General features: G+C 50.7%; 61 protein-coding genes (1 of these 61 only partly in view). 45 read left to right on the top strand and 16 right to left on the bottom strand.

Translation table 11 applies throughout. The annotated features are described in order from the left end of the window. The 18 genes from PGL02S_RS25785 to trxB all read left to right on the top strand — a co-directional run. Nucleotides 1–193 carry the final stretch of an ABC transporter ATP-binding protein gene (locus PGL02S_RS25785; RefSeq protein ID WP_036644181.1) on the top strand. Its footprint begins 932 nt before the window's first position, so 193 of the gene's 1125 nt are visible here — the last part of the coding sequence; the start codon falls outside the window, past its left edge; it ends in the stop codon at nt 191–193. 392 nt (nt 194–585) lie between these two features. Next, on the top strand, nt 586–1524 hold the full coding sequence (gene hprK / locus PGL02S_RS25780; protein WP_006207515.1) for an HPr(Ser) kinase/phosphatase: 939 nt from the start codon (nt 586–588) through the stop codon (nt 1522–1524). A 20-nt stretch (nt 1525–1544) separates the two neighbouring features. Beyond that, nucleotides 1545–2678: a prolipoprotein diacylglyceryl transferase gene (gene lgt, locus PGL02S_RS25775; protein ID WP_036644183.1), complete on the top strand. Its 1134-nt coding sequence runs from the start codon at nt 1545–1547 to the stop codon at nt 2676–2678. Between the two features lie 7 nt (nt 2679–2685). Then, nucleotides 2686–3336 carry a pyrophosphatase PpaX gene (gene ppaX, locus PGL02S_RS25770; RefSeq protein ID WP_036644184.1) on the top strand — a complete coding sequence of 217 codons (651 nt, stop codon included), beginning with the start codon at nt 2686–2688 and terminating at the stop codon, nt 3334–3336. Between the two features lie 13 nt (nt 3337–3349). After that, nucleotides 3350–3856 carry an acyltransferase gene (locus tag PGL02S_RS25765; RefSeq protein ID WP_036644187.1) on the top strand — a complete coding sequence of 169 codons (507 nt, stop codon included), beginning with the start codon at nt 3350–3352 and terminating at the stop codon, nt 3854–3856. A gap of 176 nt (nt 3857–4032) precedes the next feature. Further along, nucleotides 4033–5259: an acyltransferase gene (locus PGL02S_RS25760; RefSeq protein WP_036644189.1), complete on the top strand. Its 1227-nt coding sequence runs from the start codon at nt 4033–4035 to the stop codon at nt 5257–5259. Nucleotides 5260–5614: 355 nt separating this feature from the next. Further along, a complete protein-coding gene (locus PGL02S_RS25755; protein ID WP_036644190.1) occupies nt 5615–6808 on the top strand; it encodes an ATP phosphoribosyltransferase regulatory subunit in 1194 nt (397 codons plus the stop codon). A gap of 52 nt (nt 6809–6860) precedes the next feature. Next, entirely contained in the window at nt 6861–7508 is a 648-nt protein-coding gene (hisG, locus tag PGL02S_RS25750; protein ID WP_006207521.1) for an ATP phosphoribosyltransferase, read from the top strand. 31 nt (nt 7509–7539) lie between these two features. After that, a complete protein-coding gene (gene hisD / locus PGL02S_RS25745) occupies nt 7540–8823 on the top strand; it encodes a histidinol dehydrogenase (protein WP_036644192.1) in 1284 nt (427 codons plus the stop codon). Nucleotides 8824–8887: 64 nt separating this feature from the next. Beyond that, nucleotides 8888–9493, top strand: a complete 606-nt coding sequence (hisB, locus tag PGL02S_RS25740; RefSeq protein ID WP_036644195.1) for an imidazoleglycerol-phosphate dehydratase HisB — start codon at nt 8888–8890, stop codon at nt 9491–9493. Between the two features lie 3 nt (nt 9494–9496). Continuing rightward, nucleotides 9497–10108, top strand: a complete 612-nt coding sequence (gene hisH, locus PGL02S_RS25735) for an imidazole glycerol phosphate synthase subunit HisH (RefSeq protein WP_036644197.1) — start codon at nt 9497–9499, stop codon at nt 10106–10108. Nucleotides 10109–10144: 36 nt separating this feature from the next. Continuing rightward, nucleotides 10145–10876 (top strand): 1-(5-phosphoribosyl)-5-[(5-phosphoribosylamino)methylideneamino]imidazole-4-carboxamide isomerase, encoded by a 732-nt coding sequence (gene hisA / locus PGL02S_RS25730; RefSeq protein WP_006207524.1) that lies wholly within the window; start codon nt 10145–10147, stop codon nt 10874–10876. Nucleotides 10877–10941: 65 nt separating this feature from the next. Further along, entirely contained in the window at nt 10942–11700 is a 759-nt protein-coding gene (gene hisF, locus PGL02S_RS25725; protein WP_036644201.1) for an imidazole glycerol phosphate synthase subunit HisF, read from the top strand. Further along, nucleotides 11697–12401 carry a bifunctional phosphoribosyl-AMP cyclohydrolase/phosphoribosyl-ATP diphosphatase HisIE gene (gene hisIE / locus PGL02S_RS25720; RefSeq protein WP_036644203.1) on the top strand — a complete coding sequence of 235 codons (705 nt, stop codon included), beginning with the start codon at nt 11697–11699 and terminating at the stop codon, nt 12399–12401. The genes hisF and hisIE overlap by 4 nt, the downstream gene beginning before the upstream one ends. 14 nt (nt 12402–12415) lie before the next feature. After that, complete coding sequence (hisJ, locus tag PGL02S_RS25715) at nt 12416–13255, top strand: histidinol-phosphatase HisJ (RefSeq protein ID WP_036644205.1); 840 nt, start codon at nt 12416–12418, stop codon at nt 13253–13255. Between the two features lie 171 nt (nt 13256–13426). Then, nucleotides 13427–14377 carry a ribose-phosphate diphosphokinase gene (locus PGL02S_RS25710; RefSeq protein WP_036644206.1) on the top strand — a complete coding sequence of 317 codons (951 nt, stop codon included), beginning with the start codon at nt 13427–13429 and terminating at the stop codon, nt 14375–14377. An 89-nt stretch (nt 14378–14466) separates the two neighbouring features. Further along, the gene (locus tag PGL02S_RS25705) at nt 14467–16203 is read left to right on the top strand and encodes a tetratricopeptide repeat protein (protein ID WP_006207529.1); all 1737 of its coding nucleotides are present in this window, start codon (nt 14467–14469) and stop codon (nt 16201–16203) included. Nucleotides 16204–16313: 110 nt separating this feature from the next. Further along, nucleotides 16314–17267: a thioredoxin-disulfide reductase gene (gene trxB, locus PGL02S_RS25700; RefSeq protein WP_006207530.1), complete on the top strand. Its 954-nt coding sequence runs from the start codon at nt 16314–16316 to the stop codon at nt 17265–17267. Nucleotides 17268–17402: 135 nt separating this feature from the next. On the opposite strand, the gene PGL02S_RS25695 is transcribed toward trxB, so the two are convergent. Next, entirely contained in the window at nt 17403–17906 is a 504-nt protein-coding gene (locus PGL02S_RS25695) for a spore coat protein (protein ID WP_100086454.1), read from the bottom strand. A gap of 82 nt (nt 17907–17988) precedes the next feature. After that, nucleotides 17989–18441: a GNAT family N-acetyltransferase gene (locus PGL02S_RS25690; protein WP_006207532.1), complete on the bottom strand. Its 453-nt coding sequence runs from the start codon at nt 18439–18441 to the stop codon at nt 17989–17991. A gap of 183 nt (nt 18442–18624) precedes the next feature. Here PGL02S_RS25690 and PGL02S_RS25685 point away from each other — a divergent pair, with 183 nt between their 5' ends. From PGL02S_RS25685 to PGL02S_RS25670, 4 genes are all read left to right on the top strand, one after another. Further along, a complete protein-coding gene (locus tag PGL02S_RS25685; protein WP_036644210.1) occupies nt 18625–19443 on the top strand; it encodes a helix-turn-helix domain-containing protein in 819 nt (272 codons plus the stop codon). Nucleotides 19444–19621: 178 nt separating this feature from the next. Further along, entirely contained in the window at nt 19622–20401 is a 780-nt protein-coding gene (locus PGL02S_RS25680; protein ID WP_036644213.1) for an aminoglycoside 3'-phosphotransferase, read from the top strand. Nucleotides 20402–20428: 27 nt separating this feature from the next. Then, complete coding sequence (locus PGL02S_RS25675; protein WP_036644214.1) at nt 20429–20923, top strand: GNAT family N-acetyltransferase; 495 nt, start codon at nt 20429–20431, stop codon at nt 20921–20923. A gap of 45 nt (nt 20924–20968) precedes the next feature. Further along, complete coding sequence (locus PGL02S_RS25670; protein ID WP_006207536.1) at nt 20969–21547, top strand: GNAT family N-acetyltransferase; 579 nt, start codon at nt 20969–20971, stop codon at nt 21545–21547. A gap of 60 nt (nt 21548–21607) precedes the next feature. Here PGL02S_RS25670 and PGL02S_RS25665 read toward each other — a convergent pair whose 3' ends face one another. The 5 genes from PGL02S_RS25665 to PGL02S_RS25645 all read right to left on the bottom strand — a co-directional run bounded on the left by PGL02S_RS25665 (nt 21608) and on the right by PGL02S_RS25645 (nt 26423). Continuing rightward, on the bottom strand, nt 21608–21856 hold the full coding sequence (locus tag PGL02S_RS25665; protein WP_006207537.1) for a hypothetical protein: 249 nt from the start codon (nt 21854–21856) through the stop codon (nt 21608–21610). Between the two features lie 41 nt (nt 21857–21897). Beyond that, complete coding sequence (locus PGL02S_RS25660) at nt 21898–23319, bottom strand: NAD-dependent malic enzyme (RefSeq protein WP_006207538.1); 1422 nt, start codon at nt 23317–23319, stop codon at nt 21898–21900. A gap of 33 nt (nt 23320–23352) precedes the next feature. Beyond that, the gene (locus PGL02S_RS25655) at nt 23353–24879 is read right to left on the bottom strand and encodes a tripartite tricarboxylate transporter permease (protein ID WP_006207539.1); all 1527 of its coding nucleotides are present in this window, start codon (nt 24877–24879) and stop codon (nt 23353–23355) included. Between the two features lie 18 nt (nt 24880–24897). Then, complete coding sequence (locus PGL02S_RS25650) at nt 24898–25353, bottom strand: tripartite tricarboxylate transporter TctB family protein (RefSeq protein ID WP_006207540.1); 456 nt, start codon at nt 25351–25353, stop codon at nt 24898–24900. A 62-nt stretch (nt 25354–25415) separates the two neighbouring features. Next, nucleotides 25416–26423 (bottom strand): Bug family tripartite tricarboxylate transporter substrate binding protein, encoded by a 1008-nt coding sequence (locus tag PGL02S_RS25645; protein WP_006207541.1) that lies wholly within the window; start codon nt 26421–26423, stop codon nt 25416–25418. Nucleotides 26424–26679: 256 nt separating this feature from the next. On the opposite strand from PGL02S_RS25645, the gene PGL02S_RS25640 reads away from it, so the two are divergent. The 15 genes from PGL02S_RS25640 (at nt 26680) to PGL02S_RS25570 (ending at nt 41549) form a co-directional block, all read left to right on the top strand. Beyond that, nucleotides 26680–28290 (top strand): ATP-binding protein, encoded by a 1611-nt coding sequence (locus PGL02S_RS25640; protein ID WP_036644216.1) that lies wholly within the window; start codon nt 26680–26682, stop codon nt 28288–28290. Next, nucleotides 28268–28963, top strand: coding sequence for a response regulator (locus PGL02S_RS25635; RefSeq protein WP_006207543.1), 696 nt, complete (start codon nt 28268–28270; stop codon nt 28961–28963). The genes PGL02S_RS25640 and PGL02S_RS25635 overlap by 23 nt, the downstream gene beginning before the upstream one ends. Before the next feature lie 273 nt (nt 28964–29236). Continuing rightward, the gene (locus PGL02S_RS25630) at nt 29237–30343 is read left to right on the top strand and encodes a VanZ family protein (protein ID WP_036644218.1); all 1107 of its coding nucleotides are present in this window, start codon (nt 29237–29239) and stop codon (nt 30341–30343) included. Nucleotides 30344–30411: 68 nt separating this feature from the next. Continuing rightward, nucleotides 30412–31065 carry a cytochrome c oxidase subunit 3 family protein gene (locus PGL02S_RS25625; protein ID WP_152825053.1) on the top strand — a complete coding sequence of 218 codons (654 nt, stop codon included), beginning with the start codon at nt 30412–30414 and terminating at the stop codon, nt 31063–31065. Nucleotides 31066–31130: 65 nt separating this feature from the next. After that, nucleotides 31131–31589, top strand: a complete 459-nt coding sequence (locus tag PGL02S_RS25620) for a hypothetical protein (protein WP_036644222.1) — start codon at nt 31131–31133, stop codon at nt 31587–31589. A 220-nt stretch (nt 31590–31809) separates the two neighbouring features. After that, a complete protein-coding gene (locus PGL02S_RS25615; RefSeq protein WP_036644224.1) occupies nt 31810–32271 on the top strand; it encodes an NUDIX domain-containing protein in 462 nt (153 codons plus the stop codon). A gap of 69 nt (nt 32272–32340) precedes the next feature. After that, nucleotides 32341–32544, top strand: a complete 204-nt coding sequence (locus PGL02S_RS25610; protein WP_006207549.1) for a DUF4177 domain-containing protein — start codon at nt 32341–32343, stop codon at nt 32542–32544. 27 nt (nt 32545–32571) lie between these two features. Continuing rightward, nucleotides 32572–33321, top strand: a complete 750-nt coding sequence (locus PGL02S_RS25605; protein WP_036644226.1) for a DUF3891 family protein — start codon at nt 32572–32574, stop codon at nt 33319–33321. 109 nt (nt 33322–33430) lie between these two features. Next, the gene (locus PGL02S_RS25600; protein ID WP_164762893.1) at nt 33431–33607 is read left to right on the top strand and encodes a hypothetical protein; all 177 of its coding nucleotides are present in this window, start codon (nt 33431–33433) and stop codon (nt 33605–33607) included. 63 nt (nt 33608–33670) lie between these two features. Next, complete coding sequence (locus PGL02S_RS25595; protein ID WP_036644229.1) at nt 33671–34480, top strand: DUF368 domain-containing protein; 810 nt, start codon at nt 33671–33673, stop codon at nt 34478–34480. Between the two features lie 134 nt (nt 34481–34614). Continuing rightward, nucleotides 34615–35184, top strand: a complete 570-nt coding sequence (locus PGL02S_RS25590) for a TetR/AcrR family transcriptional regulator (RefSeq protein ID WP_006207553.1) — start codon at nt 34615–34617, stop codon at nt 35182–35184. A 74-nt stretch (nt 35185–35258) separates the two neighbouring features. Beyond that, complete coding sequence (locus PGL02S_RS25585; protein WP_051449355.1) at nt 35259–36701, top strand: DHA2 family efflux MFS transporter permease subunit; 1443 nt, start codon at nt 35259–35261, stop codon at nt 36699–36701. Nucleotides 36702–36913: 212 nt separating this feature from the next. After that, nucleotides 36914–40009 (top strand): hybrid sensor histidine kinase/response regulator, encoded by a 3096-nt coding sequence (locus PGL02S_RS25580; protein ID WP_036644232.1) that lies wholly within the window; start codon nt 36914–36916, stop codon nt 40007–40009. 18 nt (nt 40010–40027) lie between these two features. After that, entirely contained in the window at nt 40028–40393 is a 366-nt protein-coding gene (locus tag PGL02S_RS25575; protein WP_036644235.1) for a LytR/AlgR family response regulator transcription factor, read from the top strand. A gap of 124 nt (nt 40394–40517) precedes the next feature. Then, nucleotides 40518–41549, top strand: coding sequence for a serine hydrolase domain-containing protein (locus PGL02S_RS25570; protein ID WP_036644238.1), 1032 nt, complete (start codon nt 40518–40520; stop codon nt 41547–41549). A 76-nt stretch (nt 41550–41625) separates the two neighbouring features. Here the strand turns inward: PGL02S_RS25570 and PGL02S_RS25565 are convergent, their stop codons facing one another. The 9 genes from PGL02S_RS25565 to PGL02S_RS25530 all read right to left on the bottom strand — a co-directional run bounded on the left by PGL02S_RS25565 (nt 41626) and on the right by PGL02S_RS25530 (nt 47694). Then, the gene (locus PGL02S_RS25565) at nt 41626–42078 is read right to left on the bottom strand and encodes a hypothetical protein (protein ID WP_036644241.1); all 453 of its coding nucleotides are present in this window, start codon (nt 42076–42078) and stop codon (nt 41626–41628) included. A gap of 62 nt (nt 42079–42140) precedes the next feature. Further along, nucleotides 42141–42830, bottom strand: a complete 690-nt coding sequence (locus PGL02S_RS25560) for a hypothetical protein (protein WP_051449356.1) — start codon at nt 42828–42830, stop codon at nt 42141–42143. Next, entirely contained in the window at nt 42823–43215 is a 393-nt protein-coding gene (locus PGL02S_RS28950) for an ATP-binding cassette domain-containing protein (protein ID WP_235187503.1), read from the bottom strand. Before PGL02S_RS28950 ends, PGL02S_RS25560 begins: the two co-directional genes overlap by 8 nt. Before the next feature lie 28 nt (nt 43216–43243). Beyond that, nucleotides 43244–43702: an ATP-binding cassette domain-containing protein gene (locus PGL02S_RS28945; protein ID WP_235187504.1), complete on the bottom strand. Its 459-nt coding sequence runs from the start codon at nt 43700–43702 to the stop codon at nt 43244–43246. 5 nt (nt 43703–43707) lie between these two features. Then, entirely contained in the window at nt 43708–44076 is a 369-nt protein-coding gene (locus PGL02S_RS25550; protein ID WP_006207562.1) for a GntR family transcriptional regulator, read from the bottom strand. 173 nt (nt 44077–44249) lie between these two features. Then, a complete protein-coding gene (locus tag PGL02S_RS25545; RefSeq protein WP_036644244.1) occupies nt 44250–44861 on the bottom strand; it encodes a response regulator transcription factor in 612 nt (203 codons plus the stop codon). Next, on the bottom strand, nt 44794–46005 hold the full coding sequence (locus tag PGL02S_RS25540; RefSeq protein ID WP_006207563.1) for a sensor histidine kinase: 1212 nt from the start codon (nt 46003–46005) through the stop codon (nt 44794–44796). The genes PGL02S_RS25545 and PGL02S_RS25540 overlap by 68 nt, the downstream gene beginning before the upstream one ends. 16 nt (nt 46006–46021) lie before the next feature. Beyond that, a complete protein-coding gene (locus PGL02S_RS25535) occupies nt 46022–46768 on the bottom strand; it encodes an ABC transporter permease (RefSeq protein WP_036644247.1) in 747 nt (248 codons plus the stop codon). 2 nt (nt 46769–46770) lie between these two features. Next, nucleotides 46771–47694, bottom strand: a complete 924-nt coding sequence (locus PGL02S_RS25530; RefSeq protein WP_036644249.1) for an ABC transporter ATP-binding protein — start codon at nt 47692–47694, stop codon at nt 46771–46773. Between the two features lie 312 nt (nt 47695–48006). Here PGL02S_RS25530 and PGL02S_RS25525 point away from each other — a divergent pair, with 312 nt between their 5' ends. The 8 genes from PGL02S_RS25525 (at nt 48007) to PGL02S_RS25490 (ending at nt 56062) form a co-directional block, all read left to right on the top strand. Further along, nucleotides 48007–48957, top strand: a complete 951-nt coding sequence (locus tag PGL02S_RS25525) for an ROK family glucokinase (RefSeq protein ID WP_036644252.1) — start codon at nt 48007–48009, stop codon at nt 48955–48957. Nucleotides 48958–49009: 52 nt separating this feature from the next. Beyond that, the gene (rapZ, locus tag PGL02S_RS25520; protein WP_006207567.1) at nt 49010–49918 is read left to right on the top strand and encodes an RNase adapter RapZ; all 909 of its coding nucleotides are present in this window, start codon (nt 49010–49012) and stop codon (nt 49916–49918) included. A gap of 57 nt (nt 49919–49975) precedes the next feature. Continuing rightward, nucleotides 49976–50917, top strand: coding sequence for a gluconeogenesis factor YvcK family protein (locus PGL02S_RS25515; protein ID WP_152825128.1), 942 nt, complete (start codon nt 49976–49978; stop codon nt 50915–50917). A 5-nt stretch (nt 50918–50922) separates the two neighbouring features. After that, entirely contained in the window at nt 50923–51852 is a 930-nt protein-coding gene (gene whiA, locus PGL02S_RS25510; RefSeq protein WP_036644254.1) for a DNA-binding protein WhiA, read from the top strand. A 102-nt stretch (nt 51853–51954) separates the two neighbouring features. Continuing rightward, nucleotides 51955–52224: an HPr family phosphocarrier protein gene (locus tag PGL02S_RS25505; protein WP_006207570.1), complete on the top strand. Its 270-nt coding sequence runs from the start codon at nt 51955–51957 to the stop codon at nt 52222–52224. Between the two features lie 293 nt (nt 52225–52517). Beyond that, on the top strand, nt 52518–54269 hold the full coding sequence (locus PGL02S_RS25500; RefSeq protein ID WP_051449362.1) for an ABC transporter ATP-binding protein: 1752 nt from the start codon (nt 52518–52520) through the stop codon (nt 54267–54269). 36 nt (nt 54270–54305) lie between these two features. Then, nucleotides 54306–54986: a response regulator transcription factor gene (locus PGL02S_RS25495; protein WP_036644256.1), complete on the top strand. Its 681-nt coding sequence runs from the start codon at nt 54306–54308 to the stop codon at nt 54984–54986. Continuing rightward, on the top strand, nt 54986–56062 hold the full coding sequence (locus PGL02S_RS25490; RefSeq protein WP_036644259.1) for a HAMP domain-containing sensor histidine kinase: 1077 nt from the start codon (nt 54986–54988) through the stop codon (nt 56060–56062). The genes PGL02S_RS25495 and PGL02S_RS25490 overlap by 1 nt, the downstream gene beginning before the upstream one ends. Nucleotides 56063–56724: the final 662 nt, after the last annotated feature.

The raw sequence follows: 56724 nt of genomic DNA, 5'->3' as shown, positions 1-56724 counted from the left end.
AGTTGACGTTACAGAGAACCTCGGTCACGAAATGCTCTTGTATCTGAGTGGATTGGGTACTGATACTGTTATCGGCCGTGTAGACGGACGTTCCACTACACGTGAAAGCGATAATGTTAAATTGGCAATCGACATGAACAAAGTTCATATCTTTGATAAAGAGTCCGAATTGAACGTGTTGCTGGGAGACTAATTCTCCGGTATACGGCATTCTCTTGAAAACCGCCCCTCAAGGGGCGGTTTTTTTAGGAGAAAGAGGCATTTATAGTGGTACTTATTTATTCGTTTCTCAGCAGATATAAGCCTATTGTCCCTATCGGAAGGGCAAAGAGAATTGCATTCAGTAGCTTTTTTCGATAAGATAAGCACAAAGCAGGGCATACATAAGTGTTTCGTGCATGCGGAAAAAGCGGCGTTTAGAACGTGGCGACATATGTTGATGACAGATAAAGACGTGGAATTGGAATATTTTTTTGAATAAACATTTTTTGGAAATAACCAGATTATGAAATATATCATCCAAGATGAGTCGTGTAACGGCTGTGTTGTGATGTCAACATACAACGGAAGAAGAGGGGTAAGACCATGGCCAAGAAAGTGAAGGTATCCGAGCTGGTCCAGCAGTTTCAGCTGGAGGTCATCGCAGGCGAGGAAGGCTTGAAACGTCAGATTACAACGGACGATCTGAATCGTCCAGGATTGGAAATGGCGGGCTATTTTGAGTACCATCCGCGTGAGCGTGTACAGCTTATGGGGCGCACGGAGCTAGCTTTCTTCGGGATGCTGAAACCGGAGGAACGTAAAGAACGGATGCGTAGTCTGTGTACGGAGGAAACACCGTGTATCGTGGTTACGCGTTCGCTGGAAGTGCCGGAGGAATTGGTTGAGCTCGGGAATGAGCGAGGTTTGCCTATTCTGCGCAGCAGTATGGCAACTACCATTCTAACGAGCCGATTCACAAGCTTCCTGGAGCGAAAATTAGCACCGACTACAACCATTCATGGTGTATTGTGTGATGTATACGGCGTGGGTATGCTGATTACCGGTTCAAGCGGTATCGGGAAGAGCGAGACAGCGCTCGAACTTGTAAAACGTGGACACCGGTTAATTGCCGATGATGCGGTTGAGATTCGCCAAACCTCGGATTTTCAGCTTCACGGAACGGCGCCGGAGTTGATTCGTCACCTTTTGGAGATTCGCGGAGTCGGTATTATTAACGTAATGACATTATTCGGAGCCGGGGCTGTTCGGAATAACAAGCGGATCACCCTCGTTGTTCGCTTGGAAGCCTGGCAGCAGGATAAGCAGTATGACCGTCTGGGTTTGGATGAAGAGACCACGCGTATTATAGAGACGGATATCCCTCTGGTGACCATTCCCGTTCGTCCAGGACGTAACCTTGCGGTTATTATTGAAGTAGCAGCCATGAACTACAGATTGAAACAAATGGGACTTAATGCTGCACTGCAGTTTACGAACAAGCTGACGGCAACCATCGCTGAAGATATGGACGATTTGGACTAGGACTAGGGAGGTTATAAGTGATGCAAACATTGCTCATCGATCCGGTGGCGTTCTCCATCGGATCGCTGCGTGTTCATTGGTATGGCTTGATTTTGGGGCTTGGGGCACTGGCGGGTCTGCTGCTGGCCATTCGCGAAGGCAAGCGTTTTGGCATTCCGCAGGAATTCTTTATGGACTTGCTCTTGCTCGGCGTTCCTTCTGCCATCATCGGTGCACGCATTTATTATGTTGCTTTTAAGTGGGAAGACTATAAGGATAACTTCCTCGATGTGTTCAAAATATGGAATGGCGGTATTGCGATATTCGGCGCACTTATCGGTGCGATTATTTGCGCGCTGATCTTTGTTCGCAGAAGGGGCTACTCGTTCTGGCGAATTGCCGATATCTGTGCTCCGTCTCTATTGGCCGGCCAAATTATTGGACGCTGGGGGAATTTCGTCAACCAGGAGGCCTATGGCGGTCCTGTAAGCGAAACATTTTTGCGCGGGGAGCTGCATCTGCCTAATTTCATTGTGAATCAGATGAATGTACAAGGCGTATTCCATCATCCTACCTTCTTATATGAATCATTGTGGAATTTGGTTGGTATTGTTGTACTGCTTATTATCCGGAGACAAAAATTCTTGCGTTCCGGCGAACTTTTCATCGGATATTTCATCTGGTATTCCATTGGCCGTTTCTTCATTGAAGCGGTGCGCACGGACAGCTTGGCATTTCAAGGCTCTACCGGCCTTGCCGACTTCATTAACAATACGCTATGGGCACCGATGACCTGGATGGGCTTTGAACTGGGCCATCTGGATCCGGCCTACGGAAACATCCGTATCTCACAGCTGTTGTCTGTCTTGTTTATTATTGCAGGCATCATACTGATTATTGTACGCCGTGTGACAGGTCGAGCGAATGTGCGTTATCTGGATCCGATCGTGTCCACCAAAGCAGGAGTCAGCCCAACCCCGGAGGCGGAGCTGCAAACGAATAAAACAGTGAAATCCCCGGCGGCAACTTCTTCGAAAAATCATAAAGAGACAGTGGAAACAGCGGAACTTGTTGATAAGAGCCCTCTTACCCAAGCTCAGGAGGCGGAGGCCAAGCAAACGCAGGTGGATGAGACTCCGGTTATAAAACCAGATACGGAGGACAAAAAGGAGTAGTTGCAGCATGATTGAAACCGTACTGTTTGATCTGGACGGCACCATTATTGATACGAATGAATTGATCATTTCATCATTTCTGCATGTATTCGAGTCTCAGGCTCCAGGGCCTTTGACCAGAGAGCAGATCATTCCGCATATGGGGACAACGCTTGAACAGCAGCTGCAGGCTTTCTCAGGGGGCGTCGAAGATGTGAGCCCGTTTGTAACAGCCTACCGCTCGTTCAACACGCTTCATCATGATGAGATGGTCAGACCATTCCCGCATGTGAATGAAGTCGTGGAGCGTCTTCATCGACACGGGTTAGCCCTGGGCATCGTAACGACGAAGATCCGTCCCTCCACGATGATGACTTTGGAGAAGTTCGATCTCGAACGCTTCATGTCTGCGATTGTTACGGTGAATGATGTAGAACACCCCAAACCGCATCCCGAACCCGTTCTGACAGCGATAGAGCGGCTGGGTGCGAACCCGGAGACAACGTTGATGATCGGTGACAGTCCAGTCGATATTCAGTCTGCGAAGGCGGCAGGCGTTAAGGCTGCCGCAGTAGCCTGGTCCCTGAAGGGTGAGCTGAAGCTGAAGGAGTATGGTCCGGATTTTATTTTGAGGGATATGAGAGATCTGTACGATATCGCAGGACTTCCAGAGGAATAGGAGTTTTGGCAGCATGGCCAGAAAGATTACCCGTTATCCTGTAGAAGGGCCGAACGCGCTGTGGCAAATCTACCGTACCGTTAGCCCTTTTAAGGGCGTGAAGAACTTCATCTTTATCCAGCTGGCGCGCTATTGCCCCATCCTGCCCATGAAGAACTGGATATACCGCCATATGCTCGGGATGAAGGTAGGTCCGCATGCTGCGTTTGGACTGATGGTCATGGTGGATGTGTTTTTTCCTGAGAAAATAACCATCGGTGAGAATTCGGTGATCGGCTACAATACAACCATTCTTGCACATGAGTATTTAATCAAGGAATATCGCCTAGGAGAGGTATGGATTGGGGAGAACGTACTGATCGGCGCGAACACAACGATATTGCCTGGTGTAACCATTGGGGATGGAGCGGTTGTTGCTGCAGGATCTGTTGTACATAAGGATGTGGCACCAGGTGTCTTTGTAGGCGGGAATCCATTGCGAGAGCTGAAGAGGACATCGACGGAAAGTGAGTCAATTTGAGGTAATATGACATGTCAGGTTCTCAAGCTGTCGGATTTATTGTAAAATGAGATGAGGATGACATGACAGAAAGCGAACTATAGTCCCCTGGGTAATGGCCTTGAGGGACTTTTTTGCCCGCCGCCTTATACATGGACTCTATGAAAAAGCTGAAATAAAAGGAGGCGACGCCTGACATGAGTGCTACGCTGAACAAAAAGGAAAGGCTGCCGCAACTCGATATCTATCGTGCGATGGCTATTCTGGGCGTGCTTCACGTACATGCGACTTCATTTGCAACGGTGGATGCAATCGATTCGCGGTTCTATTATATTATTAATTTTTTGAATATCTTCTTTAAATACGGCACACCTTCGTTTATATTTCTGAGCAGTTTTGTGTTGTTCTATAACTATGCAGACCGTCCATTGACCAAGGATTTGATCAAGAACTTCTACAAACGGCGGCTTTTGTATATTCTGCTGCCTTATGTGCTGTTCTCTATCCTCTACTTCTTTGTTCGGATGTATCAGAATGGACTGCTGAACAGTTCGTTTGATCTATGGGCACAAATGCCGCTTTTCTTTGAGCGTCTGATTCGCGGACAGAACTATACGCACTTATATTTTGTATTCATCAGTTTGCAGTTCTACATTCTGTTCCCGATCTTCCTCAAGCTGTTCAAATCGTCCCAGTTTCTGGTGCGGTGGGCGGTTCCGATCGGATTCCTGCTCCAATGGGGCTTCATCTTATGGAATAAGTATGAACTGCAATATACGTTTAAAGGCAGCTTGGCTATCTCTTATCTAGCCTATTACATGCTGGGCGCGTACTTGGCGATGAATTACGATAAATTCAAGGGCTGGTTAACGTCCTCATGGAAGAAGCAGACTTCGGGTCAAAGGGCAGGCACGGTCGTGTTGTGGGCCGGATGGATCGCGGTGGCACTGGCTCATGTGCAAATCTGGTACAATCAGCGATTGCACGGTGCCAAATACGATTCCCTGTTGTACGAGCTCCTGTGGAATCTGCATACCGTCTTCTCTGCGATTGTGCTGATGCAACTGGCAAGCTGGCTGTACAATAGCGGTTGGAAACTCATCGTTAAGGTCCTGACACGGATTGGCGAGCTATCGTTCGCGATATATCTGGTGCATCCATTGTGGCTGTTCTTGTATCGGGAATACGATCTGAAGCTGAACCCGGTAACCGATGATTATCTCATTTGGGTATATGGCGGTATGGTAACCGCGCTGATTGTCAGTGCGCTTGTGGTGCAAACCATGTTCCGGTGGATCCCGGGCTCCTGGATGCTGCTTGGCAGCGTGCCGCGTTCGTTAAAACCATCATCCAAAGCACCCAAGACGCCGTCGCAAAAAAAGGATACCGTTACAGGCGACAGCAAGAAGTCGGTTGATCTGTAATTGTAATATCTGTAATCATAGCAGGCATAATTTCATCTCATACCAACGATCATGAACCAAGCCGTCCGGCAATCGGGCGGCTTTTTGTATGGGTGCGCATAAGGCATGGCTGGGGATGATCACCAGCCAAGCCAGCCACTGCTGCTCGTTCTTGTGTTACAATTATACCCAGAAGTGAAGCTGGCCCTGGGGCGGCTAATGTCGTTAGAAACAGAGAACGATACATAGATGTACGCATTTCCCATGCATTGACGATCGGGATCTATTCATGGTAATATAGCCAATATCCTTTAATTTATTAGCAAGGTAACACTTTACCATATTAAAGACTTTTTCTGATTTGAGGTGAAGCTTCATGTCTAAACCAAAAGGCTTCGAGAAACCGGCAGGTGTTCGTGATTATCTACCCCATGCAGTCACCAAGCTGCGCCGGATTGAACGTGAAGTGCTTGCGTGCATGGACCGCTGGGGATACCGGCAGATCATGACACCAACAATGGAATATTACGATACAGTAGGCGTAGCAAGCTCTACGTCGGACCAGAAACTGTTTAAATTACTTAATAAACGTGGAACAACAATGGTGCTTCGATCTGATCTTACGGCTCCGATAGCGCGGGTCATGTCATCACTGCTGAAAGATGAGCCGCTTCCGGTGCGTTTGTCTTACCATGCCAATGTGTTTCGCGCGATTGAAGAGGAAGCGGGACGGGAAGCGGAATTCTTCCAGACGGGTGTTGAGCTTGTAGGCGATGATTCCCCTGAGGCGGATGCCGAAGTGATTGCATTGGCCATTGAATCGCTCAAGGCGGCAGGCGTCGAGAGATTTAAGATTGCGATGGGACATATGGGTTATCTTAATGGTCTGCTCCAGCAGGTGCTTCCTGAGCGGGCTGAAGATCAAGAAAGTTTAAAGGAGGATCTGCTGAATCGGGATTACGTCGGATACCGGAATACCATCGCCAGCCTGCAACTGGCCCCAAGACAGCAAGAACAGTTAGAAGGAATTCTAAGATTGCGCGGTGGCCGGGAGATTGCCGGTCAAGCTCTTGAGATTAGCAGCAATGACCTCGCCAGGGCTTCTATTGAGCATCTATGCAAGGTATGGGAGGTGCTGGAGGCATACGATGTCTCCAGGCATGTTCTGTTTGATCTCACCATGCTCGGGGACTTCTCCTATTACACAGGGATGACGTTCGAGGGCTATGCGGCGGAATTAGGCTCCCCTGTGGCAAGCGGTGGTCGTTATGACAAGCTGCTCCAGCAGTTTGGCCGTGCGGTTCCGGCAACAGGTTTTGCCATCAAGACCAACCGTATATTGGATGGAGTACAGGGTTCCGAGATTGTGGAAGACCTTCCTGTTCTCATTCGTTACACGGCTTCCTATCGGAAGAAAGGATTAGCTAAGGCGGCTGATCTTCGCGCACAGGGTCATACGGTTATAACTTCAATTATTCCGGATCATGCAAACGGTGGAGACGAAGGGGCTCCTGTCATATCCGGGAGTTTGCTCCATAGAGGATACCGGGAGATTATCACACTTCAATAGAACGTGGACGTGATTCATCTTTTATATAAGTTAAGGTTAGGAGGATTTGAACGTGGCGGAAACGTTGAAAGTAGCGATGCCCAAAGGGCGTATATATAAAAAAGCATCCGCGCTGTTCCGTTCGGCCGGACTACCGATTCCCCTCGATGTGGATGAAACGCGAAAGCTGGTCATTTCCTTGCCGGAGGCAGGAATGGAATTTATTCTGGCGAAGCCGGTGGATGTGCCGACTTATGTGGAATACGGTGTCGCCGATATCGGTATCGTGGGCAAGGATGTGCTGATGGAGGAGAACAAAGACGTTTATGAGCTGCTCGATCTCGGAATCGCGCGGTGCAGGATGTCGGTTATTGGCTTGCCAGATTGGAAGCCGGGCATCACTCAGCGGGTGGCAACCAAATATCCGAATGTGGCATCACAGTATTTCCGTGAGCAGGGTCAGCAGGTCGAGGTGGTTAAGCTGAATGGTTCCATTGAGCTTGCACCGCTCATCGGCTTGGCAGATCGTATCGTCGATATGGTCGAGACGGGCCAGACACTCAAGGAGAACGGACTGGTGGAGATGACCAGCATTTTTGAAATTACGAGTCGTCTCATTGCCAATCGTGTGAGCTATCGGATGAAGAATGATGAAATTCAGGCATTGTGCGATCGGCTGCACAAGGCCATCATGTCTGAGGGAGCTCATGTTTCACGGTAGGGACCATGCAGCGGGATAGGGGGAGATTAAGGTGAAGGTTGTATCAGCACAGGATTTTAAGCTGAAGCGGGAGACCGATTATGGCACACCGGAGCAGAACGAAGTCGTTAAGGCGATTGTGCGGGATATTCGAACGGAAGGGGATGCTGCCTTGCTGCGGCATACTGAGCAATTGGACAGCGTCCATCTGACTGCGGACCACCTTCGCGTAACGGAGGAAGAGCTCGAGGCGGCTTACGGTCATGTGGAGCCTTCGTTCGTGAAGGCGATTCAGGCAGCAGCGGATAACATTCGTAGATTTCATGTGAAGCAGAAACGAAATTCCTGGATGGATTTTCAAGCCGATGGCAGCATACTGGGACAGATCATTCGTCCGTTGCAGCGTGTGGGTGTATATGTACCTGGCGGAAAAGCGGCATATCCCTCATCGGTCCTGATGAATGTCATCCCTGCCCAAGTGGCTGGAGTTCCCGAGATTGTCATGGTGACGCCACCGGCGACCGGCGGTCAGGATGGAATCAACCCTTATATCCTGGTGGCTGCTGCGGAGGCTGGCGTTACGGAAATCTACCGCGTAGGAGGAGCACAAGCGATAGCTGCGCTGGCTTATGGAACGGAGACCATCTCTCCTGTCGATAAAATTTGCGGACCTGGCAACATTTACGTGGCGCTGGCCAAGCGTGAAGTGTACGGTGCGGTCAATATTGACAGCCTGGCCGGTCCGAGCGAGATTGCGGTATTGGCCGACGACAGTGCGGATGCTTCCTATATAGCGGCGGATTTGCTCTCCCAGGCGGAGCATGATGAGATGGCTTCCGCTATTCTGGTGACACCTTCCCGCAAGCTGGGTGAAGCCGTTGCCGCTGAAGTGCAGCGACAGCTCGAGCTGCTGCCGCGACGTGATATTGCCCGTGCTTCCGTGGACAGTTACGGCGCGGTGATCATAACCGAGTCCCTGAGGGAAGGAATCGAAGTCATTAACCGGCTGGCGCCGGAGCATCTGGAGATTGTGACGGAGGAGCCGATGGCGATCGTGGGCCAGATTGAGAATGCGGGAGCTATCTTCTTAGGACCATACAGCTCCGAGCCGGTGGGCGATTATTTTGCGGGACCGAATCATATCATTCCGACAAATGGTACGGCACGGTTTGCATCTCCGGTCGATCTGGACGATTTTATTAAAAAATCCAGCTTGATCTACTACAGCAAAGAAGCCTTGCTGCGTGACGGTGAGCAGATTATGGAGCTGGCCCGCCGCGAAGGATTTGAGGGTCATGCCCGGGCGATCGGGATTCGGCTTGATCATGAACGATAAACAGCAGAGAAGAACAAAAGTCATCCATTTAGTATGGATATCCGTATAGAGGAGGCAATCAATCGTGAGAAGTTTGGATGCAGCAGCAAGATCAGCCGGCGTGAGCCGCAAAACCAATGAGACCGACATTACCCTGGATTTCAATGTAGACGGCACCGGGATCTCCGAATTGGAAACCGATGTACCGTTCCTGAATCATATGCTGGATTTGTTTACGAAGCATGGTCACTTTGATCTTCGCGTGAAGGCAAAAGGGGATATCGAGATTGATGATCACCACACGGTGGAGGATATCGGGATTTGCCTGGGGCAGACGTTCCGCGAGGCGTTGGGCGATAAAAAAGGGATTAAGCGGTACGCCAGCGTGTTTGTACCGATGGATGAGGCGCTTGCTCAAGTCATCGTGGATATCAGCAACCGTCCGCATTTTGAGTATCGGGCCGAGTATCCTTCGCAGCAGGTCGGTTCCTTCCATACCGAGCTCGTGCATGAATTTCTGTGGAAATTGGCGCTGGAATCCCGGATCACGCTGCATGTCATCGTTCATTACGGACACAATACACACCATATGATTGAAGCGGTGTTTAAGGCACTGGGCCGTGCATTGGATGAGGCGACCAGCGTGGATCCGCGGGTGACCGGCGTGCCCTCCACGAAGGGAGTGCTCTAATCGATGGCGATTGCAATCGTGGATTACGGCATGGGCAACCTGCACAGCGTTGGCAAAGCGGTGGAGCGGCTTGGGTATAAGCCGCTTGTCACCGGGGAGCGAGAGGAGATTCTGGCGGCGGATGGCATCATTCTGCCCGGGGTCGGCGCGTTCGGTGATGCCATGGAGCAGCTGCGCCAAACCTCGCTGGATACGGTCATGAAGGAAGTTGCGGAATCGGGGAAGCCGCTGCTGGGGATTTGCCTCGGCATGCAGCTCCTGTTTAGCCGGAGCGAAGAGCACGGGAATCATGAAGGGCTGAATATTTTGCCCGGATCTGTTGTGCGGTTTGTGGGTGGCGACTATAAAGTGCCGCATATGGGCTGGAATTCATTGCAGTTCGAGAAGCGGGAGCATCCGCTGTTTGCAGGGCTTGAGGAAGGTCATGTGTATTTTGTCCACTCGTATCATGTTCTTCCTGAGGTTCAGACCGATTTGCTGGCGGCTACCGATTATGGCCAACCAGTGACGGCCATCGTAGGCCGGGGTTCTGTGTACGGCATGCAGTTTCACCCGGAGAAGAGCGGGGAGCTCGGCATGAGTTTGCTTCGTAATTTCTTGGCTTTAACGACGTAAGGCTACCAAATAGACCAAAGGAAAGTGGGAATGGGGATGTCCTCTTTTATCATATATCCGGCAATCGATATTCGCGGAGGTAAGTGCGTCAGGCTCGTTCAGGGCGATTATAATCAAGAAACGGTATACAATGACAATCCGCTAGAGGTGGCAAAATCGTGGGAGGAGCAGGGCGGCCGATTCATTCATCTGGTGGATTTGGACGGAGCGAAGGCGGGTCAACCGATCAATCACGATATCATTGGGAGAATCGCGGCAAGTGTCCAGGTTCCGGTTCAAGTAGGAGGAGGCCTTCGCACGCTGGCGGATGTGGAGCGGCTGCTCACACTAGGCGTAAGCCGGGTCATTATCGGTACAGCTGCCATCGAGGATCGCGTCTTTACGGAAGAGGTGCTGGGCAAGTACGGTGATAAGGTGGCTATCGGAATCGATGCCCGTAACGGATATGTCGCAACACGTGGCTGGCTGGAAACATCCGAGGTGCAGGCCGAGGTGCTGGCAAAAGAACTGGCATCCAAAGGGGCGGAAACCTTCATCTTTACGGACATTTCGCGTGACGGCATGATGCAGGGACCTAATGTGGAAGCGATTGTCTCGCTTGCGAAAGCCAGCGGCCGTTCGGTCATCGCTTCGGGCGGCGTGACGAAGCTGGACGATCTGCTGGCGCTCAGCGCGCACAGCGGCGACGGTGTAGGCGGAGCCATTGTAGGCAAAGCGCTGTATACAGGCAGCATCGATCTGTATGAGGCTGTTACACGAATCGGTTAATGCTGGAATCGGGCATGTTCGGATTAACGATAAATTGAGTTCATATAGGGGAAGAGGGGAACGGCATGCTGGCAAAACGGATCATTCCTTGCCTGGACGTGAAAGACGGCCGGGTGGTGAAGGGTGTTAATTTTGTAAATCTCCGCGATGCGGGCGATCCGGTTGAATTGGCGGCGCTCTATGACCGTGAAGGCGCAGACGAGCTTGTCTTTCTGGATATTTCGGCATCGGTAGAGGGCCGGGCAACGATGGAGGAAGTTGTTCGCCGAACGGCCGGAGAAATCGCCATACCTTTTACCGTTGGGGGAGGCATTTCGTCTGTCGAGGACATGAAGCGGATTCTGCGGGCAGGCGCGGATAAAATCGGGGTAAATACGGCAGCGGTAAGACAGCCGGAGCTCATCTCGGCCGGAGCGCGCAAATTCGGCTCCCAATGCATCGTTGTGGCGATTGATGCCAAGTACAACGAAACGTGGGAAGAATGGGAAGTATACACGCATGGCGGACGTACGCCTACCGGCATTAAAGCGCTGGACTGGGTGAAGCAGGCGGAGAGTTTAGGTGCGGGCGAGATTTTGTTAACCAGTATGGATGCCGATGGCACTAAGGACGGGTTCGATCTGGCGCTGACGTCGGCTGTATCCTCGGCGGTAGGGATCCCGGTCATCGCTTCCGGCGGCGCTGGGCGTGAGGATCACTTCTATGATGTGTTCACAACAGGCAAAGCGGATGCGGGTCTGGCGGCAACGATATTCCACTATAAAGAAATCTCGATCCCTCATCTGAAGTTGCATCTTAGTCAAAAAGGAGTGGAGATACGGTGAGCGACGATATGTTGAAAGATTTATCTCTGGAGCAGGTCAGCGAGCATATTCGATGGGACGGGGCAGGCCTGGTACCGACGATCGTACAGGATGCACAGAGCAAGGAGGTGCTGATGATGGCTTATATGAACCGGGAATCGCTGCGATTAACGCTGGAAAGCGGCGAGACTTGGTTCTGGAGCCGTTCGCGTGAGGAGTTGTGGCATAAAGGGGCCACCTCCGGGAACGTGCAGACGGTGGTTTCCATGACGTATGACTGTGATGGGGACACCCTCTTGGTGAAGGTGAATCCGAACGGACCGGCCTGCCATACCGGTCAAACGACCTGCTTCCATAATGAGATTACCGTTCCGGGTCAACAGAGTGAGCCTGCCAATCAGGGTACCGCGGCGGAATCTGGGGAGCGCTTTGCCGTTCTTGCCGAGCTGGAAGAGGTCATTGCCCAGCGTGAGATCGAGCGTCCGGAAGGCGCTTATACGACCTATTTGTTTGATAAAGGCGTTGATAAGATCCTCAAGAAGGTGGGCGAAGAGGCCTCGGAAACGATCATCGCTGCCAAAAATAAAGACAATGCCGAGCTTAAACTTGAAATCAGCGATCTGATCTACCACCTGCTGGTGCTCCTGCAGGAACGGAAGCTGCCGCTGGATGAGATCATGGATGAGCTGAGCCGCCGCCATGAACGGCCGCGCCGCGATTAGGAGGAGAGCTGCCCATGCATATAGATTACCATACCCACCATGCCCGCTGCGGACATGCTGAAGGCCAACTGGAGGAGTATGTGCGGCGCGCTGTTGAGCTTGGGATGGATCAACTGGGTTTGTCGGATCACATGCCCTTAATCCACGTCAATCCAGAGGACTATTACCCTGAAATGGCGATGCCGATGGACGAGCTGCCGCGTTACGTGGAGGAATGCTTGCTGTTAAAGGATCGTTACAGGGGACAGATCGACATTCGGATCGGACTTGAAGGCGATTATATCGAGGGATATGAAGAACAAATCGAGCGAATCGTGAGGGACTATCCCTGGGATTATGTGATAGGCTCCGTACACTTTCTGGGAGAATGGGACATCACGGATTATCGCCAGACCCACGGCTGGGATGGCAAGGATCCGCTTGAGGTCTACGGTCAATATTATGATGCGGTACAGAAAGCCGCCGCAACCGGATTCTATGATATCATGGGCCATCTGGACGTGATTAAACGATTCGGATATGGACCAGGTCCCGATCAGAAGCTGGACGTGATCGCTCTGGAACAAGCAGCGCTTGCTGCCGTAGCTCACAGCGGGACTGCCATGGAGCTGAATGCTTCCGGATTATCGAAGGCATGCGAGGAAATGTTCCCAAGCCGCCGCATGCTGGAGGAAGCGGTCCGACTCGGTATCCCGTTGACTTTAGGGTCGGATGCCCATCAGCCGAAGAAGCTCGGTGAACATCTGGATCAGGCACGGGCACTGTTATCCGAGCTGGGTGTTCGGGAAATCGCAACCTTCCGTAACCGGAAGCGGGAGATGGCGCTTTTGAATGTGGGAGAAAACAATGTATAATAAAGACAAGCACTAATTGCAAACAGGTTCATTGCAGACGGCTGTTTTCCTCTCCAGAAGACCCTCATCGACGGGTGCAGGAGACGGGAACGGCCTGATTTGACGATATAGCGCTTTCAAACCATCGTTGCGTCAGCCGACCATATAAACCACTCTCGTCAGGAGGTCCTCATGTATCGTTCACTACGATTGTTCGCCGGAACTTCCAATCCGACGCTGGCGGCAAACATCAGCCAGCAGTTGGGAGTTGAACTCGGGAAGATCAAAATTTCCCGCTTTCAGAGTGGCGAAGTTTACGTGCATTATGAAGAGAGCATCCGCAATTGCGATGTCTTTCTGCTCCAGTCCTTTTCTCACCCGATCAATGAAATGTTTGTGGAACTGCTGGTGATGATTGATGCCGCCAAACGTGCTTCCGCCCGAACGATTAATATCATTGTGCCTTATTACGGTTATGCCAGACAGGAACGCAAATCGGCCCCGCGCGAGCCGATATCCGCAAAAATGGTAGCCGATGTGCTTACCACCGCCGGGGCCAACCGAGTCATCACGATTGATCTGCATGCGCCAGCTATACAGGGCTTCTTCAATATCCCGGTGGATCATCTGACTGCGCTGGATTTGATCACGGATTACCTGAAAGCCAAGAATATCGAGAAGCCTGTCATTGTATCTCCGGATGCGGGACGGGCCAAGACAGCGGAGAAGCTCGCAAGCCGCCTGGGTTCGCCGTTTGCCATGATGGTGAAGCAGCGCCCTGCCCATAACGAAGCGGTCATCACCCATGTCATTGGGGATGTGGCGGATCGTACGCCCATCATTATCGAGGACTTGATTGATACGGGATCAACGATCGTACAAGTGGTAGAAGGTCTGAAGGAGCGCGGGGCCCAAGATGCCATTGTATGCGCGACCCATGGACTCTTCTCCGGGGAAGCTTTGACCCGGCTTGATCATGCACATATCGAGGAAATAGTTATTACAGACTCGATTGCGCTCCCTGAGCATCACTGTAAGATGCGGCTGAAGGTGCTGTCCATTGCGCCTATGCTGGCACAGGCATCTCATATCATTATCGAGGGCGGATCGATCGCCACTTTATTCAAAGACGCCGGTGTGTAAACTGGTGTCTTTTTTCTGCAAATGACATTGTAACTTGTGTTATACTGTTCTGGATAGAGGAGCAAGTTAAAGGAGGTGCCTTGCTTTTCGTGAATGGTAATCCATATGGGTCCAGTGACCCCCACAATGTTATATCTATCGAGATGAATGCCAATTTTTTCTTCGATCGCGCGGTTCGTTCGCTTGATCGTTACCAATATGACAAGGCTCTGAAGTATTTTCGCAAAGCTGTTGAATATGAACCGGATAATCCGGTGAATCATTGCAATATGGCGGGTATATTATCAGAGACGGGAGATTATAAAGCTTCGAACGATGTTCTAGCTCACATCCTGGAGCAGGTGGACCCGTTGATGACAGAATGCTATTTCTATATGGCGAACAATTACGCTAATATGGAACAGTTTGAGAAGGCGGAAGAGGCGCTTGTCACTTATCTGGAGGAAGATCCGAACGGCCAGTTTCTGGATGAGGCGGAAGAGATGATGGAACTGCTTCATTATGAGCTTAACCGTCCTGCCAAGCTGAACCGGATCAAGAGTCGTGAAGGCGTGGTCGAGCATGAGCATGCGCGGGCACTGCTTGAGGAAGGCAAGTTCGCACAAGCGGTCAAGCTATTGGAGGAGATCGTCAAGGATTACCCGGATTTTCTGGCTGCGCGCAATAATCTGGCTCTGGCTTATTATTATATGGGGCGTTTCGACACAGCGAAGCGTACCATTGGCGAGGTGCTGGATCAGGAGCCGGGCAATCTGCACGGATTGTGCAATCTGGCCATCTTCTTTCAGCATGAAGGAAATCAGGAGCAGCGTGACCGTTTAATGGACATGCTAACAGTGACGGTACCTTTTCATCTGGAGCATGTGTTCAAGCTGGCTACGACGATGGGAATACTGGGGCAGCATGAAATTGCGTACGGTCATTTCCGCCGGCTTCTGAAGGATGAGGAGTTCAGCGGCGATCCAAGCCTGTACCATTACACGGCCGTTGCGGCTTGCAACAGCGGTGATTATGACAGGGCCGAGAAATACTGGCGGCAGGCGCTGAAGTTGGACGGAGATTCGGTGATTCCGAATTTCTATCTGGCTCAGCTGCAGAAGCGCAAAGAGACTGGAACAGACCAGATGAAGGTAAGCTACCACTATCATCTTCCATTCGAGGAGCAGTTCAAACGCTGGGAGCATGATGGCGATAAATTGACGGAGGAAGCGAAGCAGAATCCGCTAATTCGCTCTTCTTTCTTCTGGGCGCTGAGACATGGCGATCCGCAGACCAAGCTTCAAGTGATCCGAACCCTGGAATTGATTGCCGATGAAGAGGTGCAGCACGCTCTGCAATCGTTCCTTCAGGAACCGGGAGAGGATGCGGAGCTGAAGGATGCCGCTCGTCTGGTGCTCCAGCAGATGGAGGCCGCCAGCAATCGGCTGAAGGAACGCCGCGATGACCGCGAAACGTCCAGCGGCAAGAGCCGCGAGGTGCTGCCCGACTGGCTGCCGTCCTGGAAGGCGGTGCTGGAGAAGGCCGAACAGACGATGGACATGCGTGTAGATGCCTTCTGGAAAAAAGAGCTGGAGAATCTCTGGTCCGATTTCCTCAGCCGGCTGTATCCTGATATTCCGAGTATTCGGAATGTGGAGGGCTGGGCAGCGGCATTGGAATATTTAACGGCCAAGAAGCGTGGACGCACCCTGACCTATGAACAGGTTGCGGTCCGTTACGGCATTTCGCCATCCACGGTTAGCCGCTACGCGCGTCAAATTGATAGCGTATGTGAAACGAAAGTGCAGCCGGATGATAATTTCCGGCCATTTACGGAAAACATTTAAGTAACAACCCATATTCGGATACTTAGGAGATCTTGGTACGGAAAATTCCGCAAGTCCTGAATAGGATGTAGTGATCAGCAGAAATCATCACCATTAAGGAGGCTGTATATATGTACAAAACAATCGTAATCGGAACTGGACCTGCCGGATTGACGGCAGCCATCTACTTGGCGCGCGCGAACCTGAAGCCGCTTGTGATCGAAGGCATGCAGCCAGGCGGCCAGCTTACGACAACGACGGAGGTTGAGAACTTCCCTGGATTCCCGCAAGGCATTATGGGTCCCGAGCTGATGGATAACATGCGTCAACAGGCGGAGCGCTTCGGTGCAGAGTTCAAGAGTGCATGGGTGGAGTCCGTTGATTTCTCCGAGCGTCCGTTCAAGGTGAATGTCGAGGGAATGGGTGAGCTTCTGGCTGAGTCCGTGATTATCTCGACCGGTGCTTCCGCGAAGTATCTCGGAATTCCCGGAGAGCAGGAGAATGTTGGACGCGGCGTAAGCACGTGCGCAACGTGTGACGGATTCTTCTTCCGCGGGAAAAAAATCGTTGTTATCGGCGGCGGCGATTCTGCAATGGAGGAAGCCAGCTTCCTGACGCGTTTTGCTTCCAGCGTAACGGTCGTGAACCGTCGTACCGAACTGCGTGCATCCAAAATCATGCAGGATCGTGCACGTGAGAACGAGAAAATCGAGTGGGCTCTGGATCGTACGCCTGTTGAGGTGGTTACCAGCGAAACCGGTGTTAAAGGGTTGAAGGTCCGCAACAATGAGACAGGCGGGGAAGAGCTGATTGAAGCGGAAGGCGTGTTCGTAGCGATCGGGCATACCCCGAATACGGGCTTCCTCGGCAATCAAATCACAACCGACCCAACCGGCTATATTCTGGTTACGCCAGGAACTACGGAGACCAACATTCCAGGTGTATTCGCTTGTGGCGACGTTCAGGATACGCGTTATCGCCAAGCGATTACGGCTGCAGGCACTGGCTGTATGGCCGCAATGGACTGCGAGAAGTATCTGGAGGGTCACATGGTGCATGACTGGAGCGAAACGTTGAATAAATAAATCCCTTGCTCTTAAGGATGTATATGGATAAAAAAAGCCCCTGTGCTATACAGCGGAAGGAAGTCTGCGCGAGACGATATCTCGCTTAGCTTCCTGCTGTACAGTCGGGGGCTTTTCGTCGTTGGCTGTAGAAGTTTACATGCCCAATGCCTTATTGGCATTCTTCACGTCATTCTCCAGCAATTCCTTCAGGTTATAAGCCGGATACAGTCCGCGCTCCAGCATATAATTGAATACCTTGGTGTGGAGCTCAATGGCTCTGTGCATCTGTTTGTGGAACGTTTCTTTTAAGCTTGGCGTTGCGGTCTCGGTAATGGCAGAAGCGTAGCCGAGAATTGAGGACTTGGCATAACCCAGCAGCTGACCTGCGTAGAAAGCGGTTAGTTCCGAGTCCGAAAGGCTGCGGGTTCCTGTTGGAGCTTCGGAAAAATAAGGCAGCAATTCCCGCAGGTTCTGCTCGATGTCTCTAATCGCTTCGGCATACAGTGCATGGAGATGTTTATCCTTGATATTATGAATGGACATCTTGAAGCCGATCAGGCTGTTTGTCTGCGAAGCGGTTATTTCATGCAGCTTCATTGTTTCATGCCATGCAAGATGGCTCGGGTTTGGCTTTATGCTCACAATGTTTGCCTCCATTAAGTATGATACATTAGCCTATTCCGGGGAAGGGCGAATGGTGCATTGCATGATTGCATGCATGACATAGCCCTCCTCCATGCTATAAATCTTGTGACAGCCGCACCATGTCACGAAGCCGCATTCCATTCTCATAGATTTCTTCATCATAATGCCGGACAAAAAAGTCCCGATCAATGCCAGTCATCCGAAATCCGCATTTCTGATACAGTGCCAGCTGCGCGACGCCGGTGCTGCCGGTTCCGATCTCTATCGTGGCATATCCAAGAATTCGGGCCTGACCGATGGCATGGTTCACGAGCAGCTTGCCGTATCCTCGGCCATGGAGATTCTCGCTCACGGCGACATTCACGAGCTCGATTGTATCCGGCCTGGTGGGCAGCAGGACGTAGACACCAATCATATTCGATTCATCTTCAGCTACATAACAATGGCCGCGCTTCACATAATCCTCAACGAGTCTTGGCGATGGATCCGCAAGCAACAGCAGGTCCATGGGGGGCATTTCATGGGTATTGAGTTTTCTAATGTTCACGAGTGTTCTCCCTTAAAATTTCATCAGTAATGTAAACAGGTTTATTGTAACATGTCTTTACAGCGCATTCCTGTATTTGGATGATATTCAACTTGCGGTTGAATTCCTCCGGGATTCAATAAGCAGGTTATTGTACGTCCCCCGGAACGCCCCTACAATGTGGTTATTAGGAGCGTGATACATATGAGAGACATGTTAGCCAAAAATATCAACCGTTACCGCAAAGAGCGCGGTCTTACCCAGGAAGCCTTGGCGCACAAGCTGGGCGTGACGTTTCAGGCGGTATCCAAATGGGAGACCGGGCAGACCATGCCCGATGTCGCACTGCTTCCGGAGCTGTCGCAGCTGCTGGAAGTCAGTATGGATAAGCTGTTCGGTTATTCCTCAACAGGCAAATCCCTCAGCATCTATGAGGAGGAGTACAAAACGCCGGACTATTATTGGGGCACGGAGCCGGGCGCAGCCTGCTATCAGGTGCTTGAGATGATTCCTCCGACAAGAAGGATCAAACTGCTTGACATCGGGTGCGGGGAAGGGAAGGACGCGGTGTTTTTTGCCCGTAATGGCTATGATGTCACTGCCTTCGACATTTCGGATGCGGGGATTGAGAAAACCAAGAGACTGGCCGATCAGATTGGGGTTCACGTGAACGTATTCAAGGCGGATATTTCGGATTACCGTCTGGACTCGGAGTTTGATGTGCTGTATTCCAGTGGCGTGCTGCATTATATCAGACCGGAGTATCGTGAAGAGATCTTTGCCAATTACAAAACATTCACTTCGACAGAGGGACTCCATTGCCTCAATGTATTTGTGCAGAAGCCGTTCATTGCACCTCCTCCGGAGAATGAGCCATACGCTTATGATTGGAGATCCGGGGAGCTGACGATGCATTACCACGATTGGCTGATTCACAGCTGCCCGGAGGTGATATTTGATTGCAACTCGTCCGGCATACCGCATCGGCATGCCATGACCAAGATGCTTGCGCAGAAGGTGTGATGGAAGAGGGCGTTTTGGTGATCTAAAATAGGTTAAACAAAAAAATACCGGCTGCAAGGGAAGGATTAGACCGGTGAATCGCCAATTCATACTGTACAGATCCGAAGGCGTTCCGAGGGGGACGTCTTTATTCTATCGAACTGAGGCCGGCCGATTGGATGGCAGGTATGGAGGAGTTATGAAAAGAGTACGTATTCCATTTGATATAAAGACGCTGCCTGTCAGCTTGCAGCCCTATATCCAGGCAGCTGCCGTCTATGACAGCAGCTCCTCGGAACAGGCCAAGACCCTGTACATCGAGGGAGCGAGCCAACGTATGTTTTTGAAGATAGCGAAAAGGGATGAACTAAAGAGAGAGGGAATGATGTCAGATTATTTATATGGAAAGGGTCTGGCTCCCAAGGTCATGGCTTATGAACAGGATAACGGGCACGATTACCTGCTGACCGAAGCGCTGCAAGGGGATGACGGTGTATCCGGAGGGCATCTGGAGGATCCGAAGAAGCTGGCTGCTGTATTCGGGGAGAGTCTTCGTTATCTCCATTCTTTATCTGCTGCGGATTGTCCATTTCCGAATCGAACGGCTGAACTTTTGAAAGAGTATCAGGAAAGCCTCATGAGCAAATCAGATAAAATTGAAGCCTTTCCCGGTGGAAGGGAACGGGCTCTGTCAGATCTTGAGAAGCTGGGAGGAACGGCAGTTCATGATGTGCTTCTCCATGGCGACTACTGTCTGCCGAATATCATCATGAGGGATTTCCGCCTCGAGGGATTCGTTGACCTGGGTTATGGCGGGATTGGAGACCTTCATTATGACCTTTATTGGGGCATCTGGACGCTGCGATATAATCTGAGTTGCGATGACTACAAGGATATTTTCCTAAATCATTACGGACGTACCCACTTCGATGCGGAGAGATTGGCTATATGGACTGCACTGACAGACATGATCAACTAACAGAAGAGGAGAAAGGAGGAAATGCATATGAATTCGTATCAGATTCGCGCTGCAGGAATGGAGGACGGGGCATTCTTGCGGGATATGCTGTATGAGTCCCTGTACGTGACTGAAGGAGAGGAGCCTTTTAGCCGGGACGTGCTTGAAGAGCCGTTCATGAAAAAATATGTGGAGAACTGGGGCAGAGCCGGCGATCTGGGTTACATTGCTGAAAATGGTGTCGGCAAGCCGATAGGCTCGATCCATATCCGTTATTTTGATGAAGGGAACAAGGGATTCGGTTATGTCAGCGATGATATCCCGGAGCTCGGGATGGCGCTGCTTCCGGAATCCCGCGGACAAGGAATTGGGACCGCACTCATGAAGGAATTGTTCAGGGGAATGAAGGAGAAGGGAATTCACAAGGTATCGCTTAGCGTAGATCCGGGGAATGCGGCGGCTATGAGACTATATGAACGTTTTGGATTTCAGGAGGTGGGGGTGAGCGGTACCTCTATCACGATGGTTGCAGATGTGGTCTAAAACAAGGAATCTTGAACGACTCATGATGGAGAAGGGTGGATAACGATGCTGGTGTACGAGGCAGGACCGATCACGGTCCGCGAGCTGGAGGAGAGAGATGAGTCATCTTTGGTGTTCTGGCTATCCAACCCGGATGTGCTGCAGTACTACGGGGGAAGGGACCATCCCCATGACCCAGCGCTGGTGAGGGAGCATTTCTACGTGGATGATGAGGAGACTCGGTGTTTGATCGAATATGACGGGAAGCCGATCGGATACATTCAGTTTTATCCCCTGGATGAAGAGGGGCTATATCATTACGGGTATGAGAAGGCTGAAGCCGGTTCCATAGCGTTCGGGATGGATCAGTTCATCGGAGAGCCGATTTATTGGAATCAGGGCATCGGCACGAAACTCGTATCATCCATGGTGGATTATCTCGTGCATCACCGGCAGGCCGAACGTATCGTGATGGATCCGCAAACCTGGAATGAACGTGCCATCGCTTGTTATGAGAAGTGCGGGTTCCGTAAGGTAAGAATGCTGGAGAAGCATGAACTGCATGAGGGAGAGCTTCGGGACTGCTGGATCATAGAATATAGGGGGAAACGCCACCAATCAAATTCATCCGAGGAACCATTATAAACATAATGAAGCGCCCCACGAGCATAATCGGGGGCGCTTTTTATCGGAATATAAGAAGCTCTAATCCTCTTTCAGCTGAAGCTGAAGATGATGCTTCGCGAATACTTCCTGCATGGCGGCTTTCGCTTCCAATTGGTCTGGGCCGTAAACGTACAGAAGGTAGGTTTGATTGCGGTACAGCGTCATGCTTAGGCCCAGTATGCTTTTTACGTCAATATAATGATCCGGCCCCAGGACGAGTACGATGCTTGATGAGAAATCATTTGCCCTCATATTAATGTCCACGATGGCCCTTATGCTGCTTCCCATTAGTGAATCCTCCCCGCTTCATGGAATGGAGTCGATAATCGTTAACGATATTCTCTTGGAATTCTGCGGGCTACTCCTGTCCGGATGGCTGCTCGGATGACGAGGTCCCGGATACCGCTTACGACTTGCTGGTTGAAGACACTCGGGATGATATAGTGCCTGCTTCGTTCCTTGTCCGAGACAGCAGAAGCGATGGCTTCCGCTGCTGCCAGCTTCATCTCCTCGTTGATCGCGGAAGCTCTGCAATCCAGGGCGCCGCGGAAGATGCCGGGGAAGCATAACACGTTATTGATCTGGTTCGGATAATCTGATCGTCCTGTGGCGATGACACCCACGATATCCTCGGCTTCTTCCGGCAGAATCTCCGGTACCGGGTTTGCCATTGCGAAGACAATAGGACGTTCCGCCATGGTTTGAACATGCTCTCTTTTCAGGATTCCCCCGGCCGACAGGCCGATGAATACGTCAGCACCCTGGATGACCTCTTGCAGCGTTCCTGACAATCGATCGGGGTTGGTATGGTTGGCGTACCATTGCCACATCGGATTGTCATACGTCTGATCTGCCGTCAGTGCACCAATGCGATCAACACCGATGATATTCTTCACGCCTGCCGACAACAGTATTTTGCTGCAGGCTATGCCCGCGGCACCGATGCCGCAGACGACCACCTTCAGATCCTCGACCGATTTACCAACGACCTTAAGCGCATTGATCAGGGCAGCGTACAGGACGACGGCTGTTCCGTGCTGATCGTCATGGAATACCGGGATGTCCAGCTCCTCGCGCAGCCGCTGTTCAATCTCGAAGCAGCGCGGTGAGGAGATATCTTCCAGATTAATCCCGCCGAACGCAGGGGCAATGGCTTTGATCGCCGCAATGATGCCCTCGGTATCCTGCGTATCCAGGCAGATGGGGAAGGAGTCCACGTCCGCCAGCTGTTTGAACAGCATCGATTTGCCTTCCATGACCGGCATCGCAGCATAGGGACCGATATTGCCGAGTCCCAGGACAGCGCTGCCGTCGGAGATGACGGCGACGGTGTTGCGTTTCACGGTGAGCGTAAACGCCTTGCGCGGCTCCTCATGAATGGCCATGCATACGCGTGCGACATCCGGTGTATACACGCGGGAGAGGTCGTCACGGTTTTGGATCGGCGCTTTCAGCTTGGTCTCGATTTTTCCTCCCAGGTGCAGCAGGAAGGTGCGATCGGACAGATGCTGCAGCCGAACACCCGGCAAGGTGCGGATGCGCTCGGCAATGATGTCGATGTCAACGGTATCGATGACGGTGATGGTGACGTCGCGAATCGTAGTATGACTGCTGGTCTGGATAACGTCAATGGCTACGATATCGCCGCCAGCCTCAAAGATAGCGGCCGTCACTTGACCAAAGCTTGCTTCTTCCGTATTCATTTCGATTCGGGCAATGACACTTTTGCCGCCTAGTTTGCTGGTATTCATGACTGCCTCCTTGACCTATCGGTATACGTATAGTTAGCCTTCTTCATTCACGACAACTTCTTTGCCTCTGCGCTTCAGCAGAATCGGAACGAGAATCCAGAGAACTGCAATGATGAGGAATGTCAGCGACATCGGCTTCTGCAGGAAAATCATGAAGTCGCCGTTGGATGTGGTTAGTGCCCGGCGCATATTGTTCTCAATCATCGGGCCCAGTACAAGTCCGAGCACGAGCGGGGCCAGCGGGAAGTCATTACGAGCAAGCAGGAAGCCCGCAATGCCGCAGCCGAGCAGCAGGATCAGGTCGAAGATCTGCGCTTGAACGGCATAAACACCGAATATGGAGATGGCAATGATGATCGGGATGAGGTATTTAGCCGGGGTCTGGATGACCTTGGCAAATACTTTGACCAGCGGCATATTCAGTACGAGCAGAAGCAGGTTGCCGATGAGCATGCTGGCGATCAGCCCCCATGCGACTTGAGGATGTTCCTCAAACAGAAGCGGGCCCGGCTGAATGTTATACATGATGAGCGCCCCCATCAGGATGGCGGTGGTGCCGGAGCCCGGTATGCCGAGCGTCAGCAGCGGGATCATAGCGCCTCCGGATGCTGCGTTGTTGGCCGACTCCGGAGCGGCTACGCCTGCGATGTTGCCTTTGCCGAAGGATTCCGGATTTTTGCTGATCTTTTTCTCAACGATATAACTGAAGAAGGAAGCGAGTGTTGCACCGGCGCCCGGCAGAATGCCGATAAAGAAGCCGAGGACGGAACCTCGGGCAATCGGTCCGGCGCTATCCTTCAGATCCTTGCGTGTTGGCAGGATACGGCCGATCTTGGACGTTTGACCCGCAATGTAGTCTCTCTCCAGGATGGATTTGAACACTTCACCAAGGGCAAACAAACCAACGGCAATCGTCAAGAATTCCAGACCGGAGTACAGGATTGGAATGTCGAAGGTGAATCGGGCGACGCCGGATACGGTATCCATGCCGATGGTGGCCAGAAGCAGGCCGAATACGGTCATAATGAGTGCCTTCGTGATCGATTTCCCCGCAAGCCCGCTCACCGCGCAGAGTCCGAGCAGCATGAGCGAGAAATAATCGGCAGGGCCGAATTTAATCGCAACATTGGATAAAGGCTGTGCCAGCAGGATTAATGCCACAAGCGCAAAGAGCCCGGCTGCAAACGAACCGATGGCAGCGATGGACAGTGCCGGGCCGGCTCTGCCCTGTTTTGCCATCTGATAGCCGTCCAGCGTTGTCACGACAGACGAGGACTCTCCGGGCGTATTGAGCAGGATCGAGGTTGTAGAGCCACCATACATGGCCCCGTAATATACGCCAGCAAGGAGAATGATGGAGCTGGTGGCTGCTGCTTCCGCTGGCAGGCCGCTTGTCATGGAGGCGGTCACCGGGATCAGAAGCGCGACGCCGCTCATCGGACCGATGCCGGGCAGCACGCCGACGGAGGTGCCGATCAGCACGCCGATGAAGGCGAAGAGAAGATTATGCCACTGCAAGGCGGTCATAAAGCCATCCGCCAAATAATCCAAAACGTTCATTGTAGATTCCTCCCATGCTCATGATAGCCAAGACGGGAAGCCCGGCATGGAGCCTTCCAGCAAGACAACAAAGATGACATACACGCCGCCGGAGAACAGCGCGGAGATTAGAATGGATTTCAGCCACTTCCCTCGTTCCAGCGTCTGGAACGCAAACAGGAGGAACAGGAATGTGCCGATGATATAACCGATGACTTCCAGGAAATAGGCGTAGAGAAAGGCTGCAGCGAAAATCATAAAGAATCGCTTGTAATCCAGCTTCTCCTTCTGGCTTTCTGTCGGCTTTGCCTTCAAAGCTTCATAAAACAAACGAATGCTTAGCAGTACAAGCGCCAATCCGAGACCAAAAGGGAATATGTTAGGCCCAACGGTGCTGCCGTATGCGGATGCGCTGATCTTGGCGCTCTGCCACATGAAGCCGATGCCCAGGAGCAGGAATACGATGCTGGCGTAGCGGTCAAACGTTCTGTTCAAGGGTGACACCTCCTCAAGGATGAAAAGGGAGAGGGAACCTTCGCTCCCTCATTCCCCCTGTATTACTTCTGCATGCCAAGCGCTGTGAGCAGCTCCTGGACATCTTTTTCCTGCTCTTCAAGGAATGCCTTGAAGTCCGCAGCATTGCGGTATTCACTTGCCCAGTCGTTGGCAACCAGCTCTTTTTGCCACACTTCATTCTCGGAGAGGTCCTTCAGCGTTTTGTCCCAGAAGGCAAGCTGCTCCTCCGACAGTCCTTTCGGACCGAATACACCGCGCCAAATCGTGAATTCAGCGTCAAGGCCCAGCTCCTTCAGCGTAGGCACATCTTTGAAGTCGCCGCCGAGGCGCTCGCTCGAGGTGACGGCCAGGATTTTGATTTTACCGGCTTTCAGATAGCTGCCTAGCGAAGAGATGTCCGTGCCGATGGCGTCCGCATTGTTGCCCAGGAGTGCGGCGATGGCTTCGCCTCCTCCATCATAGGACAGGTATTTCACGGTTCTTGGATCCACACCGGATTTAAATGCAGGCAGAACGCTGATCAAATGGTCCATGGAGCCTGGTGCGGAACCGCCCGCAAGTGTAACGGAAGTCGGATCGGCCTTAATGGCGTCGATTAACGCTTGCAGGTCAGTGAATTTGGAGTTGGCCGGTACGGCAATCGCTCCAAAGTCTTTGGTCATCTGGGCGAGAGGGGTCACGTCCTTGTAACCAAATGGGCTGTTTCCTTCCTTTTTCAGATTGTTGATGAGAATCGGCGGGGAGCTGACAAACAGTTTGTAAGGATCTTCGTTGTCTTTTGCCACAAACTCCGCCAGGAATACGGTACCGCCGCCGCCGGGCTTATTCTCGACGGTCATGGTCTGGTCAATGAGCTTCGTTTCCGTTAATACCTTGGCGAGGGAGCGAGCGGTTTTATCCCAGCCACCGCCGGCACCTGATGGGGCCGTCACAATAATGGGTTTTGTCGGGTAATCGCCGGTGCTGCTTCCGGTAGTGCTGCAGGCTGTCAGGCTCATCGCAAGGACAAGCGCGGCCGCTATGATTTTTAAGCCATTTTGTTTACGCATGGATAAGTTCCTCCTTTGTTCTTAGCCAAGAGTGCGCTTAGACTGTAAGCGCTTACTGCAATGGGTGTTTTAATACTATCATCCTGCGTAAGGCTTGAATAGAATTGCGCCATAAGTTGAAAAAGCTTCATTTCGCTAATTTTGTTCATAAAATTTACGGCCAATTTTTGTCAGGGGCTATGTTAGAGGTGTGATCTAGAATACAATAAGAAAATCAGAATCTAGAGTATATCGACAAGCATACGGGGGAGATTGAATGCGTTTACAGACGAGGCTGATTCTGCTGATTGGCACGCTGCTGTTTGCCGTAATTGTTGCTTTGACCTTCAGCTTTGAACGGCTGCTGGTCAACACGCTGGAGAAGAGCATCGGCGCATCGGCATTGAAACTTGCAAAGGCCGTTGCCGAAATGGACGTCATTCAGGATGCATTCGAGGAAGAGAATCCCTCTGCCATTATTCAGCCCGTTGTGGAGGAAATTCGGCTGGAAACGGACGCGGAGTATATCGTTATCGGTAACCGGGACGGCATCCGGTATGCGCATCCCCTTACCGATCGAATTGGCAAGGAAATGGTCGGTGGAGATAATGGGCCGGTACTGCAGGGCATGAGCATCATCTCGAAGGCCATCGGTTCCATGGGCCCCTCGCTTCGGGGCAAAACGCCGATCTATAATGATAAGAACGAGATTATCGGTATCGTATCAGTCGGCATTCTGATGAAAGATATTGAGATATCAGCACAATCGTATCGTAATCGTGTTCTGTTATTAGCGAGTCTCGCCCTTATTCTGGGCTGCGGTGGTGCCATATGGATCTCGTCCAGCGTCAAGAGATCCATTCACGGTCTGGAGCCGAAGGAAATCGGATTATTATACCAAGAGAAACGGGCCATTCTGGAGACGATTCATGAAGGCATTATCGCCGTTAACCGTGAGGGTATCGTAACCCTGGCCAACCATACCGCGATGATGATGATGGATCCGGAGGAGCGCAAGCTGGTCGCCGGACGGTATATACAGGATGTAATCCCGGGCACCAGACTGCTGGAGGTTATGCAAACCGGGGAAGCGGAGAAGGATCAGGAGATGGTGATTAATGATCACGCGGTTGTGGTGAATCGACTGCCTATCTATGACCATGAGCATCGGATTGTAGGGGCGGTATCGAGTTTTCGCAACAAATCCGAGCTGCTGCGCCTGACCGAAGAACTTACGCAGGTAAAGAGGTATACGGAAGCGCTGCGCGCGCAGACGCATGAATATTCCAACAAGCTGTATACGATCTACGGCCTGATCCAGCTGGAATCGTATCAGGAGGCTATGGATCTGATTACGCATGAGACGGATGTGCACCAGAATCTGATTCAATTCCTGCTGCAGGAAATACCGGACCCGATTATCGGCGGCATTCTGATCGGGAAATTTAATCGCGGAAGCGAGCTGAAGGTAAAGGTCGAAATCGACCGGAGCAGTTCCTTCAAGGATATCCCAAGTCATATCAGCCGTAATCAGCTGGTTACCATCATCGGTAATCTGATCGATAATGCCATGGAAGCGGCTTTGGCCTCACATCCCGATAACAGGTGGGTCAAGGTCAGATTACACGACAAGGGTGACGAATTGAGTATTGAAGTTTCCGATGGTGGCACCGGAGTTACCGGGGAGAGCACGGAGCGTCTGTTCGATCTGGGGTATTCCACCAAGGGTGAGAGCAACCGAGGCTTTGGTCTGTCTATCGTAAACGGTACCGTACAGCAGCTGCACGGCACGATTGCTTATCACAATATGCCTACGGGCGGCGCGGTATTCACGGTTATAATTCCAAAAACAAGGGGGGATGTCCATGATTCGGGTCGCAATCATTGAGGATGATGTGCGCATTGCCAGCATTAACCAACGGTTCGTAGAGAAGGTGGAGGGATTCGAGGTCGTTGGCATCGCAACGGATCGGGCCCAGGCGCATGAACAGCTGGACATATTGGCGCCGGATCTGGTTTTGTTGGATTTATATTTTCCTGACATGTCGGGTCTGGATTTGCTGCAGCATATTCAGCGGGGGTATCCGCATACGGACGTTATTATCATAACGGCAGCCAAGGAATTCGATACAGTGCGAGAGGCGATTCGCGGCGGAGTCTACGATTTTATGATCAAGCCGGTCGTATTCGACCGTTTTCAGGAGAAGCTGAAAGCCTACCGGAAATATTACGAGCATATGAGGCAGCTCGGCGGCGCGAACAAGCAGATCGATCAGCAGGGCATCGACCAGCTGTTATGGCGTGCAGGAGAACGGTTGGATCGGGAGACGTATTTTCCAAAAGGCATCGACAAACTGACGAGTGAGAAAATTCTGTCCTATATCGAGGAGTCGGAAGACGTGTGGACAGCAGAGGAGCTTGGCAAGCGAGGCGGCTTCAGCCGTACAACGGCCAGAAGATACCTGGAATATTTCGTGGAGAAAGGCGTGCTGGTGGCCGATATTTCATATGGCACGGTAGGCAGGCCGGAACGGGTGTATCGGAGGGCAGAGAATGGATGATGTGAAAATATGAAAAACCATTCTGCTCTTATGATCGTTATAAACTCATATAAGCCATTTTAGGATAACCGATTGAATAGCGTCTTGCTTATGGTGATCCTGCCCACACTATTGGTGTGGGTTATTTGCCATTGGAATATGGCCAAGGAATTGAGAGGCAGATGATGATGAGGTTTTTGTTTTTTTAAACGCTTTTTAAACCAAGGAACTCTGGTATTTAAACTTGGTCCTGTACATTATAAGCAGAACATCACAAAGGGAGTGAAGAAAAAAATGCTCGAAGCTTATCTGTTTCCGATATCGTATGCATTTTTAACCTTTCCCATAGCGGCTTTGCTGTGCGCAGTTCCCTTTTTGATCGTGCAGTATCGCAAGTATGGGTATTTTAATAAATTCCGGGGATTTCTGTTGTATTTGTTCTTGCTCTACATGATGAACGCGGTCTATCTGGTGTTGCTTCCTTTACCAGCCTCGCGGCACAATGCCCCGATGAATGTTGCCTCGGTCATGCAGTGGATTCCGCTGAATTTCATACAGGATATATTGAAGGAAACTAAGGTGGTGTGGCGCGAGCCGTCCACTTACATGCTGTTGTTTAAGGAAAGAGCCTTCTTGCAGGTTGTTTTTAACGTGTTTCTCGTGGTTCCGTTCGGTATGTTCTTGCGTTATTACGTGCGGACGACCTGGATTACGTGTCTTGTGGCCTCGGTTGGCTTATCGCTGTTCTTCGAAGTTACCCAGGTGACGGGCATTTACGGTTTCTATGATTATCCTTACCGCTTGTTTGATGTGGACGATCTGCTGCTGAATACGATGGGGGGGATGGTCGGATTTCTGCTTGCCGGTTGGATGAAAAACCACCTGCCTCGCCTGGATCGTCTGGACGAGAAGGTGGATCTTTCGCAGAAGCGGGTCAGCTATACGCGCCGGACCATCGCTTTTTGCATGGACGGAGCGATCGTGCTGCCGCTTATCGGCGTGTTGACTGTGCTGAACTTGAAAGGCGCCTATTTTATAGTGGTGATTGCATATTATATCGTGCTGCCGTACATGATGCAGGGGCAGACTCTGGGTACCTGGATCGTACGGGTTCAAATCCGCGGGGCGGGTGAGCATCTGAAGCTGAAGGAAGTAATGATTCGCAACGGGCTGCTGTATGTGGTGTGGGGCGGATTTCATGTCTTGCTGATTACCGTCAATACGGCGGGCTTCCATATCCTGCTGGTCATGTATGTGATGGGGGTAGTGCTGCTTGATGGTGCTGTGTTTCTTCATGTGCTGTTATGTCTGATTCACCGCGACCGCAAGCTGCTGCATGAAGCCAAGAGTGGAACGAGGCTTGCGATTGTAGACAACCACTCCATAAATAAGGCTGGTTAATATGGGTTACCACCCAAGCTCCTGTTTGCTATAATGTGGTAAATGAATCAGGCGAGGAGGAGAAGCAGTTGAAGAGTAGAATCCTCTCCATTTCCGCAATTATTGTTGGTTTGCTGTTTATATCTAATCACCATCTGGGCTATTCATTCGGGGATGATTTGTTTCGCTGGGCAGGGATACCTCCCTGGACTCAGCAAGGCGTTTATGGTTTTCATTTACCTGTCATTGCCGGACTTATCTTGTTGATGGTCGGAATTCCGTGGGTAAGCCGAATGTATCGTCCCCGTTATCCGAAGATTATGGGCCAGGTGCTGATCGGCTGCGTTGTTTGGATCGTCCTTTTTCCATTTGTATCCGAGCATGTTATGTACCTTGTGAAATACAATGCAAGTGGAATCTCCTCTGTATCTTACTCCAAAAAAGACAGCAAATGCGATTATCGTACAAGGAACGAAACGATTCTGGCGAGCTGCCAGATCCATATCTACAGCTATGGCAACGAGTCGCAGGTTGCGGTGCGTCCGCTAAATTTAGAAATAGGAGGCAAGATGGTGGAATTCGAGCGTAAGGTTGTTGCCGTTCGGCCGCGGGACAAAGCGCAAGTAAGCGAGACCTTTGAGGGTTCCGTGGCGCAGCCAGACTCTACCATGAGTATGTCGGGCGGAGCAAGGGAGCCGGGCATCGAGCTTACCGTCGATGGCAGAAGCAAGGTGATGGAATAACTATCCCATTCTGAAGAGAAACATCATCCTGATGCCTGAGGTGAACCGTGGTGGGACTTCGTCACATGAATTGGTATGTGAAAATATGGCTGATATCGCTGTTATTACTGCCGGTGTGTTCTTCAACCGCGGCTGCTTCATGGGCATATTCGTTTGTCGTAAACGACGGGAAGATCTACGTCATGTCGGAAGATCGAGTGGAAGCATCCACACTTGGAGACGTGGTGGGAAAGGTCACCTACTATTCGGACAGGGAAGGGACTTATAGCGGTAATTTCTCCAATGCCTACCCTAAGGGAACCCAATACTATGCCGTTAAGGGAATCGCCACCGAAAAAGCTATTGCTGTAGAGACAACGGAAGGTTATTTGTTAGCTCAGTATGAGGGTGAGTATGGCGGAGGAGCCCATACGCCTTGGCAAGCCATCAAGAATTGGATTGCTGCGGGACTGATCCTGCTGATTGTTGTTTGCGTGGCGGTTGTTGTGCGCAAGAAGATGAAGGATGGCTCATATAGGCACTAGTTTATGGATCGTATGGATAGCCATATAGCCAGGCTAAGACCCATTTCCCCAGCCGCAAAAGAAGCCGGAATTCTTGCAGAAACCTTCAAGGATGCCGGCTTTTTTCGTTTGTTTTGTGTAAAGGAAGTATATGCATAATTAGGTGTATGGGGGCGACAGTGGGGTTATTTTTGCTACAATAGAATATAGAACATGAAACGTTACGATAAGGAGACTGCCTATGAAACCGATTCGGAACTCGGCCAAGGCCGTAATTATGCGCAATGATCAAATTCTGCTGACAAAAAACGTGGACCAACTGGGGGAGTTCTACCTGTTCCCCGGCGGCGGGCAGGAGAAAGGCGAAACCTTGGTACAAGCGGTAATCAGGGAGTGTCAGGAGGAAATCGGGCGTAAAGTGGAGGTTTTGGATTTACAGCATGTCCGTGAATACATAGGATCTAATCACGAGTTTGCCGAATGGGATTCGGACGTGCATCAAGTGGAGTTTTATTTTGAATGTTGTCTGGCGGATGTCGGTGACACCTTCCAGGGCCATAATCCGGATGAATACCAAGTAGGCGTGGAATGGATCGATCTGTCCGCATTGAACGAGATTCGAATATACCCGCATTCACTGGTGAAGCCGCTCATGGATCAGGCCGAGCACTCGGCGGTTTGCTATGTTGGCGACACGAACTGATTCCGAGCTTCCGGATATACCGGCTTGAATGGCCGTCAAAATTCAATGGGATGATGGAGGAAACAATCCATGGATCAATGGGAATACAAAACGCTGAAATATAAAACCGGGGGGTTCCTCGGGGGCAAGGTAAATGAGGAAGAATTCGAGGATTTACTGAATAGCTACGGCATTGATGGGTGGGAATTGATCTCATGCTTTGATACCAGCGTGCATCAGGGACAGTCCAGGGACATCATTGCCGTCATGAAGCGCAGAGCGTATCTGGGGTAAGGATCGAAAAAGAAGGGAGAAGATGGGATGATCATTCGCGAGACAGAGGATGCTTTTGTCATGACCACCCAAGACGACCATGGCCGGTTCTCCGGCGAGATCGCCCGGGGATTTCGTCGAGAGCTGTTTATGGATGAGTCTGTGTTGGAGGAAGTGCTGCTTGCTATAGCGGAGCATGATCGGGCCTGGCTGCTGATGGATGATATGCCGATCTGGAATGACGAGAGCCGGACTCCGTTCACTTTTATGGATTATCCGCCACTGCCGAAATTGTTGATGTACAGCAAGGGTGTTGAGGAGACCATAGCCATGAGTCCTTATGCAGGGTATCTCTGCAGCCTTCATTATGCGTCTTTTATGAAAAATACGACGGAAGCGCCTTTTGCGGATTTCTACCGTGCCGAGCAAGCTCGGCAACAAGAACTGCGGGATCAGTTTTCATTCCCTGACGATGATACCGTGACCAGGCAGTTTGGACTGCTGCAATTGTGCGATGACCTCTCGCTCTATGTAAACATGAATCCGCCAGGGGCATCCAAGGATCAGGAGCATCCGTGGTTCAGAGAGGGCTTCAACATGTCGATCGACGGGCAAAGAGTCGTGGCGACCTGGGCCAGCGAACATGAAATCCAAATCAGCCCGTTTTTGTTTGAACGGAAATGGTCGGCGTCGATCAAGTGGAAACATGTGCTGAAGTTGAGTATTGAGGAGCAAGGGATTGCTAAGGCATTCCACGATGCATTGTGGACCGAACAGACGGTCACTTTTGTGCCTTAAGCTTAAGGAATCCATCATACTTCATAGTCTAGTCCAAAATATGATATGATCACCTCAGTGGCTAGTAGACTGGACAGATTTGATTCTGTAGGAATGTAGAGGATGAATGATGAAGAAAAAGGAATTTTTGATCGTTGCGCTGCTCAATTTTTTGGCTGCGATAGCGTTCCTGGTGGTTGTTTTTATTACAGATCGAAGCTCTTGGCAATGGGGATTTGGAGTCGTTTCATTGCTGTTTGCGATTGGCGGAGTAGGCAATTTGGTATTGCATGCTAAGAACAAATAAGACTTCCTTCGCTGGGCCATCACGTTTAGATTCACTATGTAAGGCGGGAGGATTATTGCCATTATGGAATGGAAGAACCTGTATCGGGGCGTGCTGATGGGAGTCAGTGACCTGATTCCGGGCATTAGCGGCGGCACGATTGCCGTTGTGCTGGGCATCTATGACCGTTTGTTGGAGGCTATCAGTGGATTCTTCAGCAGGGAATGGAAGAAACATCTGGGCTTTCTGATTCCGCTTGGTATCGGGATCGGTTCTGCTTTATTGGCATTAAGCCACTTGATTGAGTATTTGCTGACAAGCTATTATGAGCCCACCCAGTTTTTCTTCACAGGGTTGATTCTGGGGGTTCTGCCTTTGATTCTGCGTAAAGCGGAGGCTCGAACCAAGTTCAAAACCGTGCATGTGGTTGTGCTGATAGTGGCAGCCGGCTTGCTGGCCTCAACGGCTTTTCTTAGAACGGATGCCACATCGGATCCGGTAACGACATTGACCTGGGCCAGCGGCATCGGCCTCTTCTTATCGGGCTGGCTGGCCAGTATGGCGATGCTGCTTCCGGGGATCAGCGGATCGTTTGTACTTCTGCTTCTGGGGGCTTACTCTACGGCGATTGCAGCCCTATCTTCACTGAATTTTGGTATTATTGCTGTAATCGGAGCAGGAGCCGTGATCGGTTTTGTGGTCAGCAGCCGACTCATTCGTTATCTGCTGGATCAGTACCCGAGCTTGACGTATTCCGTCATTACCGGTCTCATTCTGGGTTCCATTGCTGTTGTGTTTCCCGGCATTCCGTCGGGATCTGGCATGATGGCTGCCAGTATCGGAACCATGTTGATTGGACTTATGCTGGCTGTGCTGATGGGTAGAAAAGAATAAGGGAAGATTATAAAAACAGGGGGCCAGGGGATCCCTGTTTTTATGTCTTTACTTGCTGCATTACATTTTATACAATAAATGAATCGTCGCATTATCTAGACCAGTCACTATATAATGGGTAGAGGGTGTATTTCTTGAGTACTAAGAATGTTTCCAGAGAGAGCATACTTGCCGCAGCCACGCGCCTGTTCCATCTGCAGGGGTATCATGGCACGGGTTTGAATCAGATTCTTAAAGAGAGCGGAGCCCCTAAGGGATCGCTTTATTATCATTTTCCCGAGGGAAAAGAGCAGTTGGCTATAGAAGCTGTTCAAGCTATGGCGATATATATCGAGAATGATATCAAGACTTATCTTCGCTATGATGTGGATGTAATGACGGCATTTCAGGAGCATATCAGACACATAGCGGAACAATTCAACAATACCGATGAGCTGGATGGTGTCCCCATCGGATTAATGGCCGCCGAGACTTCATTGATCAGCGAGCCGTTACGGAAAGCTTGTCAAGCAGCCTTCGAAGGCTGGGAGCTTTTATATGCCAAAAGGCTGATCGAGGCAGGCTATGATCCCGCATCCGCACAGAAGCTGGGCATTGTGATTAATAGCATGATTGAGGGAGCCATCACGCGATCGCTGACTAACAAAAACGGCGAACCACTGCAGCTTATAGCAGAATACATCCCTATTTTACTTAAAAAATAAATAAATAAAATATTCTATTTCAATGTCCATATTATATAGACTGGTCTAGTCCTAATTTAGAGTTTGAGAGGAGTATGGGGTTGAGTAAACAAGGTCTTGCAGCAACATCTATCGAACAAACCAAGATTAGGCCTATACCTATTGCGGTATCGCTGATGATTGGAGCTTTCATTGGGTTATTCAGTGAAACTGCATTAAATATGGCATTCACCAATATCATGACGGATTTTCAAATTGATGCACACGCGGTACAATGGTTGACCACAGGGTATCTGCTCGTTCTGGGTATTCTGGTTCCAGTCTCCGCCCTATTGCTTCAATGGTTTACAACAAGGCAATTATTTAATGCCTCGCTTATCTTCTCGATCATAGGTACCATCGTTGCCGCCCTGTCTCCGAACTTTGAGCTTCTGCTCGTAGCCCGAGTGATTCAAGCCATCGGGACCGGATTGCTGTTGCCATTAATGACAAACGTGATTCTCGTTATTTTTCCGCCGCATAAACGCGGATCGGTTATGGGACTGATGGGTTTGGTGATTATGTTTGCACCAGCTGTCGGACCCACATTATCAGGGTTCATCGTTGATCGTCTCGGTTGGCAATCCATCTTCTGGATTTCTTTGCCGCTGCTTGCGCTCACTTTTGTTTTTGGTCTGGTGTACATGCAGAATGTGTCAACGATCACCAAGCCCAAAATCGATATCTTGTCCATTATTCTATCCAGCATAGGTTTTGGAGGCATCGTCTTTGGCTTTAGCAGTGCAGGTGAAGGCGCGGGGTCATGGGGAGAGCCAGGCGTGTTCATTCCTATTGCTATTGGAGCGATTGCGCTCGTTCTGTTTGCTGTCCGTCAGCTTCGCATGAAGCAGCCTATGCTGAACCTGCGGGTGTTCAAATTCCCGATGTTCTCCATCGGCGTGCTGATGGTATTTCTCTGCATGATGCTCATTCTGTCTACTTCAATTCTGCTGCCTATGTATTTAAAGGGAGGGCTGCTGTTAACTGCGTTCGCGGCTGGGCTCGTGCTGCTGCCTGGCGGCATCATCAACGGTTTGATGTCTCCTGTTACAGGGCGTTTATTTGATAAATTCGGTCCAAAATTTCTGGTCATTCCCGGATTTATTATCACAACGATTCTGTCGTATCTATTTACGAATGTCACAACGGAAACACCGCAGACCACCATTATTATCATGCACACCTGTATCTTTATCGGTGTAGCGATGATCATGATGCCGGCGCAAACCAACGGCTTGAATCAATTGCCAAGAGCCTATTACCCGGATGGATCTGCTGTGATGAACACGCTTCAGCAAATAGCAGGTACCATCGGAACCGCAGTGGCTGTCAGTATTATGGTAGCCGGCCAGGCGAGTTACGTGCCATCGGCAGGGACTACCAATCCTATGGCAGAAGCGCTAACCTCCGGTGTGCAGAATGCCTTTATGCTTGCATTTGTAGCGTCCATCATCGGTTTAATCGCCTCATTCTTTATTAAGCGAGTGAACGTCAAATAACCCGCTATATCATATGCCCCTACGGCAGGCCGTGATCGAAGAATTCATAAATTTATGAATTCCACACGGCTTGCAGGAGGGGTTTTTTCATGTCTGCAGAGAATAGTTTAAGGTGGATTCTTAAATCTTTATGCCAAATGCCGATATATTGGGTATCTCAAGTGGTGTTTCATCCGTAGAATCCTAACATTCTATAGAGAAGTAGGTCAACAATGAATAAGAAGCGGCGTGTGATGATTGCGGGATTGGCATTGGTTATACTTCTGCCCATATGGTTTATTGTTCGGTTTATCATGACACCCGATGTAAGTCCTGAAGCCGTCCAGGGCAGACTTGATTTAACCGCGTGGGATTTCTCAGAGCAAGGCAGCGTAGAGCTCAACGGGGAATGGGAGTTTTATCGAGGGCAGCTGTTAACCCCGGAAAGCTTTGAACAGCAGCATCCGGATGAGAAGATTCCTTCTCCTACAAGCATCGTATCTGTCCCCGATAAGTGGAATCAATATATAGATGAAGATGGTGAGCCTGGGGCAGCAGGAGCCGGGACGTTCAGGCTGGTCGTTCAATTAAGGGGAGCCGAGGGCATCTACGGCATTCATACCGGAAACATACGGACGGCTAACCGGATTTTTATGAGTGGTCAGGAGGTTGGGGCCAGCGGTTCCCCCGGATTATCGGACGATGGGAGTGTTCCCAACAATATCCCATACGTTGGATACGCCCAAGTAGACGGCAGTGAAGTTGAGATCCTTGTGCAGGTATCGAATTTCATCTATTCCTCAGGCGGAATTTATTCTCCGCTTGTATTTGGCGACAAGCAGGCGGTGATGAAGAGCCGGGAAACCACGGCTTTTGTAGACCTGATGACATTGGCGGGATTTCTGATTCCGGCTATGTACTTTCTGTTACTGTATCGCATGCAGCGAAATGAGAAGTCGCTTCAGTACCTGGGGTTATTCTGCCTGTCTGCTATGGTTTATGTGGCGACACACGGCGAGAAGCTGCTATCCGCTGTATGGCCGGATCTTCCGTATGAGTGGTTCATTCGGATTCAGATGATTTTCTCTGCATTCGTCTATTATTTCTTGCTGCGCTATATTGCCGAGACCGTTCAAGGTCTTGTTCACCGGTGGGCACTTTATCTGAGCAACGCGGCAACACTGATTGCAGTAGGGAGCGGTCTCATTCTGCCGACGGTTGTTTTCTCGGAATTGGAACCGGTCATTTACCTATTCTCCGTATTTATCATTCTCTATATCACTACAGTGATGGGACGGGGGATCTGGCGGCGCTCGGAAGACACCGGCTTTATGCTGATAGGCATCCTGAGCATCATGGTTGTGATTACCGTTCATGTGCTCAACTTGATGGGAATATACAGCAACTTGATCATCGTGCCGCTGGAGATGCTGCTGTTTGTAGTAACACAGGCGCTGCTGCTCGCCCAGCGGTTCTCCACAACATTTACTGAGGTGGATCAGCTCTCCCGGAGATTGCTGACATTGGATGGCTTGAAGGACGAATTTATGGCGAATACATCCCATGAGCTTCGGACTCCTCTCCATGGCATTGTGAATATTGCCCAGTCGCTGCTGGATGGGTCCTCGGGTTCGTTAAGCGCTAAGCAGTCCAAGGAACTGTCCATGATAGTGTCAACCGGTAACCGTTTATCCACGCTGGTTAACGACATACTGGATTTTAGTAAGCTGAAAAATGGGGAGATTGTGCTGCATCGGCAGCCCGTTGATCTGAAAGCCGTGACACAATCCGTGCTTGAGGTGGTTACACATCTGTCGGCGGGCAAGCCGCTTAGCCTGGAGCAGCAGTGGCCGGAGAATTTGCCTTGGCTTGACACCGATGAAGATCGATTAAGACAGATTCTGTACAATCTGCTCGGCAATGCTGTGAAATTCACAGAGTCAGGGACGGTGCGAGTGACTGCAGATATAATCCATGGGCATGTAAGAATATCGGTCAGCGATACGGGGATTGGCATCTCAGAGGAGCGTCTCGTGGACATCTTCAAATCCTATGATCAAATTGGATATGCCTCCGATCGGGAATACAGCGGCACAGGCATCGGGCTGAGCATTACGAAAAAGCTGGTGGAACTGGGGGGCGGGGAGATCTGGGCAGAGTCTGAGCCGGGTGTTGGTTCGGTCTTTCACTTTACGCTACCATCTACACTAATTCCGCCCCAGACTTCATGGATTGGCACTGCGCAATCCGCGACAGCTTCTGTTGCGGTAGCAGCGGAGCATGTGAGCGATCCGAGTGGCTCCAGAACGTACCCGAAGGGTCCCACCGTACTGCTGGTTGACGACGATCCTGTGAATCTGCAGGTGCTTCGGAGTCTGCTCTTTGCGGAGAATTATAATCTACTCACAGCAAGCAATGGAGTCCAGGCGCTGGAGCATATCCGTTCAGGGCAAGGGATTGATCTGGTGATTACGGATTGGATGATGCCGGGGATGTCCGGACTGCAATTATGCAGAACGGTTCGGGAGCAGCACACACTCTTTGAGCTGCCCATTCTGATGCTGACCGCACGAAGTTTGCCGGAGGACGTCCGTACCGGACTGCAGGCCGGGGCGAATGATTTCTTAAGAAAGCCGGTGGATGCCGATGAGCTGCGGGCCCGAGTCCGCAATCTGCTTGAGCTTCGCCGGTCTGTACGTCAGACGATTTCGGCGGAGATGGCGTTTCTTCAAGCGCAGATCAAGCCCCATTTTATGTTCAATGCGCTGAATACCATCATTGCCGTGCTGTATACCGATCCGGATAAAGCGACACGGCTGCTCATCGAGCTTAGCCATTATTTACGCGGAAGCTTTGATTTTCAGAACAGGGATCAGCTTGGCACGCTGCAGAAGGAGACCGCCTTGGTTCAATCCTATCTATTCTTGGAGCAGGCCCGTTTCGAGGATCGCTTAACCATCGAATATGATGTTCATGCCCCATTAGACCGTTTGGTACCGCCGCTTAGCATACAGCCAATCGTAGAGAATGCGGTGCGGCATGGGGTGACGAGGCAGCTCTCCGGGGGAACGGTTCGTATTCAGATCCATGAACGGGAGGAACGGATAACGATTTCCGTTACGGATAACGGTGTGGGCATGAGTCCGGACAAGGTCAATTCCTTGCTCTCCGGGGCGCACCATACAGGGGGTGTAGGGCTCCGAAATATACACGCCCGATTGCTCACGCTATACGGTAAAGGACTTCAGATCGAAAGCCGGTTGGGATTCGGCACGTCCGTCAGCTTTGAAGTGCCTTTGTCGACCAAGCTCGACAACAGATTGGAATAAGGAGGAGTATTTGACGATATGAAAGCAATTGTGATTGATGATGAGAATCCGGCATTGGTGCACATGCAGCGGCTCATCGAACGCGATGGGCGCCTAGAGGTTGCAGGAACCTTTACCCAGGCCCAGGATGCCATAGATCAATGGCAATTGTGTATGGCGGATGTTGTATTTCTCGACATTGAAATGCCTGGACTCTGTGGACTTGAGGCAGGTGAAAGGCTTGCACAGCTTGACCCTGATGTCCATATCGTCTATGTGACGGCCTATGGTCATTATGCTCTGGAAGTATTCAAACAGAATGTACAGAATTATTTATTAAAGCCGGTAGATCCGGAACGGTTCAGCGATACGGTCACGAATCTGCTGTCGTGCAAGCATAAATGATTTCCTCTGGATTCGCAGCGTATTCGGGGAGGCGATGGGAACATTCCGTTATAATTATCTTCTTCCGGGATGCTCATGAACGAGTATGTTAAAATATCCCTATCATGATAAAGGATGGGGTTAGGTGGATAATCATAAAATTGAAGAGTTTGCGGCAAGCATTCGTTTTTCAGGAGCCGTGCTCTTAAACGATAAAGACGGCAACATCGTATGGGAAGCGGCATTCGGTTATTCCAACCGGGCTGACCGCCTGCCTAATCAGGTGGGCACAAGATTTGGCATAGCCTCAGGCTGCAAGCTGTTTACCGCTATTGCCATTTGTCAGCTAATAGAAGAGGGCAAGCTGTCCCTGGACAGCAAGCTGAGCGAATGCTTGGATATTCCGCTGCCAGATTTCAGCGAGGAGATTACGGTTCATCATTTGCTGAGTCATAGCTCGGGTATTCCGGATTATTATGACGAAGAGGTCATGGATGACTTTGAGGATCTGTGGAAGGCCGTACCGATGTATACTTTTCGGAACGGAACGGATTTTCTTCCATTGTTCCAGAATGAGGGCATGAAATTTCAGCCGGGCGAGAGATTTCATTATAACAATGCAGGGTTTGTGGTGCTCGGCCTGATCGTTGAGCAGCATGCGGGCATGCCATTCCAGGATTATATCGAGCAACGTATTTTCCAGCCGTGCGAGATGCTGGATTCGGGGTATTTCTCGCTGGACCGCCTGCCTGCGAATACCGCTATAGGGTATATCGATGAGAAGGACGGTACGTGGAGAACGAATCAGTATGCTATTCCGGTTCAAGGTTATGCCGATGGAGGAGCATATGTGACAGCTCCGGACATGATGAAGTTATGGAGTTCGCTGCTGGCAAACAAACTGCTCGCTCCATCCATGACAAGGCAGCTGCTCATTCCGCATCAATATGATCCGGGCAGTGGCTTGCATTACGGGCTTGGCGTGTGGATCACCAAGAAGGATGAGGACCTGTTCAAATACCATGTGATGGGATACGACCCAGGTGTGAATTTTCGGTCTGCCTATTATCCAGGCACAGGTCATACCCTGGTGGTCACGTCCAATGGCAGTGGCGGAGCCTTTGAAATGATGAGGTTGATTGAGGAAGAACTCTCGAAGGGATCCAGCAGTACATAAAAACAGCCCCGCGCTTTGAATAGGCCAGGGGCTGTTATGCGGTTGAGTCCTTTGATGAACCTGCAGCTGGATTGATTTACAACCCGGCTTTAAAGTATCGGTTCGCCGCCGGTTTGAACATAAAGACGAGAGCGGAAATAACAGCGATGATATGAAGGACTCGGCTGGATGCAAACAGTATAGAAATATTGTCTGCATGAGCGAAGGCCTCCCACAGTGAATTTCCTGACATAAGCCATTGGATGGGGTCAATGGTTAAGGAGAGGAGGCCAATCCCGCCTAATAGCAGGGCCAATGCGATGCGCGCCCAATTTTTTCCTCGAAGCATTCTGAACATGATGTAGACAAGGGCAGCGAATAACATGGATCGTGTGGCTACATGAATGAGAATACCGCCGATTTCAGATCCTGCATGGGTGGAAATATAGTCGATGACCGCTACCGTCATCTCGAATATGCCTGCACCGATGGCAATCATCCATAACAGAAAGGACTGGAATACCTCATGGGGAACAGCATCCTTCTTCATGTGAATTATCATTCCTCTCCAGAGTGACTGATCTAATATACGCGCTGTTATGTGAATTGGGACTACGAGATAGTACGTCTAGCCGTAAACCACCAGCCACCTGCAAGGAGAACAAGTGATATGAGCAGCGTGAGTCCGAATCCCTGCAGAAGTGAATCGTTAAACAGAAGGGCCTGCAAGCCATCGGCCAGTGTATGCCGGAGGGAAGGGATGGATGTAAAGATCGGTATTGCTGCTATGAACACCACCCAAACTACCCAGCCCAGAACGTGACGGAGGCCGGAGAACAGCAGATTCAGCAATGAAATAAGAAGCAGATAGGCGCCAAATTGATAGACAAACATGCCAACGATACCGAATTGGCTCCACCCGAATATCTCGAGGATGTTAAAGGTGTTTTCGTAGTTTCGTATAAAGCCGATTTCGATTTGAAGCCAGATGATATTAAGCATGGCAAAGATGGCAGACCATAGGGCGTAAACAAGGAGCATGCCAGCATAATATTCTTTTCGTGTAGCTCCTAAATTCATCACCCGTCTGAATAAGCCTGCTGGCAGCACACTGCCTATGAATAACAGGAACACGGTGAGAAGATTGGCCGCCGACACTTGCTTATTCTCACCATTATCTCCAAGAGACAGGCTTACGATAACATTTGCAAGAATACTAATGGCAATAGTGCCAAGAATCGACCAGAGATAAGGTCGAAGCTGCAGAAATGAAGCTCTCATGAGCACAGTGGACTTATTCAATGATCTGACCTCCTTCTATTAAATAGGAGAAAAACTTTTGCAGCGGCAAGCCGTCAATGACAATCCCGAGTTTGTTGGCTTGCATGCGGTCAGCCTCATGGATAGTCCCGTATATAGCCGTTATGGAGCCCTTGCCATAAGATTCTTTATAGATCACATGCCGCTTCTTCGTAAATTGCTCCATTTGCTCCTGATTCCCTGTCAACAGATGGGAGTTAGCGCGGATGTGATCGACATCGTCATGCAGTAAAATGGAGCCGGAATCCATAATGTAGACCCTCTCAACGACAGTAGCAATCTCATCGATCAGATGGGTCGAGAGGAGGATGGTCCGGGGATGATTGGCATAATCCTCAACCAGAACGCGATAAAATTTTTCTCGCATAAGCACATCCAGTCCAAGCACCGGTTCATCAAAATACCGTAATGGGTGCGCGGCTGGCAAGGCCGATAATATTTCCAACCAGGGATTCCATGCCCCGTGAGAGCTGACGGATTTTTTGGTCAGGGTTCAGCTTGAATGTCTTCAGCAGGCTCTGGGCATAGTACCAGTTCCAATTCTCATGAAAGGCTGATGCAAGTCGCAATACTTCAATAACCTTTGCTCCGCCGAAGAATAAATTTTTCTCTCTTACATAACAGATGCCCCTCGGGGTTTCTCCCCGTTTCAGCGTTGCGCCCGAGATCTGGATGCTGCCATAGTCGGGAAAGGCTCCGCCGGTCATCATGTTGAGCAGCGTGGTCTTTCCGGCACCGTTCGGGCCAAGGAGACCGTAGATGGTATTCTCCTCTAAATGCAGTTCCAAATTTCGGACTGCCTCCGTACTCCCGTAACGCTTGCCCAGGTTGGAGCATGTAAGTAATGCGCCCATTTTGCTCATCTCCTATTCCTCTGTTTGATCATTTCAATAACATCCTCGGTGGTCAGCTCAAGCTTTTCCGCTTCGTCCAGCAGTTTCAATACAAGCTCGTTGTAGAATCGATCCTGCCGTTTCGTTAATATGATGGATTTGGCATCCGCTGCAACAAACATGCCCAGCCCCCTTTTCTTATACAAAATTCCTTCATTGACAAGCAGGGCAATGCCTTTTACAGCTGTGGCGGGATTGACCTGAAAAGTACTCGCGAACTGCGACATCGAGATAATCTGATCATCTGTTTGGTAAGTCCCGTTTAATATGTCATCTTCAATCATGTCTGCAATTTGCTGAAAAATCGGCTGCCCTTCGTCAAACATCGAATTCATGATATCACCCTGTCGGTATGTTAGTCTTGTAACATACTATAATATCAGATGGAAGGATGTGTCAACTAAAAAAAGAAAAAACAGACCATAATGGGCCTGTTTGTACTGTGAATCTCAAAAAACCCCCGTCTTATAAAGACGAGGGTACAAACTTTATCAAAGCAGCCAAGACGCTATATCCAGCCCTTCTCTTCCGCCATCGTGATGGCCTCAATCCGGTTCTTGGCATTCAGCTTGCTTAATATTTCGGACATGTAGTTGCGGACGGTCCCGTAGGACAAGTGCAGCTTCGAGGCGATATCATTAGAGCTGTTTCCGTCTGCAGCCAGCCGCAGCACCTCCCGTTCGCGTTCGGTTAACGGATTGGCACCTGCGCTTGATAACGTCCCGAAGACCAGCTCAGGGGAAACCTCCCGCCGCCCCTCCATCACCCGGCGGATGGCTTCTGCCAGTCGCTCACTGGGTTCATCCTTCAGCAAATATCCCTGAACCCCCGCCTGTACGGCCCGCTCAAAATAACCGGGTCTTGCAAACGTGGTCAGAATGATCACCCGGCTTGAATAACCGCGCTGCTTCACTTCCTCCGCCACTTCAAGGCCGCTGCGCACGGGCATTTCGATATCCAGCAGACATACATCGGGTTTGTGCACTGCAATCAGAGATAGTGCTTCAGCACCGTCGCCCGCTTGGCCAATCACTTCAATATCGTCTTCGAAGTCAAGCAAAGAAGCCAGAGCGCCGCGAAGCATTCGCTGATCCTCGGCTATCAGTACTTTGATGCTCATGGGATGTGTCCTCCTTCCGGTTCTTGATGACAATGGGAACGCGTATGTTTAATATCGTGCCTTGTTGTTCGGAGCTCGCTTCGACGGTACCCCCAATGAGGGCCAGCCTCTCGGCCATGCCCTTCAGGCCATTGCTGTCCGAAGCGGGGCTGCCCTGTTCCTTGTCTGCAAGACCGATCCCGTTGTCAGCCACCATAATACGCCATTCATTGTTCAGCGATTCGATAACGATCCGGCACTGGCTTGCCTGACTGTGCTTGACCACATTGGTTACCGCCTCCCGCAAGCAGAGGCTAAGGATATTGTGAGCGAGGTCGGATATTCCCTCCAGCTTCGGATTGCCCGTGCAGATCAGCTGGATATCTGCGCTCTCCAGTATGATCCGGGCCTCCTGTAGTTCCTCGGGCAGGGTAGCGGTTCGCATATCGGATACCAGCTCACGGACTTGACGCAGCGCGGCACGCGAGGTGTTCTGAATCTCCCTGGCTTCGAGCTGGGCCTTCCCGGGATCCTTTACGACGAGTTTCTCCACAAGCTGACTTTTCAATGTGATAAGTGACAGCGTATGCCCTAGCGTATCGTGGAGATCTCTCGCGATGCGCATTCGCTCCTCGCCCTTAATCAGGTTGCGAATCTGCTCGTTTGCTTGCGCGAGCTCCTGCTCCAGCCTCTGCCGCCTGCTCAGGGAACGGAATCCTGTCGGAGATATGAGCATGATCAGGAAGAACGGCAGCATGATCATAAAATCCATCGGGGCCATGGTTCGGACATGAAGGGCAAGCGGAATCGCCTCGACGATGAAGAACAGAATCATGGCCTGCGTGAATTTACGATGATCGGCATACCAGCCGATGAAATTAGCCGTGAAGAAGCCCATATACATATAGGTTGGATGATACCAGACAGACAGGATGAAGATAATGGACATCTGGAGGACGAGCCAGTACATGAATTGCTTTTTGCCCTCCAGAAAATAAAGCTGGCGGTATGTGACAAGAAACAACGCCAGCAGCGGAAATCCTATCCATTGCCTTAAGGCATCCGCCTGGAACATGTTAAAGAACGGCATTAGCATATAGATGAGCCACATATATGGAAAGAATCCCATATGACGCGGAAATATTTCAAACCGGAAGCGTTTCATCCCATCACCTTATCCTTCAGTCGGCTTGTTGTTTTTTACGGATATAGGTGGATATTACCATAAATACAGCCAAATAAGCTGCTAAAATAATGAAATTATCCAGCCCCGGCGCTTCTCCGCGCACGATTGACCAGGCACCGCCGCCAAAATGGTAGGACGGCATCCATTTGCCAATGGCTTGCATGATGGAAGGCATTGCATCGATTGGGAACCACATCCCGCCCGTAATAGCAAGCCCCAAGTAGATGCCGTTGCTGACGCCGCTTGCCGTATCCACGCGTTTCATGGAGCCAATCAAGGTGCCGATAGCTAGGAATGGAACGGACGCGATCAGAATCCAGAGACCGCTGAGCACCCACTGCCAGAAGGAGAGGGACACCCCGTTCATCAGGTAACCGGCAACAAAAATTACGACGATGCAAAGCAGATGCATGACGGTTTGCACAAACATTTTACCGAAGAAATATACGCTGCCGGGAAGCGGCGTCACCCGCATGTAGATGGCCCAGCCCTGAACTCTCTCCTGAACGAGGCGAATGCCGAGTGACATGATAGCGGTGCCCATGACACTGAAGGATGCCATGGACATGAGATAATGCGCCTGCCATTGTCCGGCATCGTCCGCTCCCGTATTGACCACCCGGGTGAAGATGAAATAGAACAGTATGGGCATCGCAAGCGACCAGAAAATATAATACGGATTACGTACCATGCGCAGCAGCTCCATTCGGCACTGCAAGATAATCAGTTTCCAGGTTGTCATGTTTATACGGCCTCCTCTTGACTCGTCGTTAATTGGTCGAAGGCTTCGTCCAGGCTTCCCTGATCGATGCGCATATCGCGCACGGCAAGCCCCGTGCGGAACAGAGCCGCAAGCGCTGTGTCCGTATCGTCGGTGACGGCGTGCAGCCTGCCGTCTTGCTCATATACATCCGTTACACCCGGCACCTCATGAAGCAGCTCCTTGACCTGCCGGTGGTCCGCATCCACGATAAAGGATACCGAGCGGCGGGTCAGCTTGGATTTGATGGCTTCCGGCGTACCGTCTGCAACCACCTGACCTTGATGGAACAGCAGAATCCGGTCAGCCATATCGTCTGCCTCTTGCAGATAATGGGTGGTGAACAGAATGGTCTTGCCCTGGCTCGCGAGCTTGCGCACCGTCTGCCAGAATAACCGGCGTGCCGATGTATCCAGCCCGACGGTAGGCTCATCGAAGAATAGCAGCTCGGGATTGCCAGCAATGGCCAGCGCAAAGCTGAGCTTGCGCTTCTGGCCGCCGGACATTTTGACGGCCCATTTGTTAAGCTCCTCGGATGTGAGCCCGCTAAGTAAGGCGATGTCTTGCAGCGACAGCGGATTGGGATAATAGCCGCGAATGAGATTAATGATCTCACGCGTGCGGAGTCCGTCCATAACGCTGACCTCCTGGAGCATGGCGCCGAGCCTCTCTCGAACCTTGAGGTCCTTCGGGCTTCGGCCGAACAGGAGAACTTCACCTTCGCTCGCGTCTTTCAGTCCGAGCATCATGGAAATAGCGGTAGATTTCCCTGCTCCGTTGGGCCCGAGAATCGCGGTGACGGATCCTTTTTCTATAGCAAATGACACTTGGTTGACGGCTTTTTTGCTTCCGAACATCTTGGTAACCTTCCGCAGTTCTGCAACTGGCTCACCGATGAATTCTGGCATGGTATCGCACCCTCTCGTATCGAAATGATCTGAATTCATCATACGAAAGAGAAGAAACACCCGTTAGTACAGGATGTCATCACTTCGAAGTGACTTTTGTCATGTTGGTTTCGACCTAAGGTGAGAGGAAGTAGGATTATGAACAAATGAGGGCGATTTGGAGGAGGTTTGTATCCGCTTACATATGCGTGAATAAAGGCTTGCTTCCGGTTTTCCATCCCTTGGTCTTCTCTTGACCGGAGCAGTGCCTTCAATTATAGTGGGTACAGTAGGAGCAATCTATAATATAGAAGGAAAAAGGTGGCTTGAAACATGTCTGAGAACATCTACGTCGGTGTCGATCTAGGCGGTACAGCGATTAAAGTTGGAATATGCAATGAAGAAGGGCATCTTCTGCAGAAGTATGAGGGACCGACGGAAACAGCCAAAGGCGTTGACACGGTTATTGACAACATTGAGAAATATGTGCGTCACATCGTAGAGGAATCGCCATACAGCTGGGATCAACTTGCTGGTGTTGGAGCTGGATTCGCCGGCTTTACGAATATACGTGAAGGCATTATCATTCTGGCACCGAATGTAGGATTTAAAGATGTACCGATTCGCGCACTGCTTGAAGAGCGTCTCGGCAAGCCTGTCAAAATAGACAACGACGCCAACGTGGCTGCACTGGGCGAAGCCTGGAGCGGTGCAGGTCGCGGCGTTGAGAACTGCGTATGCTACACGCTTGGAACCGGCGTGGGCGGCGGCATAATTGTAAACGGCAAGATTTATCAAGGCTTCGGCGGCATGGCTGGCGAGCTTGGTCACATCTCGGTGGTGCCGGATTTGGAAGCGATTCAATGCGGATGCGGCGAAATGGGCTGTCTGGAGACGGTTTCTTCGGCAACGGGTATCATCCGTATGGCGAAGGATGCTGTCGAGCGCGGTGACCGAACTTCCCTTGCGCATGTTGAGAACATTGCAGCGAAGGAAGTGTTTGATGCTGCAAAAGCGGGCGATGAAGTTGCCATTCGCATCGTAAATCGTGCAGCATACTACCTGGGCAAATCGATGGCTGCTGTTGCCGCCGTATTGAACCCGGAAGCCTTTATTATTGGCGGCGGCGTATCCAATGCCGGCGACATTCTGTTCAATGAGGTTCGCACGGTATTCGCGAAGCTGACACCGGAACCGCTGCAGCGCGGCGTACGCATCGTTCCCGCTGAGCTTGGCAACGATGCCGGTGTTGTTGGAGCTGCCGGTCTGCATTTACGTTCGTAGTATTCATTCACCATACATCGTCTGATTTAAACTCATGAGGGAGGGAAAGCTGATGCTGGAAGCAGCCAACCGCGGCAGCAACACATCATCCATGGCCACCCTGATCATCATCACGGGGATGTCGGGAGCAGGTAAGACCTTGGCCGTACAAAGTCTGGAGGATCTTGGATTCTTTTGCGTTGATAACCTGCCCCCGGTGCTCATTCCTAAATTCGCGGAGCTGATCGATCAATCGAAGGGTAAGATCGGCAAGGTTGCATTGGTCATCGACCTGCGTGGCCGCGAGTTTTTTACCGCTTTATCGGAGTCTCTGAACTACATTAAGGATCATTTCACTATTCATTGTGAAATTCTGTTCCTGGATGCCACGGATTCCGTGCTCGTTCAGCGCTACAAGGAGAGTCGCCGTCGCCATCCGCTCGCTCCGGAAGGCATGCCGCTTGACGGTATCCGGTTGGAGCGCAAAATGCTGGATGAGCTGAAGAACTCAGCTACCCAGGTGATTGATACCAGCAACATGAAGCCTGTCCGCTTGAAGGAGAAGATTATTTCACGCTTTACGCATCTGGAGAGCAGCACGCTATCGGTTAATATCACATCCTTTGGATTCAAATATGGCATTCCGATCGATGCCGATCTGGTGTTTGATGTTCGTTTTCTGCCCAATCCCCATTATGTTGAGCAATTGCGGCCAAACACAGGTCAAAACAGTGATGTGTATGAATATGTAATGAAGTGGCCGGAGACGCAAGCTTTTCTGACCAAACTGCTGGATATGCTGCATTTCTTGATCCCTCAGTATCGGAAGGAAGGCAAGAGTCAGGTTATTATCGGCATTGGCTGTACCGGTGGGAAGCACCGTTCCGTGGCAATTGCTGAATACCTTGGCAAAATGCTCGGGGTCAGCGAAACGGAGACGGTATCGGTGAGCCACCGCGATTCTGATCGGGATCGGCATTAATTAAGGGAAGTGATAAATGTGGCTGTGCAAGCTAGAAAGCGCCCCCGCATTGTTGTGATGGGTGGAGGAACCGGGCTGTCCGTCATGCTTCGGGGACTCAAGGAGAAGCCGCTCGATATTACGGCCATCGTAACAGTCGCTGATGATGGAGGAAGCTCCGGCATACTGCGCAGCGAGTTACAGATGCCGCCTCCGGGAGATATCCGTAACGTACTTACAGCACTCGCTGACGTGGAGCCGCTGTTGTCCGATATATTGAAATACCGTTTCAAAACAGGCTCGGGACTGGCCGGGCACAGCCTCGGCAATCTAATCCTGGCTGCCATGACGGATTTGCACGGAGATTTTGTCACGGCAGTCAAGGAGATGAGCCGGGTTTTTGTTGTTCGTGGACAGGTGCTCCCCGCAGCGGGTGAAGCCGTGATTCTGCATGCGGAGATGGAGGATGGCACCATTGTGACGGGTGAATCCAAAATCCCGGAGGCCGGGGGTCGCATTAAGCGGATATCCCTGGAGCCTGAGCATGTCGAGCCGCTGCCGGAGGCATTGGAGGCGATTCAACAGGCCGATGCCATTCTGATCGGCCCGGGAAGTCTGTATACCAGTATTTTGCCCAATTTGCTTGTTCCCAAGCTTGCAGAAGCCATTGTATCGTCCGAAGCCATCAAAATGTTTGTGTGCAATGTGATGACGCAGCCGGGAGAGACGGATAATTATACGGTGAGCGACCACTTGCAGGCCGTTTATGACCATATTGGTCTTCATCTGTTCGATTATGTTATTGTAAATGATGGAGAAATCCCGCCTCAGGTTCAGGATAAGTATGCCCAGAAGGGTGCAAAGCCCGTGGTACTGGATCGTGACGAGGTGACCAGCCGAGGATATAAACTCATTGCAGATAAGCTTGTGCTATTTAGAACATACTTAAGGCATGATGCTGACAAGCTGAGCAACCATATTTTTCAGCTGGTGCAGGATTGGACTACACGAAAGGGGTGAATACCTTGTCCTTTGCGGCACAGACGAAGAAAGAACTGACGATGGTCGAAAGCCAGAACTGCTGTGAAAATGCCGAGCTGTCCGCGCTCATTCGGATGAACGGTTCTGTTCAGCTTTCGAACAAAAAGGTAATCCTGGATATTTCAACGGAAAATGCCGCGATTGCAAGACGTATTTATTCCTTAATTAAGAAGCATTTCCAGGCGCATACTGAACTTTTGGTGCGTAAAAAAATGCGTTTGAAGAAGAATAACGTATATATCGTTCGTATTCCCGCCCAGGTTCAGGAGATCCTCAAAGAACTGCGCATTGTATCCGAAGGCTTTCTGTTTCAGTCCCGCATTGATGAGCAGATCGTTCGTAAAAACTGTTGTAAGCGGGCATATCTTCGTGGTGCCTTTATGGCAGGCGGGTCCGTGAACAATCCGGAGGGATCTTCGTACCATCTGGAAATTGCCTCGATGTATGAAGAGCATTGTCAGTCCCTGGTGGATCTGGCGAATGAGTTTCATCTGAATGCACGCTGCATCGAACGGAAGAAAGGTTTTATCTTCTACATTAAGGAAGGCGAGAAAATCATCGAATTTCTGAATCTGATCGGTGCCCATCAGGCGCTGTTCAAGTTTGAGGATGTCCGGATTATGCGGGATATGCGTAACTCGGTCAACCGGATTGTCAACTGCGAGACCGCCAACCTGAACAAAACGATAGGCGCTGCCGTTCGTCAGATTGAGAACATCAAGCTGCTCCAAAGGGAATTGGGCCTTGAAAACTTGCCTGATAAACTGCGGGAAGTGGCCGAAATCAGGCTGGCTCATCCGGATATGAATCTGAAGGAAGTCGGAGAGCTTCTCAAAGGAACCGTCAGCAAATCAGGGGTAAATCACCGTCTGCGCAAAATCGATGAAATGGCCGAAAAGATTCGGAATGCATAAGATTTTTTTCTTCTAGTGTCCTGTATGGTAAAATGGTATAATATTATAAAATGTCAATCGCGCTTTCAATGCAGCAGATTTATTAGATAGGGGGTAATTTTCATGACAAAGCACCCGGTAGTCGTTCGGTTAAAGACGGGTCTTCACGCCAGACCGGCCGCGCTGTTCGTTCAGGAAGCGAATAAATACTCATCCGAAATTTTTGTTGAAAAAGATGATAAAAAAGTAAATGCCAAAAGTATCATGGGAATTATGAGCCTTGCGATCAGCTCAGGTACCGAAGTTTACATTAGTGCTGAGGGAGCTGACGCTGAGCAAGCGGTTACGTCTCTCGTGAACTTGGTGAGCAAAGAGGAACTCGAGAATCAATAATTGCATCCGTGATTCAAGTATAAGAAAAGTCTTGTCAATGCAAGGCTTTTTTTACTATCTAGTTCATGTTGAGTCTCGTGGGATTCATAGTACATAAGAATAGATTAAGAGAAGGGGCGGGGGAATCCGCCTTTTTTTTGTTGTCTAGATCAAAGAAAGCTGTCCGTTTAACTTCCGTTTAACTTGTTGTTTTATTCTTGCCTTATAAACAATATAAAGGGATATGGGGAAGGGAAGAGAACATGATGAGTGTGACGGACAATGCTTCGACTCAGACAATACCGCAGAAAGAGATGACCGGGAGCAGGAAAGCAGGTTCCCAAGCGTTTTTTCGACTATTAAAAGAAACCAAACCACCCATGCTGCTGCTGATTGGGGCTATCCTTCTTAATGTGGTCTCGACGCTGGTCGGACTTGTCATTCCGATGTTTACCAAGAGCTTGGTGGACGGCTTCTCCTTAACGGATATGAACAGCACGCATATCATCGGCCTTGGGGTCGCGTTTATCGTGCAGACGATTGCAGCCGGGGTTTCGATTTTCCTGCTAAGTTATACGGGACAGAAGATGGTGGCTTCCCTTAGGGAAAGGCTGTGGAAGAAGCTGCTTGTGCTGCCGATCCGGTACTTTGATCATAATCGTTCGGGGGAATCGGTCAGTCGAATGACGAATGATACAGGTGTGATCAAAAGTCTCATATCGGATCACGTGGCGGGATTCTTCAGCGGGATCATCTCGATAGTCGGTTCGATAGGCGTGTTGTTATATCTTAACTGGAAAATGACACTGACGATGTTTATCGTCATACCGATCGCTGCGCTGATTCTGGTGCCGCTTGGGAAGAAGATGTATAAAATCTCGCTTGGCATGCAAGACGAGACGGCTGCGTTTACGGCGAATATAAGCCAGGTTTTGTCGGAGATTCGCTTGGTTAAAGCCTCTAACGCGGAGGATAAAGAGTTTGAGAACGGAAATAAAGGCATTACCAACCTGCTCAACTTCGGTATTAAGGAAGGCGTTGTGTCGGCCTGGATCGCACCGCTGATGTCCTTTGTGCTGATGATGCTGCTGGTGGTTGTTATTGGATATGGCGGGCTTCAGGTGTCAACAGGAGCACTCACGGCGGGCGAGCTGGTTGCATTCATTCTGTATCTGATCCAGATTGTGATGCCCATGACGCAGTTAACGACGTTTTTTACCCAGTTTCAGAAGGCCAAGGGAGCAACAGAGCGAATATTGGAAACACTGGATGCAGAGGAAGAACTCATCTCAGCCGGTGCGGAGGTCGTGAACACGAATCAGCGGGTGTCCATCGAGAATCTCTCGTTTGGTTACAAACCGGAGGAGCCGGTATTGCGCGATGTCAGCTTTCAGATGGAGCCGGGTACGGTCACAGCCGTGGTCGGTCCGAGCGGCGGAGGCAAAACGACACTGTTCTCCATGCTGGAGCGTTTCTACCTTCCGCAGAAGGGTCAGATCCGTTTAGGCAAGGCATCCATTGATACCTTCTCCTTACGTTCCTGGCGCGGGTTGATCGGGTATGTTTCACAGGAAAGCCCGATGATCGCCGGAAGCATTCGCGAAAACCTATGTTATGGGATGGACCGGGAAGTGAGCATGACCGAGATTAGAAGAGCAGCCGAGATGGCGTATGCGGACGGATTCATTGATGAGCTGCCAAACGGCTTTGATACGGATGTGGGCGAACGGGGCGTGAAGCTCTCCGGCGGGCAGCGGCAGCGGATTGCGATTGCCAGAGCACTGCTGCGAAATCCCAAGATTCTGATGCTGGATGAAGCGACCTCCAGTCTGGATAGCCGATCGGAGATTGAAGTGCAGAAGGCACTCAAGAACCTCATGGCTGGACGGACCACGATTATTATTGCGCACCGGTTATCCACGGTGGTGGGAGCCGACCAGATCATTTTCATTGAGAAGGGAACGGTAACCGGGCGGGGAACGCATGACGAATTGATCGAGCAGCATGCGCTGTATAGAGAATTTGCGGTGCAGCAGCTGCAGATGAATGAAACGATGGAGGCTTGATGGCAGCTTGAACATGCTGGGGAAGAAGGGATGACCATGGCAAAAATATTGGTAGTGGACGATGATCCGAACATCCGCGAACTCGTGAAGGTGTTTTTGGAGGAAGCGGGGATGGAGGAGGTACTCGAAGCCTCGGACGGGGTCGAAGCCCTGTCCGTGATGGATCAGGCATCAGTCGATCTGGTCGTGATGGACATCATGATGCCGAATATGGATGGATGGGAGTTATGCCGGGAGATTCGGAGGAATACGGGAATCCCGGTGCTGATGCTGACGGCAAAGGGGGAAACGAGGCAGATCGTGAAGGGCTTTGAGCTGGGGACCGACGATTACCTGGTGAAGCCTTTCGAACCAGCCGAGCTGGTTGTGCGCGTCAAAGCGCTGCTGAAGCGGTATCAGGTCGCGGCCTCCCAGACGGTGAACGTCGGGAAGCTGCAGATGAATCGCAGAACCTATGAAGTCAAGACGGCTGATGACATCTTCGCCCTGCCGCTGAAGGAGTTCGAGCTGCTCTTCAAGCTGGGAAGCTATCCGGGGAGCACGTTGACACGGGACCGGCTGATTGAGGATATATGGGGCTATGATTTTGAGGGGAACGAACGGACGCTGGACGTACACGTGAACCGGCTGCGGGAGCGGTTCCCGGAGGAGAAGTACCGGTTCAGGATTCGTACGGTGCGCGGCCTTGGCTATCGCCTGGAGGTAGGTGAGGGCTGATGAAAAAAATCCTCAAAATTTTGTGGAAAATCGTGCGGGAAATCCTTCAGACCATTTCGATCTTCGCGGTCCTGGGTGCCTCATGGACGGCAGCAACCTATGTAACAAGGTTCGTATATAACTGGACGGGAACCCCGAAGTGGGATTATGTTGTCCATCTGCTCGACCTGTTTGTGGGTGTTATCATTTTCTTTCTGTGCATGCTGATCGTGGGCATGTTCTTCAAGCACAGGCAGATTGCCATGCTGACTGCCATCACAGATGCCATGCGCCGGATATCTCAAGGGGATTTCAACGTGAAGATGGACGATCAGAAGTGGCGCGGGGAGTTTAAGATGATTGCCAGCAGCATTAACGATATGGCGGGGGAGCTGGGGCGAATGGAAAGTATGCGTCAGGATTTCATCTCCAATGTATCCCACGAAATCCAATCCCCGCTCACCTCGATTCGGGGGTTTGCCCGAGCGCTTCGCAATCCCCGCCTTACGGAGGAAAAGAGGGCTCGTTACCTGGAGATCATCGAAGGGGAGAGCCGCCGCTTGTCGCAGCTGAGCGATAATCTGCTGAAGCTGTCGTCCTTGGAGGGCGATCAGCCTGTATTCGAAAGGGCACGTTACCGTCTTGACGGCCAACTGCGTGAAGTGGTGTTGGCCAACGAACCGCAATGGCTGGCAAAGCGGATTCAGGTGGATCTGGACCTCGCCGAGGTCCAGATCGAGGCGACGGAGGATCTGCTGAATCAGGTGTGGACCAATTTGCTGCACAACAGCATCAAATTCACGCCGGAAGATGGCATAATCACGATTGTGCTGAAGGCAGATCAAGACGAAGCCGAGGTCACAATCACGGACACGGGGGTCGGGATGACGGAGTCCGATCAGCTGCACATCTTCGAACGCTTCTACAAAGCGGACAAATCGCGTAATCGCGCTGCTGGCGGCAGCGGTCTGGGATTATCGATCGTGAAGCGGATCGTCGATATCCATCAAGGGCGGATCGCTGTTCAATCCGAGCTTGGGAAGGGATCTACATTTACCGTGAAGGTGCCTTATAAGCGATCTTTGGATACAAAGTAGTGGTTGTGCGTGAAGATTGGGAATGAGGATTGGAAATGAAGATTGGATATGAAGGGTTGAATATGTTGCAAGAATAGTAAAGAGGTACAAGTAACACCAAAGCTGGTGATAGCAGTGAGAGCACTGTGCAATTGTAGGAGGGTGAGAGTGGCATAAGGTAATGTGCGTGGAGGTAAGTGGTGCTGGTATCACTTTCATCACTTACATATTGCCCACTTCATCATCACGCACACTAACGTGATGTAAGTGGTGTAAGTGGTGTAAGTGATGATGATTTGGGCAGCGATGGCGATGTAATGTTGCGAGTAACTAAGTTGTGCAAGTGAAGTAAGTCGGGAAATTATTGTAAGTAGCACAGTGGTGCAAGTAGTAATTGCAAATGATTCAGTACATCCCTGTGTGTATCCCAAGCTAACGGACCCTAATGATCTTATTGGTCGAATTCAGCTCCATATTTAGAATTAACGGACTCCAGAGACGTTATCATAGGAGTTTATCAGGAAAAAGCAGCCTTTTTGAAGGAATAAAGGATCCTGGGTCCGTTAGTTTTCTAAAAACCCCGTTTTCCCGCTAATAAGGTCCGCTGGGTCCGTTAGTTTTTCGGGTTGCAGTCATGCGTTTGATTGCCCATGCTTTAGAGCCCTAAATATTATCCAGATATC

The organism is Paenibacillus glucanolyticus NBRC 15330, from assembly GCF_004000885.1.
Classification (GTDB): domain Bacteria; phylum Bacillota; class Bacilli; order Paenibacillales; family Paenibacillaceae; genus Paenibacillus_AQ; species Paenibacillus_AQ glucanolyticus.
The sequence above is the reverse complement of the archived record's forward strand: the minus strand, read 5'-3'. Positions and strand labels throughout refer to the sequence as shown.

What these genes read in the sequence shown, in the direction of transcription:
- PGL02S_RS25760 (WP_036644189.1), top strand. Translation starts at nt 4,033, where the DNA reads ATGAGTGCTACGCTGAACAAAAAGGAAAGGCTGCCGCAACTCGATATC.
- PGL02S_RS25665 (WP_006207537.1), bottom strand. Translation starts at nt 21,856, where the DNA reads ATGGGAAGCAGCATAAGGGCCATCGTGGACATTAATATGAGGGCAAAT.
- PGL02S_RS25605 (WP_036644226.1), top strand. Translation starts at nt 32,572, where the DNA reads ATGATCATTCGCGAGACAGAGGATGCTTTTGTCATGACCACCCAAGAC.
- PGL02S_RS25755 (WP_036644190.1), top strand. Translation starts at nt 5,615, where the DNA reads ATGTCTAAACCAAAAGGCTTCGAGAAACCGGCAGGTGTTCGTGATTAT.
- PGL02S_RS25610 (WP_006207549.1), top strand. Translation starts at nt 32,341, where the DNA reads ATGGATCAATGGGAATACAAAACGCTGAAATATAAAACCGGGGGGTTC.
- PGL02S_RS25575 (WP_036644235.1), top strand. Translation starts at nt 40,028, where the DNA reads ATGAAAGCAATTGTGATTGATGATGAGAATCCGGCATTGGTGCACATG.
- PGL02S_RS25695 (WP_100086454.1), bottom strand. Translation starts at nt 17,906, where the DNA reads ATGGAGGCAAACATTGTGAGCATAAAGCCAAACCCGAGCCATCTTGCA.
- hisA (WP_006207524.1), top strand. Translation starts at nt 10,145, where the DNA reads ATGTCCTCTTTTATCATATATCCGGCAATCGATATTCGCGGAGGTAAG.
- PGL02S_RS25640 (WP_036644216.1), top strand. Translation starts at nt 26,680, where the DNA reads ATGCGTTTACAGACGAGGCTGATTCTGCTGATTGGCACGCTGCTGTTT.
- PGL02S_RS25545 (WP_036644244.1), bottom strand. Translation starts at nt 44,861, where the DNA reads ATGAGCATCAAAGTACTGATAGCCGAGGATCAGCGAATGCTTCGCGGC.
- ppaX (WP_036644184.1), top strand. Translation starts at nt 2,686, where the DNA reads ATGATTGAAACCGTACTGTTTGATCTGGACGGCACCATTATTGATACG.
- rapZ (WP_006207567.1), top strand. Translation starts at nt 49,010, where the DNA reads ATGCTGGAAGCAGCCAACCGCGGCAGCAACACATCATCCATGGCCACC.
- PGL02S_RS25685 (WP_036644210.1), top strand. Translation starts at nt 18,625, where the DNA reads ATGAGAGACATGTTAGCCAAAAATATCAACCGTTACCGCAAAGAGCGC.
- PGL02S_RS25580 (WP_036644232.1), top strand. Translation starts at nt 36,914, where the DNA reads ATGAATAAGAAGCGGCGTGTGATGATTGCGGGATTGGCATTGGTTATA.
- PGL02S_RS25630 (WP_036644218.1), top strand. Translation starts at nt 29,237, where the DNA reads ATGCTCGAAGCTTATCTGTTTCCGATATCGTATGCATTTTTAACCTTT.
- hisH (WP_036644197.1), top strand. Translation starts at nt 9,497, where the DNA reads ATGGCGATTGCAATCGTGGATTACGGCATGGGCAACCTGCACAGCGTT.
- PGL02S_RS25515 (WP_152825128.1), top strand. Translation starts at nt 49,976, where the DNA reads ATGGGTGGAGGAACCGGGCTGTCCGTCATGCTTCGGGGACTCAAGGAG.
- PGL02S_RS25765 (WP_036644187.1), top strand. Translation starts at nt 3,350, where the DNA reads ATGGCCAGAAAGATTACCCGTTATCCTGTAGAAGGGCCGAACGCGCTG.
- PGL02S_RS25490 (WP_036644259.1), top strand. Translation starts at nt 54,986, where the DNA reads ATGAAAAAAATCCTCAAAATTTTGTGGAAAATCGTGCGGGAAATCCTT.
- PGL02S_RS28950 (WP_235187503.1), bottom strand. Translation starts at nt 43,215, where the DNA reads ATGCGAGAAAAATTTTATCGCGTTCTGGTTGAGGATTATGCCAATCAT.
- PGL02S_RS25635 (WP_006207543.1), top strand. Translation starts at nt 28,268, where the DNA reads ATGATTCGGGTCGCAATCATTGAGGATGATGTGCGCATTGCCAGCATT.
- PGL02S_RS25540 (WP_006207563.1), bottom strand. Translation starts at nt 46,005, where the DNA reads ATGAAACGCTTCCGGTTTGAAATATTTCCGCGTCATATGGGATTCTTT.
- PGL02S_RS25495 (WP_036644256.1), top strand. Translation starts at nt 54,306, where the DNA reads ATGGCAAAAATATTGGTAGTGGACGATGATCCGAACATCCGCGAACTC.
- hisJ (WP_036644205.1), top strand. Translation starts at nt 12,416, where the DNA reads ATGCATATAGATTACCATACCCACCATGCCCGCTGCGGACATGCTGAA.
- PGL02S_RS25620 (WP_036644222.1), top strand. Translation starts at nt 31,131, where the DNA reads ATGAATTGGTATGTGAAAATATGGCTGATATCGCTGTTATTACTGCCG.
- PGL02S_RS25655 (WP_006207539.1), bottom strand. Translation starts at nt 24,879, where the DNA reads ATGAACGTTTTGGATTATTTGGCGGATGGCTTTATGACCGCCTTGCAG.
- PGL02S_RS25530 (WP_036644249.1), bottom strand. Translation starts at nt 47,694, where the DNA reads ATGCCAGAATTCATCGGTGAGCCAGTTGCAGAACTGCGGAAGGTTACC.
- PGL02S_RS25585 (WP_051449355.1), top strand. Translation starts at nt 35,259, where the DNA reads ATGGGGTTGAGTAAACAAGGTCTTGCAGCAACATCTATCGAACAAACC.
- PGL02S_RS25565 (WP_036644241.1), bottom strand. Translation starts at nt 42,078, where the DNA reads ATGAAGAAGGATGCTGTTCCCCATGAGGTATTCCAGTCCTTTCTGTTA.
- PGL02S_RS25500 (WP_051449362.1), top strand. Translation starts at nt 52,518, where the DNA reads ATGACCGGGAGCAGGAAAGCAGGTTCCCAAGCGTTTTTTCGACTATTA.
- PGL02S_RS25660 (WP_006207538.1), bottom strand. Translation starts at nt 23,319, where the DNA reads ATGAATACCAGCAAACTAGGCGGCAAAAGTGTCATTGCCCGAATCGAA.
- PGL02S_RS25595 (WP_036644229.1), top strand. Translation starts at nt 33,671, where the DNA reads ATGGAATGGAAGAACCTGTATCGGGGCGTGCTGATGGGAGTCAGTGAC.
- hisF (WP_036644201.1), top strand. Translation starts at nt 10,942, where the DNA reads ATGCTGGCAAAACGGATCATTCCTTGCCTGGACGTGAAAGACGGCCGG.
- PGL02S_RS25645 (WP_006207541.1), bottom strand. Translation starts at nt 26,423, where the DNA reads ATGCGTAAACAAAATGGCTTAAAAATCATAGCGGCCGCGCTTGTCCTT.
- PGL02S_RS25675 (WP_036644214.1), top strand. Translation starts at nt 20,429, where the DNA reads ATGAATTCGTATCAGATTCGCGCTGCAGGAATGGAGGACGGGGCATTC.
- PGL02S_RS25710 (WP_036644206.1), top strand. Translation starts at nt 13,427, where the DNA reads ATGTATCGTTCACTACGATTGTTCGCCGGAACTTCCAATCCGACGCTG.
- PGL02S_RS25680 (WP_036644213.1), top strand. Translation starts at nt 19,622, where the DNA reads ATGAAAAGAGTACGTATTCCATTTGATATAAAGACGCTGCCTGTCAGC.
- PGL02S_RS25525 (WP_036644252.1), top strand. Translation starts at nt 48,007, where the DNA reads ATGTCTGAGAACATCTACGTCGGTGTCGATCTAGGCGGTACAGCGATT.
- hprK (WP_006207515.1), top strand. Translation starts at nt 586, where the DNA reads ATGGCCAAGAAAGTGAAGGTATCCGAGCTGGTCCAGCAGTTTCAGCTG.
- PGL02S_RS28945 (WP_235187504.1), bottom strand. Translation starts at nt 43,702, where the DNA reads ATGGGCGCATTACTTACATGCTCCAACCTGGGCAAGCGTTACGGGAGT.
- PGL02S_RS25505 (WP_006207570.1), top strand. Translation starts at nt 51,955, where the DNA reads ATGACAAAGCACCCGGTAGTCGTTCGGTTAAAGACGGGTCTTCACGCC.
- PGL02S_RS25550 (WP_006207562.1), bottom strand. Translation starts at nt 44,076, where the DNA reads ATGAATTCGATGTTTGACGAAGGGCAGCCGATTTTTCAGCAAATTGCA.
- lgt (WP_036644183.1), top strand. Translation starts at nt 1,545, where the DNA reads ATGCAAACATTGCTCATCGATCCGGTGGCGTTCTCCATCGGATCGCTG.
- PGL02S_RS25535 (WP_036644247.1), bottom strand. Translation starts at nt 46,768, where the DNA reads ATGACAACCTGGAAACTGATTATCTTGCAGTGCCGAATGGAGCTGCTG.
- trxB (WP_006207530.1), top strand. Translation starts at nt 16,314, where the DNA reads ATGTACAAAACAATCGTAATCGGAACTGGACCTGCCGGATTGACGGCA.
- PGL02S_RS25670 (WP_006207536.1), top strand. Translation starts at nt 20,969, where the DNA reads ATGCTGGTGTACGAGGCAGGACCGATCACGGTCCGCGAGCTGGAGGAG.
- PGL02S_RS25600 (WP_164762893.1), top strand. Translation starts at nt 33,431, where the DNA reads ATGAAGAAAAAGGAATTTTTGATCGTTGCGCTGCTCAATTTTTTGGCT.
- PGL02S_RS25615 (WP_036644224.1), top strand. Translation starts at nt 31,810, where the DNA reads ATGAAACCGATTCGGAACTCGGCCAAGGCCGTAATTATGCGCAATGAT.